This window comes from Ensifer sp. Root31 (assembly GCF_001424825.1).
Classification (GTDB): domain Bacteria; phylum Pseudomonadota; class Alphaproteobacteria; order Rhizobiales; family Rhizobiaceae; genus Ensifer; species Ensifer canadensis.
This window is the reverse complement of sequence record NZ_LMCO01000011.1, coordinates 55,236-112,476: the sequence shown is the minus strand read 5'-3', so window position 1 is coordinate 112,476 and position 57,241 is coordinate 55,236. Positions and strand designations below refer to the sequence as shown.

The 57,241-nt window shown below is 62.2% G+C and carries 52 protein-coding genes, 1 tRNA gene and 1 pseudogene (1 of these 54 running past the window's edge); 31 read left to right on the top strand and 23 right to left on the bottom strand.

The features are described from left to right. Window positions 1–242: 242 nt before the first annotated feature. From tolQ to ASD00_RS11870, 14 genes are all read left to right on the top strand, one after another. On the top strand, window positions 243–965 hold the full coding sequence (gene tolQ / locus ASD00_RS11935) for a protein TolQ (RefSeq protein WP_025424731.1): 723 nt from the start codon (window positions 243–245) through the stop codon (window positions 963–965). 27 nt (window positions 966–992) lie between these two features. Then, entirely contained in the window at window positions 993–1,445 is a 453-nt protein-coding gene (gene tolR / locus ASD00_RS11930; protein ID WP_025424730.1) for a protein TolR, read from the top strand. Window positions 1,446–1,454: 9 nt separating this feature from the next. Further along, window positions 1,455–2,534 (top strand): cell envelope integrity protein TolA, encoded by a 1,080-nt coding sequence (gene tolA, locus ASD00_RS11925; RefSeq protein WP_057206605.1) that lies wholly within the window; start codon window positions 1,455–1,457, stop codon window positions 2,532–2,534. 78 nt (window positions 2,535–2,612) lie between these two features. Further along, window positions 2,613–3,923, top strand: coding sequence for a Tol-Pal system beta propeller repeat protein TolB (tolB, locus tag ASD00_RS11920; protein ID WP_025424728.1), 1,311 nt, complete (start codon window positions 2,613–2,615; stop codon window positions 3,921–3,923). Between the two features lie 182 nt (window positions 3,924–4,105). After that, entirely contained in the window at window positions 4,106–4,636 is a 531-nt protein-coding gene (gene pal, locus ASD00_RS11915) for a peptidoglycan-associated lipoprotein Pal (RefSeq protein WP_025424727.1), read from the top strand. Between the two features lie 197 nt (window positions 4,637–4,833). Continuing rightward, a complete protein-coding gene (ybgF, locus tag ASD00_RS11910; RefSeq protein WP_025424726.1) occupies window positions 4,834–5,865 on the top strand; it encodes a tol-pal system protein YbgF in 1,032 nt (343 codons plus the stop codon). After that, the gene (gene tilS / locus ASD00_RS11905) at window positions 5,855–7,195 is read left to right on the top strand and encodes a tRNA lysidine(34) synthetase TilS (RefSeq protein WP_057206603.1); all 1,341 of its coding nucleotides are present in this window, start codon (window positions 5,855–5,857) and stop codon (window positions 7,193–7,195) included. Before ybgF ends, tilS begins: the two co-directional genes overlap by 11 nt. Window positions 7,196–7,295: 100 nt before the next feature. After that, a complete protein-coding gene (ftsH, locus tag ASD00_RS11900; protein WP_025424724.1) occupies window positions 7,296–9,239 on the top strand; it encodes an ATP-dependent zinc metalloprotease FtsH in 1,944 nt (647 codons plus the stop codon). A 417-nt stretch (window positions 9,240–9,656) separates the two neighbouring features. Next, window positions 9,657–11,009, top strand: coding sequence for a phosphoglucosamine mutase (gene glmM, locus ASD00_RS11895; RefSeq protein ID WP_025424723.1), 1,353 nt, complete (start codon window positions 9,657–9,659; stop codon window positions 11,007–11,009). Window positions 11,010–11,239: 230 nt separating this feature from the next. Continuing rightward, window positions 11,240–12,058: an outer membrane protein gene (locus tag ASD00_RS11890; protein WP_057206601.1), complete on the top strand. Its 819-nt coding sequence runs from the start codon at window positions 11,240–11,242 to the stop codon at window positions 12,056–12,058. Window positions 12,059–12,248: 190 nt separating this feature from the next. After that, complete coding sequence (locus tag ASD00_RS11885) at window positions 12,249–13,082, top strand: outer membrane protein (protein WP_057206644.1); 834 nt, start codon at window positions 12,249–12,251, stop codon at window positions 13,080–13,082. Window positions 13,083–13,246: 164 nt separating this feature from the next. Then, a complete protein-coding gene (locus tag ASD00_RS11880; protein WP_057206599.1) occupies window positions 13,247–14,425 on the top strand; it encodes a phosphoserine transaminase in 1,179 nt (392 codons plus the stop codon). A gap of 86 nt (window positions 14,426–14,511) precedes the next feature. Further along, window positions 14,512–16,107, top strand: coding sequence for a phosphoglycerate dehydrogenase (gene serA, locus ASD00_RS11875; protein ID WP_057206597.1), 1,596 nt, complete (start codon window positions 14,512–14,514; stop codon window positions 16,105–16,107). Window positions 16,108–16,220: 113 nt separating this feature from the next. Further along, window positions 16,221–16,805, top strand: a complete 585-nt coding sequence (locus ASD00_RS11870) for a GNAT family N-acetyltransferase (RefSeq protein WP_244496035.1) — start codon at window positions 16,221–16,223, stop codon at window positions 16,803–16,805. Window positions 16,806–16,856: 51 nt separating this feature from the next. Here ASD00_RS11870 and ASD00_RS11865 read toward each other — a convergent pair whose 3' ends face one another. Next, window positions 16,857–17,741 (bottom strand): DMT family transporter, encoded by an 885-nt coding sequence (locus ASD00_RS11865; protein ID WP_057206595.1) that lies wholly within the window; start codon window positions 17,739–17,741, stop codon window positions 16,857–16,859. A 207-nt stretch (window positions 17,742–17,948) separates the two neighbouring features. Here ASD00_RS11865 and ASD00_RS11860 point away from each other — a divergent pair, with 207 nt between their 5' ends. Together ASD00_RS11860 and ASD00_RS11855 are read left to right on the top strand one after the other, a co-directional pair. After that, a complete protein-coding gene (locus ASD00_RS11860; protein ID WP_057206594.1) occupies window positions 17,949–19,247 on the top strand; it encodes an adenylosuccinate synthase in 1,299 nt (432 codons plus the stop codon). Window positions 19,248–19,310: 63 nt separating this feature from the next. Beyond that, complete coding sequence (locus tag ASD00_RS11855) at window positions 19,311–21,563, top strand: hypothetical protein (protein WP_057206592.1); 2,253 nt, start codon at window positions 19,311–19,313, stop codon at window positions 21,561–21,563. A gap of 88 nt (window positions 21,564–21,651) precedes the next feature. On the opposite strand, the gene rpoH is transcribed toward ASD00_RS11855, so the two are convergent. Beyond that, a complete protein-coding gene (rpoH, locus tag ASD00_RS11850) occupies window positions 21,652–22,557 on the bottom strand; it encodes an RNA polymerase sigma factor RpoH (RefSeq protein ID WP_025424714.1) in 906 nt (301 codons plus the stop codon). Window positions 22,558–22,767: 210 nt separating this feature from the next. Next, entirely contained in the window at window positions 22,768–23,796 is a 1,029-nt protein-coding gene (locus tag ASD00_RS11845; RefSeq protein WP_057206591.1) for an RluA family pseudouridine synthase, read from the bottom strand. A 29-nt stretch (window positions 23,797–23,825) separates the two neighbouring features. Between ASD00_RS11845 and ASD00_RS11840 the strand changes: the two genes are divergently transcribed. Together ASD00_RS11840 and ASD00_RS11835 are read left to right on the top strand one after the other, a co-directional pair. Beyond that, window positions 23,826–24,209, top strand: coding sequence for a hypothetical protein (locus ASD00_RS11840; protein ID WP_025424712.1), 384 nt, complete (start codon window positions 23,826–23,828; stop codon window positions 24,207–24,209). A 4-nt stretch (window positions 24,210–24,213) separates the two neighbouring features. Further along, window positions 24,214–25,050, top strand: coding sequence for an RNA methyltransferase (locus ASD00_RS11835; RefSeq protein ID WP_057206589.1), 837 nt, complete (start codon window positions 24,214–24,216; stop codon window positions 25,048–25,050). 16 nt (window positions 25,051–25,066) lie between these two features. Here ASD00_RS11835 and ASD00_RS11830 read toward each other — a convergent pair whose 3' ends face one another. Both ASD00_RS11830 and ASD00_RS11825 read right to left on the bottom strand, forming a co-directional pair. Next, window positions 25,067–26,248, bottom strand: a complete 1,182-nt coding sequence (locus ASD00_RS11830) for a hypothetical protein (protein ID WP_057206587.1) — start codon at window positions 26,246–26,248, stop codon at window positions 25,067–25,069. Between the two features lie 259 nt (window positions 26,249–26,507). Further along, on the bottom strand, window positions 26,508–27,095 hold the full coding sequence (locus tag ASD00_RS11825; RefSeq protein WP_025424709.1) for an EipA family protein: 588 nt from the start codon (window positions 27,093–27,095) through the stop codon (window positions 26,508–26,510). Between the two features lie 277 nt (window positions 27,096–27,372). Between ASD00_RS11825 and ASD00_RS11820 the strand changes: the two genes are divergently transcribed. Further along, window positions 27,373–28,026 (top strand): histidine phosphotransferase family protein, encoded by a 654-nt coding sequence (locus ASD00_RS11820; protein ID WP_057206585.1) that lies wholly within the window; start codon window positions 27,373–27,375, stop codon window positions 28,024–28,026. A gap of 264 nt (window positions 28,027–28,290) precedes the next feature. Then, window positions 28,291–28,653 carry a response regulator gene (locus ASD00_RS11815; protein ID WP_025424707.1) on the top strand — a complete coding sequence of 121 codons (363 nt, stop codon included), beginning with the start codon at window positions 28,291–28,293 and terminating at the stop codon, window positions 28,651–28,653. A 279-nt stretch (window positions 28,654–28,932) separates the two neighbouring features. Here ASD00_RS11815 and ctrA read toward each other — a convergent pair whose 3' ends face one another. Continuing rightward, window positions 28,933–29,634 (bottom strand): cell cycle two-component system response regulator CtrA, encoded by a 702-nt coding sequence (ctrA, locus tag ASD00_RS11810; protein ID WP_025424706.1) that lies wholly within the window; start codon window positions 29,632–29,634, stop codon window positions 28,933–28,935. Between the two features lie 441 nt (window positions 29,635–30,075). On the opposite strand from ctrA, the gene ASD00_RS11805 reads away from it, so the two are divergent. After that, window positions 30,076–30,426 carry a hypothetical protein gene (locus ASD00_RS11805; RefSeq protein WP_025424705.1) on the top strand — a complete coding sequence of 117 codons (351 nt, stop codon included), beginning with the start codon at window positions 30,076–30,078 and terminating at the stop codon, window positions 30,424–30,426. 158 nt (window positions 30,427–30,584) lie between these two features. Here the strand turns inward: ASD00_RS11805 and ASD00_RS11800 are convergent, their stop codons facing one another. Further along, entirely contained in the window at window positions 30,585–30,866 is a 282-nt protein-coding gene (locus ASD00_RS11800; RefSeq protein ID WP_057206583.1) for a GNAT family N-acetyltransferase, read from the bottom strand. Between the two features lie 216 nt (window positions 30,867–31,082). Beyond that, window positions 31,083–31,358 carry a DUF1153 domain-containing protein gene (locus tag ASD00_RS11795; RefSeq protein ID WP_003527546.1) on the bottom strand — a complete coding sequence of 92 codons (276 nt, stop codon included), beginning with the start codon at window positions 31,356–31,358 and terminating at the stop codon, window positions 31,083–31,085. A 487-nt stretch (window positions 31,359–31,845) separates the two neighbouring features. Between ASD00_RS11795 and ASD00_RS11790 the strand changes: the two genes are divergently transcribed. The 3 genes from ASD00_RS11790 (at window position 31,846) to ASD00_RS11780 (ending at window position 34,280) form a co-directional block, all read left to right on the top strand. Next, a complete protein-coding gene (locus ASD00_RS11790; RefSeq protein WP_025424703.1) occupies window positions 31,846–32,595 on the top strand; it encodes a LuxR family transcriptional regulator in 750 nt (249 codons plus the stop codon). Between the two features lie 277 nt (window positions 32,596–32,872). Next, window positions 32,873–34,069 carry a tRNA 2-thiouridine(34) synthase MnmA gene (mnmA, locus tag ASD00_RS11785; protein WP_057206639.1) on the top strand — a complete coding sequence of 399 codons (1,197 nt, stop codon included), beginning with the start codon at window positions 32,873–32,875 and terminating at the stop codon, window positions 34,067–34,069. A 134-nt stretch (window positions 34,070–34,203) separates the two neighbouring features. After that, a tRNA-Met gene (locus tag ASD00_RS11780) sits at window positions 34,204–34,280 on the top strand. Between the two features lie 48 nt (window positions 34,281–34,328). Here the strand turns inward: ASD00_RS11780 and ASD00_RS11775 are convergent. Together ASD00_RS11775 and ASD00_RS42475 are read right to left on the bottom strand one after the other, a co-directional pair. Beyond that, the gene (locus ASD00_RS11775; protein WP_025424701.1) at window positions 34,329–34,625 is read right to left on the bottom strand and encodes a hypothetical protein; all 297 of its coding nucleotides are present in this window, start codon (window positions 34,623–34,625) and stop codon (window positions 34,329–34,331) included. Between the two features lie 483 nt (window positions 34,626–35,108). Beyond that, window positions 35,109–35,477, bottom strand: coding sequence for a hypothetical protein (locus ASD00_RS42475; RefSeq protein ID WP_348272062.1), 369 nt, complete (start codon window positions 35,475–35,477; stop codon window positions 35,109–35,111). A gap of 203 nt (window positions 35,478–35,680) precedes the next feature. Here ASD00_RS42475 and ASD00_RS42285 point away from each other — a divergent pair, with 203 nt between their 5' ends. Further along, window positions 35,681–35,881 carry an isochorismatase family protein gene (locus ASD00_RS42285; RefSeq protein WP_280137500.1) on the top strand — a complete coding sequence of 67 codons (201 nt, stop codon included), beginning with the start codon at window positions 35,681–35,683 and terminating at the stop codon, window positions 35,879–35,881. A gap of 203 nt (window positions 35,882–36,084) precedes the next feature. Here the strand turns inward: ASD00_RS42285 and ASD00_RS11765 are convergent, their stop codons facing one another. Next, window positions 36,085–37,146 (bottom strand): DMT family transporter, encoded by a 1,062-nt coding sequence (locus ASD00_RS11765; protein ID WP_025424699.1) that lies wholly within the window; start codon window positions 37,144–37,146, stop codon window positions 36,085–36,087. Between the two features lie 464 nt (window positions 37,147–37,610). Between ASD00_RS11765 and ASD00_RS11760 the strand changes: the two genes are divergently transcribed. Continuing rightward, window positions 37,611–38,552, top strand: a complete 942-nt coding sequence (locus ASD00_RS11760) for a hypothetical protein (RefSeq protein ID WP_057206582.1) — start codon at window positions 37,611–37,613, stop codon at window positions 38,550–38,552. Between the two features lie 202 nt (window positions 38,553–38,754). Here ASD00_RS11760 and ASD00_RS39925 read toward each other — a convergent pair whose 3' ends face one another. After that, on the bottom strand, window positions 38,755–38,913 hold the full coding sequence (locus ASD00_RS39925; RefSeq protein ID WP_156408099.1) for a hypothetical protein: 159 nt from the start codon (window positions 38,911–38,913) through the stop codon (window positions 38,755–38,757). A 119-nt stretch (window positions 38,914–39,032) separates the two neighbouring features. On the opposite strand from ASD00_RS39925, the gene ASD00_RS11755 reads away from it, so the two are divergent. After that, window positions 39,033–39,293: a hypothetical protein gene (locus ASD00_RS11755; RefSeq protein ID WP_128090375.1), complete on the top strand. Its 261-nt coding sequence runs from the start codon at window positions 39,033–39,035 to the stop codon at window positions 39,291–39,293. Between the two features lie 89 nt (window positions 39,294–39,382). Here ASD00_RS11755 and ASD00_RS11750 read toward each other — a convergent pair whose 3' ends face one another. From ASD00_RS11750 to hutF, 6 genes are all read right to left on the bottom strand, one after another. Next, window positions 39,383–39,967 (bottom strand): HutD family protein, encoded by a 585-nt coding sequence (locus ASD00_RS11750; RefSeq protein WP_057206578.1) that lies wholly within the window; start codon window positions 39,965–39,967, stop codon window positions 39,383–39,385. Then, window positions 39,964–41,451 carry a histidine ammonia-lyase gene (gene hutH, locus ASD00_RS11745; protein ID WP_057206576.1) on the bottom strand — a complete coding sequence of 496 codons (1,488 nt, stop codon included), beginning with the start codon at window positions 41,449–41,451 and terminating at the stop codon, window positions 39,964–39,966. The genes ASD00_RS11750 and hutH overlap by 4 nt, the downstream gene beginning before the upstream one ends. Beyond that, on the bottom strand, window positions 41,444–42,271 hold the full coding sequence (locus ASD00_RS11740) for a betaine/proline/choline family ABC transporter ATP-binding protein (RefSeq protein WP_025424694.1): 828 nt from the start codon (window positions 42,269–42,271) through the stop codon (window positions 41,444–41,446). Before ASD00_RS11740 ends, hutH begins: the two co-directional genes overlap by 8 nt. Next, entirely contained in the window at window positions 42,264–43,121 is an 858-nt protein-coding gene (locus ASD00_RS11735; protein ID WP_025424693.1) for a proline/glycine betaine ABC transporter permease, read from the bottom strand. The genes ASD00_RS11740 and ASD00_RS11735 overlap by 8 nt, the downstream gene beginning before the upstream one ends. Before the next feature lie 161 nt (window positions 43,122–43,282). After that, window positions 43,283–44,317, bottom strand: a complete 1,035-nt coding sequence (locus ASD00_RS11730) for an ABC transporter substrate-binding protein (RefSeq protein ID WP_057206637.1) — start codon at window positions 44,315–44,317, stop codon at window positions 43,283–43,285. A gap of 35 nt (window positions 44,318–44,352) precedes the next feature. Next, window positions 44,353–45,729 (bottom strand): formimidoylglutamate deiminase, encoded by a 1,377-nt coding sequence (hutF, locus tag ASD00_RS11725; protein WP_057206574.1) that lies wholly within the window; start codon window positions 45,727–45,729, stop codon window positions 44,353–44,355. Between the two features lie 138 nt (window positions 45,730–45,867). On the opposite strand from hutF, the gene hutC reads away from it, so the two are divergent. Both hutC and ASD00_RS11715 read left to right on the top strand, forming a co-directional pair. Then, the gene (hutC, locus tag ASD00_RS11720; RefSeq protein WP_025424690.1) at window positions 45,868–46,611 is read left to right on the top strand and encodes a histidine utilization repressor; all 744 of its coding nucleotides are present in this window, start codon (window positions 45,868–45,870) and stop codon (window positions 46,609–46,611) included. A gap of 63 nt (window positions 46,612–46,674) precedes the next feature. Then, window positions 46,675–49,602 (top strand): aminotransferase, encoded by a 2,928-nt coding sequence (locus ASD00_RS11715; RefSeq protein WP_057206572.1) that lies wholly within the window; start codon window positions 46,675–46,677, stop codon window positions 49,600–49,602. 39 nt (window positions 49,603–49,641) lie between these two features. Here ASD00_RS11715 and ASD00_RS11710 read toward each other — a convergent pair. The 5 genes and pseudogenes from ASD00_RS11710 to ASD00_RS11690 all read right to left on the bottom strand — a co-directional run bounded on the left by ASD00_RS11710 (window position 49,642) and on the right by ASD00_RS11690 (window position 54,765). Further along, window positions 49,642–50,959: pseudogene (locus ASD00_RS11710) on the bottom strand (aspartate aminotransferase family protein). Further along, a complete protein-coding gene (locus tag ASD00_RS11705; RefSeq protein WP_082523521.1) occupies window positions 50,956–51,780 on the bottom strand; it encodes an N-formylglutamate amidohydrolase in 825 nt (274 codons plus the stop codon). The pseudogene ASD00_RS11710 and the gene ASD00_RS11705 overlap by 4 nt, the downstream one beginning before the upstream one ends. 15 nt (window positions 51,781–51,795) lie before the next feature. Continuing rightward, complete coding sequence (locus ASD00_RS11700) at window positions 51,796–53,142, bottom strand: glutamine synthetase family protein (RefSeq protein ID WP_025424686.1); 1,347 nt, start codon at window positions 53,140–53,142, stop codon at window positions 51,796–51,798. Window positions 53,143–53,178: 36 nt separating this feature from the next. Further along, window positions 53,179–53,841: an isochorismatase family cysteine hydrolase gene (locus ASD00_RS11695; protein ID WP_025424685.1), complete on the bottom strand. Its 663-nt coding sequence runs from the start codon at window positions 53,839–53,841 to the stop codon at window positions 53,179–53,181. 42 nt (window positions 53,842–53,883) lie between these two features. Beyond that, entirely contained in the window at window positions 53,884–54,765 is an 882-nt protein-coding gene (locus ASD00_RS11690; RefSeq protein ID WP_025424684.1) for a MurR/RpiR family transcriptional regulator, read from the bottom strand. A 178-nt stretch (window positions 54,766–54,943) separates the two neighbouring features. Here ASD00_RS11690 and ASD00_RS11685 point away from each other — a divergent pair, with 178 nt between their 5' ends. Next, entirely contained in the window at window positions 54,944–56,821 is a 1,878-nt protein-coding gene (locus ASD00_RS11685; RefSeq protein WP_057206570.1) for a branched-chain amino acid ABC transporter ATP-binding protein/permease, read from the top strand. A gap of 34 nt (window positions 56,822–56,855) precedes the next feature. After that, a protein-coding gene (locus ASD00_RS11680; RefSeq protein WP_025424682.1) for an ABC transporter substrate-binding protein crosses the window boundary here: on the top strand, window positions 56,856–57,241 show its 5' portion. It continues 778 nt past the right edge of the window; 386 of the gene's 1,164 nt are visible here — the first part of the coding sequence; its start codon is at window positions 56,856–56,858; its stop codon lies beyond the right edge, outside the window.

Sequence of the window (57,241 nt, the reverse complement as noted above, 5' to 3'; positions counted from 1 at the left end):
AAGACACAGCGCGGTAACACTCCCTTAACCATAATGGTGTCTTAATCAGCCCATCAGGATTTGTGCAGTGCACGTCATCCTTTGACCAAAATTGACGGCAAGAAGGCAACCATAAGCTAATAAAGGTCGCGATGGTGCGACCAGCGGCGGCGCCGGGGCATTCTTGCAACAGGACGTTTGGGCTACCCGGTCACGAGCATGAGCCGCTCTTGCCGGGTGTTTGGATTCGGGGACTGAAAACGATGGAACAGGTTGGATTGGCCGCTGCGACGCACGATGTGACCCTCTGGTCGCTGTTCATGCAAGCGGGCTTTGTCGTGAAGTTGGTCATGCTGGGGCTGATTGCAGCTTCGGTGTGGACATGGGCGATCGTCGTCGACAAGACGCTGAACTACGGCCGTGTCCGTCGCCAGCTCGACGGCTTCGAGCAGGTGTTCTGGTCGGGCCAATCGCTCGAAGAGCTGTACCGCACGCTCTCCGACCGCCAGACGGCGGGCATGGGGGCGATCTTCGTCTCGGCGATGCGCGAATGGAAGAAGAGCTTCGAGCGCGGCGCTCGCTCGCCGATCGGCCTGCAGATGCGTATCGACCGTGCCATGGACGTGACGCTTGCGCGTGAATCGGAATCGCTGGAAGCGCGCCTCGGTTCGCTCGCGACCATCGGTTCGGCGGCACCCTTCATCGGCCTCTTCGGTACCGTCGTCGGTATCATGACCTCGTTCCAGGCGATCGCCGGTTCGAAGTCGACCAACCTTGCAGTTGTGGCCCCCGGTATCGCCGAAGCGCTGCTGGCAACGGCCATCGGCCTGCTCGCCGCTATTCCCGCGGTTATCGCCTACAACAAGTTTTCCGCTGACGCCGGCAAGCTGTCGGCGCGTATGGAAGCCTTCGCCGACGAGTTTTCCGCGATCCTGTCGCGGCAGATCGACGAGAAACTGCAGAACCCGCGCCAGGCCGCGCAGTAATCGCCAGAGAGCACGGAGACCACGCTGATGGGTATGTCGGTTGGCGGAGCCAAGGGGTCGGGCGGCGGTCGCCGCCGCCGCGGCGGCAAGAAAGCGATCATGAGCGAAATCAACGTCACGCCCTTTGTGGACGTGATGCTGGTGCTGCTGATCATCTTCATGGTCGCCGCACCGATGATGACGGTCGGCGTGCCGATCGACCTGCCGGAAACGCAGGCCAAGGCGCTTAATTCCGATACGCAGCCGATCACCGTTTCGGTCAACCCCGCCGGTGAGATCTTCCTGCAGGAAACGCCGATCGCGATCGAAGAGGTCGTGCCCAAGCTCGAGGCGATTGCCACCACCGGCTACAACGAACGCATCTACGTGCGCGGTGACACCAATGCCGACTATGGCACGGTGATGAAGGTCATGGCGCGCATCTCGGCTGCAGGGTTCAAGAACCTCGGCCTCGTGACGCTGCAAGAACAGGAAAAGTGATCCTTGGCCATGAAGGGCAGTCTCGCCACATCTGGTCTGCTTCACGCTCTGGTTCTGACCTGGGCGCTGGTTTCGCTCGGCAGCCCGGCTGACTTCCAGGTCGCCGACGTCGAAGCCTTGCCTGTCGATATCGTACCCTATTCGGAAATGACCCAGGTCCAGCAGGGCGACAAGAAGGCACCGAAGAAGGAAACATCGTCGCCGGTTCCGACCAAACGTCCGGAAACGAGCCAGCCGGCCGAGAACATCGGCGACAACGACACGGACCTGAAAACGCCGCCGACGCCGAACGCCAAGCCGTCGAAGAGCGAGGCCACGGCCTCGCCGGATAAGAACGAGAAGCCCGAACCGACGCCCGATCCGGTCGAGCAGGAAATCAAGAAGGTCGAGGAGACGAAGCCTGCTTCCGAACCGGCGACCGAAGTCGCGGCACTGCCGGAAGCCAAGCAGGAAGTAAAGCCCGAAACCAAGCCGGAACCGGCGCCGGCCGAAGAAAAGCCGGCCGAAAATCCGGAAGCCGAAGCGTTGCCCGAAAAGGTGCCGACGCCGGCTGCCAAGCCCAAGGTCGAAAAACCGGCACAGTCGGCAAAGACACCTGACCGCAAGAACGAGCAGACGCCGAAGGAACAGAAGAAGGCGGCCTCCACTGAGGAGAGCAAGTTTAACGCTGACGAAATTGCCGCCCTTCTCAACCGGCAAGATCCCTCTGCCGGTGGCGCCAAGCGCTCGACGCAGGAGGCGGCTCTCGGTGGCAAGAAGACCATCGGCGTGGGCTTGAGCGCCAACGAGATCGACGGTGTGAAGGGTCAGATCCAGGACAAATGGTCGCTGATGGCCGGTCTCACAGGCGTCGAGGAAGTGCGCGTCTCGATCCGGGTGCAACTGGATCCCTCGGGCAACATCGTCGGTGAGCCGGAGGTGACCGCCACGGGGGGGCCGGAAGGAACGCGCCGCGCCGTCGAGAGCAGCACGCTGCGCGCGCTCCGCCGCTCGGCACCGCTACAGAACCTGCCGCCTGAAAAATATGACGGCGAAAAAGGATGGAATACCCTCGTGCTGAACTTCGACCCCTCGGATTTCGCACTCTAGAGCTGCCGGGATTGGAATCATGCCGGATAGCAAACCAACCCTGCAAACCCTTCGTACTAAGCTGAAAGGCTTGTCTCTATGATCAAGAGCTCTTTTTTCCGCGCCCTGATGGTGGCAGCGGGTCTGCTGGCCGCCTTCGTGGCGGCGACGCCGGCGAATGCGGTCGTTGAAATCAACATCAACAAGGGCAATGTCGAACCGTTGCCGATCGCGATCACCGACTTCCTGCAGGGTGAACTCGGCAAGAAGATTTCGGACGTGGTCGCAGCCGACCTCAAGCGGTCGGGCCTGTTTAAGCCGATCGACCGCGGTGCCTTCATCGAAAAGATCAGCAACCCCGACGCCGCGCCGCGGTTCGAGGACTGGAAGGTCATCAACGCCCAGGCGCTCGTCACCGGTCGCGTGACGCAGGAGGCCGACGGTCGCCTGAAGGCCGAGTTCCGGCTTTGGGACACGTTTGCCGGCACGCAGATGACCGGGCAGCAGTTCTTCACCCAGCCTGAAAACTGGCGTCGTGTTGCCCATATCATCGCCGATGCGATCTATGAGCGCATCACCGGCGAAAAGGGCTACTTCGATACGCGTGTCGTCTACGTTGCCGAAAGCGGCCCGAAGACCGCCCGCAAGCGCCAGCTTGCGATCATGGACCAGGATGGCGCAAATCCACGACCGCTCACCAACTCCAACGACATCGTTCTGACGCCGCGCTTCTCGCCGAACCGTCAGGAAGTCACCTACATGTCGTTCGAAAACCAGCAGCCGCGGGTCTACCTGCTGCAGCTGGAGACCGGACAGCGGGAGGTTGTCGGCAACTTTCCGGGCATGACCTTCTCGCCGCGCTTCTCGCCCGATGGCCAGCGCGTCATCATGAGCCTGCAGCAGGACGGCAACGCCAACATCTACACGATGGACCTGCGCTCGCGCACGACGACACGGCTCACCAGCACGCCGGCGATCGATACGGCACCGTCCTATTCGCCGGATGGTGGCCAGATCGCCTTTGAAAGCGACCGCGGCGGACGTCAGCAGATCTACGTCATGGGTGCCGATGGCTCCGGTCAGCGTCGTATCTCCTTCGGCGACGGTTCCTATTCGACGCCGGTCTGGTCTCCGCGTGGCGACCTCATCGCCTTCACCAAGCAGTCGGGCGGCAAGTTCTCGATCGGCGTGATGAAGCCGGACGGTTCGGGTGAGCGCATCCTGACCACAGGCTTCCACAATGAAGGCCCGACCTGGGCGCCGAACGGCCGCGTTTTGATGTTCTTCCGCCAGAACGCCGGTGCCGGCGGACCGCAGCTCTACTCGATCGATCTGACCGGTTACAACGAGCAGGCCGTCCCGACACAGGGCTTTGCCTCGGACCCGGCCTGGTCGCCGCGGCTTGAATAGCAGGCTCGCCTTTGCGGCGGGGATTGTGGCGACGATGCCGCTTTCTCGCCGCAAAGTGCTGGTCTAGCAGGCGCCGAGCTTAAATTATCGATTTGTTAACCATAACTGTTGAATAGCGATTAACCGCTTCCGGTTACAGTCTGGCAACCGTGAATTCAGACACTTCTCAAGGAGACCGGCGCATGAGCCGAATTGACACCCCGGCCGCAGGCCGCATGCAGACCATCGCTCGCAACCCGGTCATGATCGCACTTGTCATGACCCTTGCCATCGCTGGCTGCGCCTCGAAGAAGAACATGCCGAACAATGCCAACGAGCTTGGTCTCGGCGCCGGCGCTGCAACGCCGGGTTCGCAGCAGGACTTCACCGTCAATGTCGGCGACCGTATCTTCTTCGACACGGACTCGACCTCGATCCGCGCCGACGCCCAGCAGACGCTCGACCGTCAGGCTCAGTGGCTGGCCAAGTACCCGAACTACGCCGTCACCGTCGAAGGCCATGCCGACGAACGCGGCACCCGCGAATACAACCTGGCACTCGGCGCTCGCCGCGCTGCTTCCACCAAGGACTATCTGATTTCGCGCGGCGTTCCGGCCAACCGCCTGAAGACGATCTCCTACGGCAAGGAAAAGCCGGTTGCCGTTTGCGACGACATCTCGTGCTGGTCGCAGAACCGCCGCGCCGTGACCGTTCTCGGTGGCGCCGGCATGTGATCTTCCGATCACGCATCGCTAAATTATAAGGGCGGCCTTGTGCCGCCCTTTGCTTTTTTACCACACTTTGGCCGAACTCCGTTGCTTTTTCAGGGTAATTGGAAAACTGTGCGGCAATCATCCAGATGAATCGGCGAGATGTATTGCGGGCCCCGATTCCAGGGTGGGAAAACCGGTATTCGAACAGGACAAATGAAATGAAGAAATTTGTCGTGGCTGGACTGCTTGGTCTCGCGGCCCTTTCGGGCCTGGGCCAGACAGTAAACGCCATGCCGCTTTCCGGGCTCATGGCCCGAACGACACACGCCGACACGGCAGGGGCGCACAGTCTTCCCGTCGTGAAGGTACAGGCGTCCGAAACCACACGGGTCGGCCAACTTGAAGAACAGATCCGCTCGCTCAACGGGCGTATCGAGGAAATGAGCTTCCAACTCCTGCAGATGCAGGAGCAGATCCGGAAGTTCCAGGAGGACAACGAGTTCCGCTTCCAGGATCTGGAAAGCGGCAAGGCCTCCCCGAAGAAGAGCGGCGCATTGCAGACGCCGAAGTCCAGCGATCAGGCGTCCGTCACCCCTCAGGTGACGGATAGCCAGACGATGGCGCCTGTCGATCCCGGCACCGGCATGGCCGCATCGGGTGCCAATCAGGGCACGACCGGTGCGGCACCGCCGACGACACTCGGCCAGATCGTCTTCGACGAGAGCGGCAATCCGATTTCGACGACGACAGACGCACAGCCTGGCGCCAACGCCACGCCTCCCGGTGTCGATCCCGGCGTAGCACTTCCGGGCACCGATGGCGGGCTCAACGCCAATCCGGATAGCCAGCGGCAGACGGCAGCGCTCGACAACCCCGGCGACCTCTACCAGTCGGCCTATGGGCACGTGCTTTCCGGCGACTACAGCACCGCCGAGCAGGAGTTCCGCGACTATCTCGACGTCTTCCCGCAGGGCGAAAAGGCGGCCGATGCCAGTTTCTGGATGGGCGAGGCGCAGTATTCGCAGGGCAAGTACAGCGAAGCTGCCAAGACGTTCCTGAATGCACACCAGGCGCACGCCAAATCGCCGAAGGCTCCGGAAATGCTGCTGAAACTCGGCATGTCGCTTGGCGCGCTCGACAACAAGGAAACTGCCTGCGCCACGTTGCGTGAGGTGAACAAGCGCTATCCGAAGGCCTCGCCGGCCGTGCGCGCAAAGGTGACGAGCGAGCAAAGCCGCTTTGGCTGCTGAGACGCCGGGGCACCTGGCCGTTCTCGAAACGGCGAAACGATTTCTTTCATTCTTCCATCGGCCCGCCCGACTGCTCGTAGCTGTCTCAGGCGGTAGCGATTCCAAGGGACTGCTTCTTGCCCTGCACCGGGCGATCGAGGCAACCGGCAAAGCCGACCTTTCCCTTGCCGCCTGCACGGTCGACCATGCCCTGAGGCCCGGCTCCGCCGATGAAGCGGAGGCGATCGCCGCCTTCTGCGCCAGCCTCGGCATTGCACATATGGTCAAACGCTGGGACGGCCACAAGCCGACGGCGGGAATTCAGGCCGCGGCACGTAACAAGCGCTATCAACTGCTGGCGAGCGCTGCCGATGAACTCGGGGCCACCTGCCTCGTCACCGGGCACACCCTCGATGACCAGCGCGAGACGATCCTGATGCGGTCCGAGCGCGGGCAGGGGCCCGGTGGCGCCGGAATGGCCGACGCAACGCTCTACGACAAGCGCTTCTGGGTGTTGCGCCCGTTTCTCGGCCTTCGCCGCGCCGACATACGCGCTTTTCTGAGCGCGGAGGGCGTTGGCTGGTTCGACGATCCGAGCAACATGAATATGCGCTTTGAGCGTGTGCGCACCCGCGAGCGCCTCGCCGAAACGGGCGACGAAGTGGCTGCCGCATGGGATGCTGCGTCGCGGGCGCGCTCCTCGGCAAGGGCCGCCGCCTGGCTGAAGCTTCATGCGCGCGTTCACGAAAACCTCGTGGTGAGCTTTGCCGGCGCTGCTGTCGCCAGATGCGTCGACGCCGACTGCCGCCGCGCGCTTCTGGCAATGGCTGCTGTCGTCGGTGGCAGGACGCATCCACTGGCCGCGGAAACGGTGACGCGACTGATGGCGTTTCTCGAGCGGGACGAACCCGGACGGCTGACGGCGGGACGCGTCGTGTTCGACAGGCGTGCGACCGACCTTTACCTTTATCGCGAGGCGCGCGATCTGCCGCTTCTGGCGCTGAGGCCTGGCGAGGCCGGCATCTGGGATGGCCGCTTTACGGTTCGAAATGTCGGAAATGGCATGGTGCAGATCGGCGCCACCAACGATGGCGGCCTGCAACAACAGAGACTTATTGCCGCAGGACTGCCACCGGGCGTTGCCAAGCGGGCGTCGGTTTCCGCGCCTTGTGTTGTATCCACAGACGACAATTGCGTCGCGAAGACCGACGTTGAGCCGCGCATAGGCCCCTACGACACCTTTTTGCCGGGTTTCGACCTGATCATGGCGGAGATGATTGCCGGATTGTTCGGGCGTCAGCCCTATGTTCGGTCGCCGGTTCACGATCTGTTGACAGAAATGGAACGGTAGTTGGCGGTTTGCCTTGGCAAGGCGTCGCCAGAACCCTATGTTAGGGGCAAGAAAGCGGCCCGGCGAAATGTGCGGGTCGTGACAGGTTCCGGGGAGTTCGATGAACCCTAATTTTCGTAATTTTGCCCTTTGGGCAATCATAGCGCTTTTGCTGATCGCGCTGTTTAGCATGTTTCAGCAACCGACCGAGCGCACCGGCTCGCGCGAGATTCCGTTCTCGCAGTTCCTCAAGGACGTCGATGCGAGCCGCGTCAAGGAAGTCGTGATCACCGGCTCCAAGGTCATCGGCAGCTATTCTGAAAGCGGCGCGACGTTCCAGACTTATGCACCTTCGGTTGACACCGCGCTCACCGAGCGTCTGGAAGCCAAGGACGTGACGGTAACCGTTCGTCCGGAAACCGATGGCTCCTCCGGGTTCCTGAGCTATATCGGCACGCTGCTGCCAATGCTTTTGATCCTCGGCGTCTGGCTGTTCTTCATGCGTCAGATGCAGGGCGGTTCGCGAGGCGCCATGGGCTTTGGCAAATCCAAGGCCAAGCTTCTGACGGAAGCGCATGGCCGCGTCACCTTTGACGACGTTGCCGGTGTCGATGAAGCCAAGCAGGATCTGGAAGAAATCGTCGAATTCCTGCGCGACCCGCAGAAGTTCCAGCGGCTCGGCGGACGTATTCCGCGCGGCGTGCTGCTCGTCGGCCCTCCCGGTACCGGTAAGACGCTGCTTGCCCGCTCGGTCGCAGGTGAAGCCAACGTTCCCTTCTTCACCATCTCCGGTTCGGACTTCGTCGAAATGTTCGTCGGCGTCGGCGCAAGCCGTGTGCGCGACATGTTCGAACAGGCCAAGAAGAATGCGCCCTGCATCATCTTCATCGACGAAATCGACGCCGTCGGTCGCCATCGCGGCGCCGGTCTCGGCGGCGGCAACGACGAACGCGAGCAGACGCTGAACCAGTTGCTGGTCGAGATGGACGGCTTTGAGGCCAATGAAGGCATCATCCTGATCGCGGCGACCAACCGTCCCGACGTTCTCGATCCGGCCCTTCTGCGCCCGGGCCGTTTCGACCGCCAGGTCGTGGTGCCGAACCCGGATATCAACGGCCGCGAACGCATCCTCAAGGTGCACGTTCGCAACGTGCCGCTGGCGCCGAATGTCGACCTCAAGGTTCTGGCCCGCGGCACGCCCGGCTTTTCCGGTGCCGACCTGATGAACCTCGTCAACGAAGCTGCCCTGATGGCCGCGCGCCGCAACAAGCGCGTCGTCACCATGCTCGAGTTCGAAGACGCCAAGGACAAGATCATGATGGGTGCGGAGCGCCGCTCCTCCGCCATGACCGAAGCCGAAAAGAAGCTGACCGCCTACCACGAAGCCGGACACGCAATCCTGGCGCTCAACGTTCCCTCGGCCGATCCGCTGCACAAGGCGACTATCATTCCGCGTGGACGAGCGCTTGGCATGGTGATGCAGCTGCCGGAAGGCGACCGCTATTCCATGAGCTACAAGTGGATGGTCTCGCGGCTCGCCATCATGATGGGCGGACGCGTCGCCGAAGAACTGACTTTTGGCAAGGAGAACATCACCTCCGGCGCTTCATCCGACATCGAGCAGGCAACCAAGCTTGCTCGAGCGATGGTGACGCAGTGGGGCTTCTCCGACCAGCTCGGCCAGGTTTCCTACGGCGAGAACCAGCAGGAAGTCTTCCTTGGTCACTCCGTTGCGCAGCAGAAGAACGTTTCGGAAGCGACCGCTCAGAAGATCGACAACGAAATCCGTCGTCTGATCGATGAGGCCTACGAGACCGCCCGCAAGATCCTCACCGACAAGAACCACGAGTTCGTGGCTTTGGCGGAAGGGCTGCTCGAGTACGAAACCCTGACCGGCGAAGAGATCAAGGCGCTGATCCGCGGCGAAAAGCCGGCGCGCGACCTCGGCGACGACACCCCGCCGCATCGCGGCTCCGCCGTGCCTTCCGCTGGCGTGAAGAAAGAGGGTTCGTCGGGTAACAAGGGCGAAGAATCCGAAGGTGGGTTCGAGCCGCAGCCGCAATAGCGGTTTTGGTTTCAGACGCTTAACTCAGAAGCCGCCGCGCCGGAGGGTGCGGCGGCTTTTTGTTGCTACTGCACGTTTTCCTTAAATCGCATTCGATTTAAGGATAAAAACATGCAGTAATTCAAAGTGCTACAGCGACCTTTGCGCGTCCAATAAGACGCGCGGCGCTGTACGTGCAGGATTGCACTTGGTAACGCGATGTAATGATTTCTGATGCTATCGTCGCTGCCGTTTGCATTGGTTTTGTGTCAAAGAAGAAACGAAATACTCTCGGCCTTTGCTTCGGCATCAATGTCGCGGGGGCCACGGCAACAGCCGGAATGATATGAGGTCTGGTCAATGAAACCCAGTCGCGGAGCACGCAGACAGGTGAAGCAGGCAAAGCCTGCATTGACCCAGCAGAACGATGGAGTTCTTATGAAGCGCAAGTATTTCGGCACGGACGGTATCCGCGGTCAGTCCAATATCTTTCCAATGACGCCGGATCTCGCCATGCGGGTCGGCATTGCAGTCGGTACGATCTTCCGCAATGGCGCCCATCGCCACCGGGTGGTGATCGGCAAGGACACGCGCCTCTCCGGCTATATGCTTGAAAACGCCATGGTTGCCGGTTTTACGGCTGCGGGTCTCGACGTGTTCCTGCTCGGACCGATCCCGACCCCCGGCGTTGCCATGCTGACGCGCTCGCTGCGCGCTGATATCGGTGTGATGATTTCCGCGTCGCACAATCCGTTCCAGGACAACGGCATCAAGCTGTTCGGCCCTGATGGCTATAAGCTCTCCGACGATATCGAAGCCAAGATCGAAGCGCTGCTCGATCAGGATCTGTCCGGCCAGCTCGCCAAGGCGGAAGACATCGGCCGCGCCAAGCGCGTCGACGGCGACATTTATCGTTATCTCGAACACGCCAAGCGCACCCTGCCGCGCGACGTCACCCTTCAGGGCCTGCGGATCGCCATCGATTGCGCCAACGGCGCCGCCTACAAGGTTGCACCCCAGGCGCTTTGGGAACTCGGCGCCGAGGTGGTGTCGATCGGGACCGAGCCGAATGGTGTCAATATCAACCTCGATTGCGGCTCGACCCATCCGGCGGCCCTTTCCAGGAAGGTGCATGAGGTGCGCGCCGACATCGGTATCGCGCTTGATGGCGACGCCGACCGGGTTCTGATCGTCGATGAGAACGGCACTGTGATCGATGGCGACCAACTGATGGCTGTTATCGCCGACAGCTGGGCCGAGGATGGCACGCTGCGTGGCGGCGCGATCGCCGCAACCGTCATGTCCAACCTGGGGCTGGAGCGTTACCTCAAGGGCCGTGGTATCGAGCTGCGCCGCACCAAGGTCGGCGACCGCTACGTTGTCGAGCAGATGCGCCAGGACGGCCTGAATGTCGGTGGCGAGCAGTCCGGCCACATCGTGCTGTCGGACTTCGGCACGACCGGTGACGGTCTCGTGGCCGCCCTGCAGATCCTTGCGGTCGTCAAGCGCCTGGGCAAGCCGGTGAGCGAGGTCTGCCACCGTTTCGAGCCGGTGCCACAGGTCTTGAAGAATGTGCGCGTGTCCGCCGGCAAGCCGCTCGAGGATGCAGCCGTGCGCCAGGCGATTGCCGATGCGGAAGCCGAGCTTGCCAAGTCCGGCCGCCTGCTGATCCGTCCGTCGGGTACAGAGCCTTTGATCCGGGTCATGGCCGAGGGCGATGACCGCGGCCAGGTCGAGCGGATCGTCGACGGGCTGATCAATGTCATCGGCAGCGCGCGTAACGCTGCTTAAAAGCGTACCTTCAGAAGTTTCCTCCAGGGCCGGTGACAATCACCGGCCTTTTCTTTGCTCGCCAAAGAACAAGTTGCCGCAGCCCGGAGTATTAACGTTCCTTAATGCACACGGTAAACGTTTGTAGTTAATCGGAGTTTAACCTTTCCCCCTCATTATCCATAACCAACGTCAGGATTTGGACACCACTTTCATGGTGCACCAAGCAACCGAATGTATTGGAGTGGGCCATGAAGAGAATTTTGAGTGGCGTTGTTGCAGTCTTGCTCAGCGGCACGGCAGCTTTTGCTGCCGACATTTACCAACCGCCTGTCGAAGCGCCTATCGTCGAGCCAGTGATCCAGACCAGCGGCTGGTATCTGCGCGGCGACGTCGGCTACGCCTGGAACGACCTGCGCGGCGCGAATTACTACCAGGGAGGCCCGGGCGGCTCTATCGCTGAGTTCGCCTCGGCCGATATCGATGACTCCTGGGTCATTGGCGGCGGTGTCGGTTACCAGTTCAACAACTATCTGCGCACCGACGTCACGCTCGACTACTGGGGCGGTGGCGACTTCAACGGCTCGACCTTGGGCGGCTGCGGGATCGTCGCGGGTCCCTGCGTGTCAAGTGACACAAGCTCGGTTTCCGCCTGGAGCTTGATGGCCAACGCCTATGTCGACATCGGCACCTACGGCGCCTTCACCCCCTATGTCGGTGCCGGTATCGGTGCCACGCACGTGAAATGGGACGGACTGCGCAACACCAGCTGCAGTGTCAGCAATCCGGCAGATTGCGACCCGACGACGGATCACGGTGGCGAGAGCGATTGGCGCTTCACCTACGCGCTCATGGCCGGTACTGCGATCGACCTGACCTGCAATCTCAAGGCAGACGTTGGCTACCGCTTCCGCCAGGTCGATGATGGCGACATGTTCGGCTACAACAACGGCGGCGGCCCGGGCTTCGACGAGGGTTTCTACATCCACGAGGCACGCGCTGGTCTGCGCTACTCCTTCGGCAATGTCTGCGAAGTTCCCTACGAGCCGGAGCCGATCGTCTACAAGTAAGACATATGACGCTGAAATCATGAAGGCCGCCCCCGGGGCGGCCTTTGTCGTTTCGCCCAAAGCTTTGCCCAAATCCCAACGGGCATGGTTAACCGCGAGTTAACCTCCGTCTGCAATAGTTAACGCTGAACGAAGCAGCTGGTGGGTGGATCCTATTCGGCGACGGCAATGGCAGCGAAAGGGCATGGGCATGGAATGGCGAAACGGGATCTGCGGAGCCGCGTTCGGTGTCGGCCTGTTGCTTTCCGGTCCGGCAGTTGCCGCAGACGAGACCCTGATCGACGCCCCCGAAATCACGATTGCCCAGGAAGCAACCGGCAGCAGCGGCCTCTACCTGCGCGGCGACATCGGTTACGCCGGCTGGCGCGACGAAGGCGATCCTAGCTACCGCACCTTCGATCAGGGGACCGGTTACAGCAATATTCCGTTCGACGGTGCACGCTTCGATAAACCGCTTTCGGGCACCATCGGCCTCGGCTACCAGATCACCGACACTTTCCGCGCTGACCTCACGGTCGATTATTTCGAGGGTCGTTTCGACGGCTCGTCGCTGACCGCAAGCCCCTGCGCGGGGCAGGGTGCCGGCACGTCCTGCGCCTTTGCCGCGACGGCGGATTTTTCCGCGCTGGGCCTGATGGCGAACGCCTATGTCGATTTCGGAACGCTCGCCGGCTTCACGCCCTATCTCGGCGCCGGTATCGGCGCGACCAATCTGCGTTGGAATACCGCCTTTGCCAGTGAGAGCTGCGTTGCCGGCGGCGGCGCCTGTGCCGGCGCTCCGGCCACAACCTCATTTGACGGTCGCGACAGCTGGCGCTTCACCTATGCGCTGATGACCGGCGTCTCCTACGACCTCAGCGATCGTCTGAAGCTCGATGTCGGCTACCGTTACTCGCATATCGGCGACGGCGAGATGTTCGGCTTCGGTGCCGAGGCACTGGCGGGTGCGAGCGGGGCAAAGGGTTTCGACGATGGACTTTCCCGTCACGAGATCAGAGCCGGCCTGCGCTTCTCGTTCTGGTAACATTCGGTCGGCAGGCGCAGCCTCATCTTTGCTGATATTGCCTGCGACGCCATAAATATTCTCGATTGCGACACAAGTCGCTTGACTTCCTTCCGGACCCGCAATATTTCCGACGGCGGGACACCCTTCCCCAACGAAGGGCTATCTATCTGGAAGGATAGCACATGACGAAGCCTGCCAAGCCGGACATCCGTCCGAACAACACCCATTTTTCTTCTGGCCCTTGCTCGAAGCGCCCCGGTTGGTCGCTCGATGCTCTCTCCGACGCTCCGCTCGGTCGTTCGCACCGCGCCAAGGTCGGCAAGACGAAGCTCAAGCAGGCCATCGATCTTACCCGTGACATTCTTGACGTGCCGGCCGATTACCGCATCGGCATCGTGCCCGCTTCCGATACCGGCGCCGTCGAAATGGCGCTCTGGTCGATGCTCGGCCAGCGTGGCGTCGACATGGTCGCCTGGGAAAGCTTTGGCGCCGGCTGGGTGACCGATGTGGTCAAGCAGCTGAAGCTCGCCGATGTACGCAAGTTCGAAGCCGGTTACGGCGAACTTCCCGATCTCTCCAAGGTCGATTTCGATCGTGACGTCGTCTTCACCTGGAACGGCACGACCTCGGGTGTGCGCGTTCCGAATGCCGACTTCATTCCGGCCGACCGCAAGGGCCTGACCATTTGCGACGCGACGTCTGCCGCCTTTGCGCAGAACCTCGATTTCGCCAAGCTCGATGTCGTCACCTTCTCCTGGCAGAAGGTTCTGGGCGGCGAGGGCGCACACGGCGTCATCATTCTTTCGCCGCGTGCCGTCGAACGCCTGCTGACCTATGTGCCGGCCTGGCCGCTGCCGAAGATCTTCCGCATGACCTCCGGCGGCAAGCTGATCGAAGGCATCTTCACCGGCGAGACCATCAACACGCCTTCGATGCTCTGCGTCGAAGACTACATCGATGCGCTCGTCTGGGCTGAGAAGGTCGGTGGGCTCAAGGGCCTGATGGCGCGTGCCGACGCCAATGCCAAGGTGATCTTCGACTTCGTTGCAGCCAACGGCTGGATCGCCAATCTGGCGGTCAAGGACGAAACCCGCTCCAATACGTCGGTCTGCCTGAAGATCGTCGACACGGACGTCGCCGCACTGGATGCGGATGGACAGGCAGCCTTTGCCAAGGGCGTTGTCGCCCTGCTCGAAAAAGAAGGTGTCGCGTTCGACATCGGCCATTATCGCGATGCACCGTCCGGTCTCAGAATTTGGGCCGGTGCCACGATTGAGGCATCCGACATGGCAGCTCTGATGCCGTGGCTGACCTGGGCTTTTGAGACCCAGAAGGCGACGCTGTCGCTGGCAGCGGCCTAACCCAAGCGTTTGCTTCGCTCCCGATGGGGGAGCGAAGCCCTTGTACCGCATTCCCGTTCAGACCTGATCTTCTCAAGGAGGCCATCATGGCACCTCGCGTTCTCGTATCCGACGAACTGTCGGAAGCCGCCGTCCAGATCTTCCGCGACCGCGGCGTTGAAGTCGATTTCCAGCCGAAGCTCGGCAAGGACAAGGACAAGCTCGCCGAAATCATCGGCAACTATGACGGTCTTGCCATTCGCTCGGCCACCAAGGCGACCGAGAAGCTGATCGCCGCTGCGACCAATCTCAAGGTCATTGGCCGTGCCGGCATCGGCGTCGACAATGTCGATATTCCGGCCGCTTCGCGCCGCGGTATCATTGTCATGAACACGCCCTTCGGCAATTCGATCACCACGGCCGAACACGCCATCGCGCTGCTTTTTGCCGTTGCCCGCCAGCTTCCGGCCGCCGACACCTCGACGCAGGCCGGCAAGTGGGAGAAGTCCCGCTTCATGGGTGTCGAAATCACCGGCAAGACGCTCGGCGTCATCGGCGCCGGCAACATCGGCTCGATCGTCTGCTCGCGCGCCATCGGCCTCAAGATGCATGTGCTTGCCTATGACCCGTTCCTGTCGAAGGAGCGCGCCGAAGAAATGGGCGTCACCAAGGTCGAGCTCGACGAGCTGCTGGCCCAGGCCGACTTCATCACCCTGCACGTGCCGCTGACGGACAAGACCCGCAGCATCCTCAATGCCGAAGCTCTGGCCAAGACCAAGCCGGGCGTGCGCATCATCAACTGCGCCCGCGGCGGCCTCGTCGACGAGAAGGCGCTGGCCGACGCGATCAAGTCCGGCCACGTTGCCGGCGCCGGCTTTGACGTGTTCGAGGTCGAGCCTGCGACGGAAAGCCCGCTCTTCGGCCTGGCGAACGTCGTCTGCACGCCGCATCTCGGTGCGTCGACCACGGAAGCACAGGAAAACGTCGCCCTGCAGGTCGCCGAACAGATGTCGGACTATCTCGTCAAGGGTGCCGTTTCCAACGCCATCAACATGCCCTCGATCACCGCCGAAGAAGCCCCGATCCTCAAGCCCTTCATCCGGCTTGCCGACGTGCTTGGCGCCTTCGTCGGCCAGGTGACGGAAAGCGCGATCAAGGAAATCGAGATCCTCTACGATGGCGCGACCGCAGCGATGAACACCAAGGCGTTGACCAGTGCCGTGCTCGCCGGTCTCATCCGGCCGCAGGTGGCCGATGTCAACATGGTTTCGGCTCCGATCATGATCAAGGAAAAGGGCGTCATTCTTTCCGAGGTCAAGCGTGACAAGACCGGCGTCTTCGACGGCTACATCAAGCTGACGGTCAAGACCGCCAACCAGACCCGCTCGGTCGCCGGTACGGTGTTCTCCGACGGCAAGCCGCGCTTTATCCAGATCAAGGGCATCAACCTTGATGCGGATGTCGGCAGCCACATGGTCTACATCACCAACACCGACGTACCCGGCATGATCGGCTTCATCGGCATGACCCTCGGCGATGCCGGCGTCAACATCGCCAACTTCCAGCTTGGTCGCGAGAAGGAAGCCGGCGACGCCATCGCGTTGCTCTATGTCGACGGCCCGGTTTCCGATGACGTGCTCGACAAGCTGCGCGCCAACGGCGCGATCCGCCAGGCAAAACCGCTGGTGTTCAACATCGATTGATCATGGATGCAGCAGCCTTGCGCACCGCCTGGTGCGCAAGGCTGAAGGGCGCAAATCGGCCATGATTTTGTGACCCATGCGCCAGCGAATGGCCGGCTCGCCAAGGCGGGCAGATGATTGAATTCGAGAACGACCAGGAACGCATCGGACAAGCCGGTGCGTTCTTTCGGTTTGAAACATTGATGACGGCAATGACACGACAGGCATTCCGCTGGCGCGAGGCCAGCCTTCCCGATCTCGTTTCGGTCTCCGAAATCCAGCTGGTGGTTCACGAGGCATTCCCCGAGGACGATCACGTGCTTGCCGATCGGTTGGAACTGAGCCCGGAGGGCTGCTTCATGCTGGAGGTCGGCGGCGTCACTCAAGGCTATGTCTTGAGCCACCCCTGGATCCGCCGTGCGCCGCCCGCGCTGAACGCGGTGCTCGGCGAGATCCCTGAAACCGCCGACACCTGGTACATTCACGACCTGGCGCTTTTGCCTGAGACCCGTGGATCCGGGGCAGGGGGCAACGTCGTGCCGCTGCTCGCCGATATCGCCCGGTCGGACGGCTACCACTCGATGTCGCTGGTGTCGGTCAACGGTTCGCGCGGCTTCTGGGAGCGGCAGGGGTTTTCCGTCCGCATGGACGAGCGGCTGGCAAGCAAGCTTGCAAGCTACGGCGAGGATGCGCTCTACATGGAGCGGTTGCTCGCCTGAAAGAGGGGCGCCGGCTCGGCCGGAAGAGGTCAATATCCGTGCGGGTTGGTATTAGTGTTTCGGGCGGCCCTTCTCGGCAATGGCGATGCCGCCGAGAACAAGCAGCAGGGCGATGAAATGGAAGGTGTGGAAGGTCTCGCCGACCAGCATGACCGACAGCAGCGTGCCGAAGACCGGGATGGCATTGATGAAGAGCCCGGCACGGTTGGCGCCGATCATCTCGACGCCGCGGACATAGAGCACCTGCGACATCAATGACGGGAAGATGGCGGCGTAGAGCACGATGATCCAGCCGGTCGTGTCAGGAAAGATCGCCGTGCCGTTGCCGATCTCCCAGAAGAGCAGTGGAATGGCGCTGAGCAGGGCGCCGAAGGCGGGTGCGGCGATGAAACTCTGCCAATGCATCGTGGGCTTCCAGCGCAGTGCCACGGTATAGGCGGCGTAAACGATGCAGGCGGCGATCATCAGGGCGTCGCCGAAGTTGAACTCCAGTTGCAGCAGGCTGGCGATGTCGCCGTGCGCGGCGGTGATCAGCACGCCGATCAGCGTCACGGTGAAGCCGATCACCTGTGCGATCGAGGCGCGGGTTCGAAACAGCATGAAATTGAACAGGAAGATCAGCATGGGGATGCCGGCCTGCAGGATGACCGCGTTGATCGCGCTGGTATATTTCAGCGCAGAATAGAGCAGGGCGTTGAAGGTGGTGAAACCGATGACGCCATAGGCCAGCAGCTGCAGCCAATGCTGCTTGATCTTCTGCCAATCGCGGCGGATCTGCGGCGTCATTAGCACCAGGATGATGAGAAGCGCAAACACCCAGCGAAGGGTGGTGAGCATCATCGGACTGACATGTCCGACGGCCATTTTTCCGGCGACCGAATTGCCGCCCCAGAAGAGTGCGGTGACGCAGAGATAGAAATAAGCCCTGGAATTCACGATGCTGCAACCTGCTGGGATGACGGGGATTGATTGCCGCAAGGGCGGGAGAGACGCAAGATATAGGCGCTAAATCCAGCGCTTGTCATGCAAAAAGGGCGGAACGCCCGTCATAACGGGGTCGCTTTCCCGGTGACAACACAGTATAGATGCGCGGGTTTTGAGAACAGCGCAACCCTACTTGCGCGCGTCAACAGGAAGAGAATTATGACGAATGTCGTGGTGGTCGGATCCCAGTGGGGTGATGAAGGCAAAGGCAAGATTGTAGATTGGCTCTCGGAACGCGCGGATATCGTCGTGCGCTTTCAGGGCGGTCACAACGCCGGCCATACCCTGGTGATCGACGGCGTCAGCTACAAGCTGTCGCTGCTTCCGTCCGGCGTCGTGCGTCCCGGCAAGCTCGCCGTCATCGGCAACGGCGTGGTCATCGACCCGCATGCGCTGATCGCTGAAATCGACAAGCTCGGCAAGCAGGGCGTGACGATCACCCCGGAGAACCTGCGTGTTGCCGACAACGCCACGCTCATTCTTTCGCTGCACCGCGAACTCGACGGCTTCCGCGAAGACGCTGCCTCCAACAGCGGCACCAAGATCGGCACCACCCGCCGCGGCATCGGCCCGGCCTATGAAGACAAGGTCGGCCGTCGTGCGATCCGCGTGATGGACCTTGCCGACCTCGAAACCCTGCCGGCCAAGGTCGATCGCCTGCTGACGCACCACAACGCGCTGCGGCGTGGCCTCGGCGAACCGGAAATCAGCCATGACGCGATCATGCTCGAGCTGTCTTCGGTTGCCGACAAGGTACTGCCGTTCATGGAAACCGTCTGGGTGCTGCTCGACAAGGCGCGGCGCAAGGGCGCCCGCATCCTGTTCGAAGGCGCGCAGGGCACGCTTCTCGACATCGATCATGGCACCTATCCGTTCGTAACCTCGTCCAACACCGTTGCAGGTCAGGCCGCCGCCGGTTCGGGCATGGGCCCGGGCTCGCTCGGCTACATTCTCGGTATCACCAAGGCCTATACGACCCGCGTCGGCGAGGGCCCGTTCCCGACCGAACTGCACGACGAGATCGGCCAGTTCCTCGGCGAGCGCGGCCACGAATTCGGCACCGTTACCGGACGCAAGCGCCGCTGCGGCTGGTTCGATGCTGCGCTCGTGCGCCAGTCGGTCGCTGCCAACGGCATCACCGGCATCGCGCTGACCAAGCTCGACGTGCTCGATGGCCTTGATGAACTGAAGATTTGCGTCGGATATACTCTCGACGGACAGCAGATCGATCATCTTCCGGCAAGCCAGGCGCAGCAAGCTTCGGCAAAGCCAGTCTATATTACACTTGAAGGCTGGAAGGAATCGACTGTCGGCGCACGCAGCTGGGCAGATCTTCCGGCACAGGCGATCAAGTATGTTCGCCAGGTCGAGGAACTCATCGGTGCACCGGTGGCTCTTCTTTCGACCAGCCCGGAGCGGGACGACACAATACTTGTGACGGACCCCTTTGAGGACTAGTGTCGGCGGACTGACATTGCGTCGTGATCGCAAACACATGCCTGAGCGTATGAGAAAGTTCTGATGGCGGATTTTGTTGCAGTTATTCGCAGGACCGTTGACGGCCTGTCGGAAAACACACCGGAAATGCGGGATAAGGTCTACGAGAAGGCGCGCGCCGCCGTGCGTCGCCAACTCGAAAATATGAATCCGCGTCCGTCGGACGATATGATCAATCGTCAGTTGGCAAAACTCGAAAACGCGATCGGCGAGGTCGACAGCGAGTATGCTGAGGCCCTGCCGGCGGTCGACGCGTTCGAGCCCGAGGCTGAAGTCGCGGAAGCGGTCGTGCCCGCTGAGGCGGAACCGGAACCGGGCGATGTCGTCGAGACGCCGGTCGAACAGGCCGAAAGCGAGCCGGTGACGGCGGCAGCCGAAGAACCGGCACAAGACGACGTTGTCGGCGATGCCGAGCCTGCTTACGCCGACGCAGTTGCCGAGCATGATGAGCAGACGGAAAGCTATGCCGAGACCGTGCCCGCGGAAGCACCGGCCGAATATGTCGAGGTAGCAGCCGAATACGCCGAAGCCGTCGAAGAGCAGGCCGAGCCGGCTTGGCAGCCGCCGGTCGAGGCACAGGCGCATGATGAGGAAATCGTCGCACCCGCCCAGCCTGCCGCTGAAGAGGTCCTTGACCATGCGCCGGTTGCCCCGGCCATCGAGCCTGAACCCGAATCGGTGCAGGATGCGACCTGGGATGCGCCCGCTGTCGCGCCTGCTGCGGAAACGTCAGCGCATTCGGAATGGGAACTGCCGGACTGGGAAGACACGAAGCCCGCTCCTGCACCTGCCTCGCTGGACGCGAAGCCGGACGACGTGGTCGACGATGCCGGTGCACCTGAGTTGCTCGGCATGCATCCCGTCGAGGAAAAGCCTGCCGAAATAGAGCCGGCGGCGCCGAAAGCGGATGCCAGCCGTTCCTGGTCGTTCGACGACGACGATCCGTTTGCCTCGATCACCGAGCGCCCCGCTCAAAAGGCCAGCGACGCCGAAATTTCCGATTGGTCGTGGCCGGTCGAAAAGACATCGCTAACGCCGGCCGCAAACTCGGCGGAATCCGCAAGCCAGCAGGAGCGCGCGGGTACGGCCTGGGATCACATTGACGATCTTCTGGGTCTTGAAGGCGGTGCGACGGCGGCAGGTGCGGGAGCGGCAACGGCCAAGGATACCGATCGCGGCATCGAGATGCCGGCGCGGCCGACTTCGTATAGCACGACGCCAAAGCCTTCGCGCTTCAGCGTCAAGCGCCTGGTGATCGCCGCCGGCTTTTTGCTCGTGCTCGGTGGCGGCGGATTTGCCTATTGGCAGAACCGGGAGGCGGGCAATGCCTGGATTTCCGGCATGGTCGCTTCGATAACGTCGGCCGTTTCCGGCAAGGGTGAGACGCCGGCGGAACAGCAGAGCACGCCCCCGGCGCCGACCGGCGAGACCGTGACGCAACAGCCCGGCGCGCATGACGACACGGCTGTTCCGGACAACACGTCGACGAAATTTACCCAGCGCCTGCTTGCCGATGGCTCGGAAACCGATGCCGGCCCGGCTGTCTTGAACGGTGAAAGTGCCGCGCAGGAAGGCAAGTCGGTCGCACCGCAGACCGAAGCCGGAAAACCGCAGGAAGAAGCGGCCGGTACGCCTGGTACCGACGCCGGAACGCCTGGTACAGGTCTGCAACCCGGCGCTCAGCCGGCACAGCCGGATGTTGCGGTTGCCAACGGCGAAAAGATGTTCCTCTACGAAGAGCGGCTCGGCCAATCCTCTCCGACCGCCATTCCGGGAACTGTCGCCTGGTCGGTCAAGGAGGAGTCTCCGGGTGGCGACGCCAAGCCGGAACCGGCAATCCAGGCTCAGATCACCGTGCCGGACCGCGGGTTGACCGCGCTGATGACGATCAAGCGCAATGCGGATCCGTCCCTGCCGGCGAGCCACGTGATCGAGTTCGTCTTCTCGCTGCCGCAGAACTTCGAAGGCGGCGCCATCGACGGCGTGCAGCGCGTTTCGATGAAGCGGACGGAGCAGGATCGTGGCGATGCGCTGATCGCGGTACCCGCCAAGATCACCGACGACTTCCACATGATCGCGCTCAATGACTTCGCCGAAGCGGTTGGCAGCAATACCGAACTGCTGCGCAGCCGTGGATGGATCGATATCCCGCTGACATACCGCAACGGTCGCCGCGCCTTGCTGACGCTTGAAAAGGGCCAGAGTGGCAACGAAGCCTTCAGCCAGGCGATGCGCGCTTGGGGATCGTCAGGCAATACGGCAGCGACAGGCCAATAGGGCCGGACACGCTGAAGCAGAAACAACAAAAAAACCCGGCGAGAACTTCGCCGGGTTTTTTCGTTTCCTGTTATGCCAAGCCTCGGACCTATGCGCCTTCGACGACGCGCAAGGCTTGGGCATTCTCCAACGCCGCCTTGCGGACGGCGTCCTGGACCTTTTCAAAGGCCCTGACTTCGATCTGGCGCACGCGCTCGCGGCTGATATCGAACTCGGTCGACAGGTCTTCGAGCGTCAACGGATCTTCGGTAAGGCGGCGCGCCTCGAAGATGCGGCGTTCACGATCGTTGAGCACCTTCATCGCGTTTGCGAGCAAGGCCTTGCGGCTGTCCAACTCGTCCTGCTCGATCAGGATCTGTTCCTGATTGTCGTGGTCGTCGACGAGCCAATCCTGCCATTGTCCGGATTCGCCTTCGCTCGCCTTGATCGGCGCGTTCAGCGAAGCATCGCCGGACAGGCGACGGTTCATCGAGATGACCTCGTCCTCGCTGACCTTCAGGGTCGTGGCGATTTCCTTGACGTGCTCGGGCTTCAGGTCGCCTTCGTCGAGCGCCTGGATCTTGCCCTTGAGTCGACGCAGGTTGAAGAACAGCCGCTTCTGGTTGGCGGTCGTACCCATCTTGACCAGCGACCAGGAGCGCAGAATGTATTCCTGGATGGCGGCCTTGATCCACCACATGGCATAGGTCGCCAGGCGGAAGCCGCGATCGGGCTCGAACTTCTTGACGGCCTGCATCAGGCCGACGTTGCCTTCAGACACGACTTCGCCGATCGGCAGGCCGTAGCCGCGATAACCCATCGCGATCTTGGCGACGAGGCGCAGGTGGCTGGTGACGAGCTTGTGAGCGGCGTTGCGGTCGTCATGCTCCTGATACCGCTTGGCGAGCATGTACTCTTCCTGCGGCTCGAGCATGGGAAATTTGCGGATTTCGTCGAGATAACGATTGAGGCCGCCTTCACCAGCGGCAATGGACGGCAAATTGTTTCGGGCCATGAAGCACCCCCCTTTATAGTCTCCGGCCTCCGGGCGGCAGGCCGGGCATGTGGGTCTTCGTCAAGACCCCACGAGGCTACAAAATAAGTACGGCGAAAGCATGATTCAAGGAGTCCGGTTTCACTAACATGTGACGCCGGAGGCAAGACAGATCACGAATAGAGGCGCAGTTAAAATTGGAATCCTGCGGCCGAAATTCAAGAGGTGGCGTTACGTTCCGCCACGCAGGGCCTCGACCAGGGCCGCCATGTCGTCAGGCACCGGGGCCTCGAAGTGCATGGTCTCGGCGGTCGACGGATGTTCGAACTGCAGCATGAAGGCATGCAGGGCCTGGCGGTGGAATTGGCTGACCACGGACTTTGCCGCCTCCGGCAGGAGGTTGGCCTTGGTGCGGAAGGCCGCGCCATATTCCGGGTCGCCGATCAGCGGATGGCCGATATGAGCCATGTGCACGCGGATCTGGTGGGTGCGACCGGTTTCGAGGTGGCATTCCACCGTCGATGCCAGGCTGGTGCCGTCGGGCTTTTCCAGATAACGCTCGACGACCTCGTAATGGGTAATCGCTTCGCGGGCGTCGTCGCTGTCCTCGCGTTTTACGGCGCGCTTGGTGCGGTCTCCCGCACGGCCAAGAGGGGCGTCGATGGTGCCCTTCAACTGGCGCGGACGGCCCCAGACGACGGCCCGGTAGGCACGCTCGAGCGGGCCGGTGCGGCCGTGATCGGCAAACTGGTCTGACAGATGGCGATGGGCGGCGTCGTTCTTGGCGACGACCATGACCCCGCTCGTTTCCTTGTCGAGGCGGTGGACGATACCGGGCCGCTTGACGCCGCCGATGCCCGAGAGGCTGTTGCCGCAATGGTGGATGAGAGCATTGACCAGCGTGCCCGTCCAATTGCCGGCGCCGGGATGAACGACAAGCCCTGCCGGCTTGCACAGGACGATAAGGTGGTCGTCCTCATAGAGCACGTCGAGCGGGATATCCTCGCCCTTCGGCTCCGGATCTTCCGGCTCGGGCAGGTCGATCTCGAAATGGTCGCCCGGCTGGACCTTCTTCTTCGGTTCGGTCACCAGCTTGCCGTTGATCGAAACAGCACCCTGCTCGATCAGGCTCTTGATCCGGTTGCGGGAAAACTCGCCCGAAAGTGCCTCGGTCAGGAAGGAATCGAGCCGCCCTGCGGCGTCCTCGCCCGCCGTCAGGACTTTCCTATTGGCTGCTGCTTGTTTAAAGGGGTCGTTCATTCCGTTTTAATTCCGATAAAAGGCCAATCATGACCGCGACCGCGCCCGATGACCAGGAAGACAAGCCGCTAGACCCGGCGATGGAGAATGTTCGCCGCAAGATGGTGCGGCTGCAACTCGTCTCGGCAGGCGTGATGTTGGTCATGCTTATGGCTGTCCTCGGAACGATTGTCTACAAGCTGACCCGCACGGACGAAAAGGCGCAGGCGCAATCCGCAGCCATCGCCGTTCCGAGCGAGGCGCCGGTCAATGCGGTTGCCGCCCTCCCGGCCGGCTTCACGGTGACCAACGTCGCGCTGTCGGGCTCGCAGGTGCTTTTCTACGGCAATCTGCCCGGCGCCGAGCCGCGCGCCATCGTTTTCGATATCGCCGCCGGCCGCATCGTGGCCGACATCACCGTCAGGACCAACTGACGGTATGAGCTCAAGCGCCTCGCCTCCGATCCGCATCGATGATCCGGCAGATCCGCGCATCGCCGGCTTCGTGTCGATCAAGGAGCGCGACCTGACGGGCCGACAGGGGCGTTTCATCGCTGAAGGCACGGTGGTGCTGCGCATGCTGGCGGCGGCGCATCGCTCCAACAGCGGGCTTGGCGCCGAGGCCATCCTGCTTCTCGAAAGCCGTGTGGCCGGCGTGGAGGCCATTCTGGCGGAATTTCCCGCTGACGTGCCCGTCTATGTGGCGGCGGCACCGGTGTTCGACGCGATCGCCGGTTTCAACATGCACCGTGGTGTGCTGGCACTTGGGCGCCGTGACGGCATTGTCGGCCGGGACACGCTGCTTGCCTCGCTTCCCGCTTCAAGCCTGGTCCTCGCAGCCTGTGGCATCTCCAACCATGACAATATGGGTTCGCTGTTTCGCAATGCCGCGGCCTTCGGCGTCGATGCGGTGCTGATGGATGAGACGAGCTGCGATCCGATGTACCGGAAGGCGATCCGTGTTTCCGTCGGTTCGGTGCTGACGGTGCCGTTTGCGCGCGAAGGGTCGGCGGCGTCGCTGATCGAACGGCTGCAGGCCGAGGGCTTTGCGATCTGGGGGCTGTCGCCGGCCGGCGAAACCGACATCGGCGGAATACCGCCGGCCAGGCGCACTGCCTTGCTCGTCGGAACGGAAGGTGAGGGGCTGCCGCCGGCCATCCTGAAATCCGTACGCACCGCCCGCATTCGCCAGCGGCCCGGGCTCGACAGCCTCAATGTCTCGATGGCAGCCGGCATCGCGCTGCATCAGGTCGCCTTGATCAACGACCGGATCTGACGCGCACAGAAAGTGCCTATTCCTTCGGCAGGATTTCTTTTGCCCGCGTTGCCAGGCTCTTGCGGCCGGCCGCATCGTTGTTTTCGTCACCCGCGAGCAGGCTGAGGATCGGCGAGGCGGCGCCCTCGCGCGTTGCCGTCAGAGCCACCATGCTGGCGGCAATTTCCGCCACTTCCTCGCGCAAGGCATCGTCATGGGCGGTCGTCTTGGAATTGGTCAACCGTTCCGACAGGGCGGCCGCACGGTTCTTGAGTTCATGCGAAAGCGCCGCAGTTTCCAGCGGCGGCACGCCCGGTTGCTCGATGAGCTGCGCAGGGTGCGCGGCAACGCCCTCCGACGGCTCGCTGCCGCTTGCGCGACGGTCCTTGCGCGCTGGGAAGGCGATACCTGCCGCGCGCAACACCTTGGCGGCATCCCGCATGTCCTGGTTCACGTCTTTCACCTTGGTCTTCAGTCGTTCGATTTCATCGGCGCGTCGCTCGAGCGCGCTTTCGCGATCGGCGCCTGCAGCCAGTTCCCGCGAAAGCTTGTCTTCCAGTCGCTGCAGGCGGCTCTCGTCACGGGCAAGACGCAGCTCCATTTCCTTGGCATGCGCGCTTTCCGTCTTCAGATCTGCACGCAGCGCATCGCGCTCGTCGCGGAGCGTCGCGACGCGGCTCTTGAGGTTTTCGGCCTCTGTCTCGCCGGCGGCAAGGTCGAGGCGTAGATTGTCGATGGCGGCGGCCTGTTGCGCCAACTGATTGGTCAGAGTCTTGATCGTTTCCGCCTTGCCGGCGTTGTCGCGCTCGACGGTTTCGAGCGAAACCTTCATGCGCTCCAGTCGCTGCTCGAACTGTCGGATCGCCGAGCGCATGTCGGCGGCTTCGACGTTCATGTCGGCAAGCTGGGAATGCAGATCGGCATTCTCGCCGTTCAGGCGGCGTGCCTCCTGCAGTGTCTTTTCGTTGTTGAGCATCAGCGATACGCCCTTGTCGCGCTCGCGCTTCAGGGCTTGCTGCGTGCGTGCGTTCTCGGCGGCAAAGGTGGCGCGGGCGGCATCTTTCTGGGCGCGCACTTCCTGGGGGCTGAGCGGCATGGTCGCCTTCAGACGATCCTCGGCAAAGCGCACGATGCGGCGGTGAATGGCCGGCGCGACGAGAAGGCCGATGATGATCGCCGTCAGGAAGCCCAGGGCAAAGAGGAGCGAGAATTCAATCACGAGCTGGCCGTTTCAAAGCTGGACCGGAAGCAAACGCCCCGCCCGACCATTACAGCCAGAGCAAGGCGCTTGATGTTACTTCCCTGCACTAAACATGACGTCTCGTGCGCTGCAAGTATTTGAGGTGGGATTTCGCCAAAGCGCACCCGCCATCTACAGCGCCGCGCGTCATATTAGACGCGCAAAGGTCGCTGTAGCATTTGAATTGCTGCATGTTTTATCCTTAAATCGAATAGGATTTAAGGAAACATGCATTAGGTCAGAAGGGGTTCCAGGTCGGGTTCTGTGTCATCTTGAGATAGCCGACATTGACCCCGAGCCGGGCGCCGATGCCGGTGCGGATCGGGACGACGACGATGTGTTCGTCGGTGAGCACCGTCATGCCGACGCCGGCCACGACATAGGCCGAACCGGAGACGCCGCCAAACCGCTTGTAGAGGGATGGCACGCTCGGAAGGTTGTAGACCAGCATCATCGTTCGGCTGCCCTGTCCGCCCCAGTCGATGCCGAGTGATGGCCCCTGCCAGAAGACGTTGTGCTGGCCGGCATTCTTGGTGTTGAGTTCGCCTTCCCCGTAGGTCAGGCCAGCGATGAAGGCGCCAGAACCTTCCTGTCCGAGGATATAGCCGTTCGGCAGGCCGTAACGTTCGAAGGCGCGCTCCACCACCTTGGCGAGGCCGCCCGAGGTTTCGCCGAAGAAGCCGTGACCGGCATCGACGATCTCCTGCATCGAATATTGACTATTCGCCTGCTGGGCATGGGCGGCGGATATGGCGCCGGCCATCAGGAACATCGTCGCCAGGATAGCGCGGCTGGCCATCGTGGCTGCCTTCATGATCTGCTGCATCGTTTCCTCCGTCAGGCGCGAAAATCACTCGCTTGCGGGTTTGCTATGGCCGGCATCGCCTGTGACGGCGCGGCCAGCGGGGGTCTGGACCATTTCCCTGCAATTTGAACCGATGGTCTTAACAATCGGTTTACCAAATGTGGTGTCATTATGATCCACTGATGAACGGCTGCGCCGGGCAGCCCATGGCTTGCGTCTTAGCGCCTGAGGCTTTACCGGCTCTGCCCGAGCGCGTGCCTCATGTCCGCATGCCGATGGAACCGAACAAGGAAAGACGATGGCAACGAATCCGAACCTGACATTGACGGGACCCGATCTGGCCGCGCTTCTGTGCAGCCGGGTTTGCCACGACATCATCTCGCCGGTCGGCGCCATCAACAATGGCCTGGAACTTCTGGACGAGGGCGGCGCCGATGCCGACGCCATGGACCTCATCCGCACCAGCGCACTCAACGCGTCGGTCCGCCTGAAGTTCGCTCGTCTCGCCTTCGGCGCCTCCGGCTCGGTCGGCGCGTCGATCGATACCGGCGAAGCGGAAAAGGCGGCCAAGGACTTTGCCGCCGCCGAGAAGAAGACCGAGGTCAACTGGCACGGGCCGCGCGCCATCATCGCCAAGAACCGGGTCAAGCTCCTCCTGAATCTTTTCCTCATCGCCTATGGGGCGATCCCGCGCGGTGGCGTCATCGACATCACGCTCGAAAATCCCGAGCTCGACGCAGTGTTCACGCTGGCCTGCAAGGGCCGGATGATGCGCGTGCCGCCGCGTCTGGTCGAACTTCTGTCCGGCACGCCGGAAGAGGCGGTCGATGCGCATTCGATCCAGCCCTACTACACGGTGCTGCTCGGCGAGGAAGCGGGCATGACGATCGATGTGGTTTCGACCGGCGAAGAGATCATCTTCACGGCGCGTATGAAGCCGGTCGACGCCTAAGTCCGGCGCTGCCTTTGCTGTTTTGATACATGTCCGGCGCGGTGTGGCGATGGCCCCCGCGCCGGACATTTGCGTGGCCACAGTTTGAGCGCCCGCCTTTCCTGGCTTTTGGCCGGTTCACCGAAAAATTAATATTTTCAGCGTGTTAAAAACAGCCGGAGAGCCTGCGTTAAGCAAGCTCCGTAACGAAATCTTTGCCAAATTTGTATAGGGTTGTTTCAGGCGTGCGAGCACGCGTATAGGTAAGTCATGAAGGAGTTGGACATGCGGCGCTTGATGATTGCCGACGGCTCGGATGTCGTCAGGAAAGTTGGGAAACGTATCCTGTCCGGCATGGGCTTCCTTGTCTACGAAGCGCCGAGCGGCCTTGAGGCGCTGGTGCGCTGCGAAGCCGAGCTGCCGAATATTCTCGTGGTCGACGCCGGCCTGGAGGGCGCTCTGGATCTCATCGCCAATATCAGGCGACTGCCGAATGGTGCGTCTGTGCGCATCTATTACTGCGTCGTCGAGGCGGATCTGAAGAAGATGATGGCCGGCAAGCGCGCCGGTGCCGATGATTTCCTGCTGAAGCCGTTCGATCGCAAGATCCTGACGAGCGTCTTTGCCAGCCAGTCGATGGCGGCCTGAACCGCAATAAACGTGTTTCCGGACTGAACAAGCCGCGGCAGTTGCTGCGGCTTTTTGCTGTCTCGTCTTGGCACTTTTTGCATGACACCCGAGATCAAGGCCGAGGCAGGCGCATGTCACCACCTTCGGACCTTTGACACCAGGAAGCACCTGATCACCGAGGGAAGGGGCGACCATAACGAAAAAACCCGCCTCGAAGGGCGGGTTTGTTCAAAAGGCGTCCGTTGGCGTCATGCCTGGATATGCGGGTCCATGCCGCGCCCGGAAGAAAGCTCGAAATCAGGCGGTTTCGGCGTATTCGGCACCATCCGGCTCGCGCAGAACGTAGCCACGGCCCCAGACGGTTTCGATGTAGTTGGCGCCGCCGGCAGCATTGGCAAGCTTCTTGCGCAGCTTGCAGATGAAGACGTCGATGATCTTCAGTTCCGGCTCGTCCATACCGCCGTAGAGGTGGTTGAGGAACATTTCCTTGGTGAGCGTCGTGCCCTTGCGCAGCGAGAGCAGCTCGAGCATCTGGTATTCCTTGCCGGTGAGGTGGACGCGCTGTCCGCCGACTTCCACCGTCTTGGCATCGAGATTGACGATCAGTTCGCCGGTCGAGATGACCGACTGGGCATGACCCTTGGAACGGCGGACGATCGCATGGATGCGCGCCACCAGCTCGTCCTTGTGGAACGGCTTGGTCATGTAGTCGTCGGCGCCGAAGCCGAGACCGCGAACCTTGTCTTCAATTCCGGCCATGCCGGAGAGAATGAGGATCGGCGTCTTCACCTTGGAAAGACGCAGTGTTCTCAAGACCTCGTAACCGGACATGTCCGGAAGGTTGAGGTCGAGAAGGATGATGTCGTAGTCATAGAGTTTGCCGAGATCGACGCCTTCCTCACCGAGATCGGTGGTGTAAACGTTGAAACTCTCGGACTTGAGCATCAGCTCAATGCTCTGAGCCGTTGCGCTGTCGTCTTCAATTAGTAGAACCCGCATATTCTTCCCCTTTTCCGCCGCCCAAGGTCATCGTGGCCCCCTTACGCGATACGGATCCAGTCGTTGCCTGATTTGGAGGCTGCCATCAAATGGTTAACAAATTCTGATTCACTCTGGCAAGCTGTATCGAGATTGTTAAATATTTTTAGCAGTTCCCTGATTTCAAACATGAATCCAAAATGGCACTTTTCATGCGAAACATGAGGAAATGCCGCTATCTGACTCTTCTGACTCGTTAATGCCGGGGCCGTCATATTTCGTGCCTCAGTATTTACGGAGCCTTAAATCATCACCCCTATGATTAACGATGCCCGTAAACGAAAGGTTACCAGCGGTAGGCTTTTGTTAATATCGCTGTCGATTTTCGTTTTCTGTCTGTTGGGGCAGGCTCGACGGGCCAAATCAGTAACCGGGGTCTCGTTATCCACGGGAGTATTGCGTATGAAAGCACGTGAGAGCCTTGTCCGCCTGAAGGAATTTCAGGTCAGGGAGAAGCAGCGTCAGCTGAGCCAGCTTCAGATGATGATGGCTGAGTTCGAACGGATGACCAAGGATCTGGAAAATCAGATTGTTTTCGAGGAAAAGAAGTCGGGCATTTCCGATCCCTCGCATTTTGCCTATCCCACTTTCGCCAAGGCTGCTCGTCAAAGAGCCGACAATCTTCAGGTCTCCATTCGTGAACTGAAGGCGCAGCAGGATGCGGCCGAACTTGCACTTGAAGAAGTGCAGGCCGAATTTGCGAAGGCGGCGGCGCTCGAGGAACGGGATACGACGACGCGTCTCAGGGCGTAAGCTCCTTAGCCGTTTCGAGGCAGATGATTTTCATTCTTTGTCGGGCGATGCCGATGGCATGGCCCGATCCGGCACGATTGTCACAAGAACGAAAAACCCGCGCGACAGGCATCTGTCGGGCGGGTTTTCCCATTTCGGAACTTTGGTGGTTTGCCGCCTCAGGCCTGGATCACGTCCTGCCAATCGGGATGGCGCAGCGCCTGCGCGCGGATGAACGGGCAGAGCGGAATGATCTTCCAGCCGCCCTTGCGCGCTTCGTCGATTGCATGTTTTGCCAGCGCCTGGCCGACGCCCTTGCCGCGCAACTCGTCGGGAACGAGCGTGTGATCGACGATGATCAGTTTCGGCGATGAGCGGGAATAGGTCATCTCGCCGGTATAGCCTTCGACGGTTGTCGAGTAGCGGCCGTGCGAACCGATTTCTTCGTGGGCGATATCCATCTCAGCATCCCTTCACATTCAACGTTTGCGTGTTGCTGAAGATGCTATCGCATGACTGCAGCATTCGAAACCGGTTTGGCGAACGCGAAGGGGAAACGCACTGTCGCCGAAATGTTGCCTATTGAAAGACGGGGCGGAGCGGGCGACGGAAAACGAAAACGGCGGCCACCGGAAATTCCGGAGCCGCCGTTCGACCTATGGCCCTGTTGGGGGCTTTTAGTGGCGATATTGCTGGATGCGTGTGGTGCGCAGGCCGGCCAGACCGTGATCGTTGATGGAGGACTGCCAGGAAAGGAATTCCTCGACAGTGAGGGTATAGCGTTCGCACGCTTCCTCAAGGCTCAAAAGGCCACCGCGGACAGCGGCAACCACCTCAGCCTTCCTGCGAATAACCCAGCGCCGGGTATTCGCCGGCGGCAGATCCGCAATCGTCAGAGGACTGCCATCGGGGCCGATGACATATTTTACACGTGGTCGCATCATTTCGGTCATGGGACTCTCTACACAAACTCAAGACCATATGTTGCTGACCTTAGCCCGCCACATTTAACATTTGCCTAAGCGGTCGGTAACAATTTGCTCATAATTTTAAATACTTCCGCACACTCCCTCGATCACTTCCGCAACGTCCCGCCGGCGATCGCGACGCCTGTCGCGCTCGACAAGAGCCGCCTTAATGCCCGGAAAGCTTTGGATTATCGCGGATTTTACATGGGAGCCATGCAATTACCACATTTCACTTTAACTAAAATTCTTGGTAACGAGGCGCCGAAATAAAGGATGAGCGACGTTTGTGCGCTCCCGAATCATTCTTGGTGCATCGTCATATTTTCACAACCGGTCGCGTTGCTTTCGCGGGCATGCCGGAGAGGGTGGCTGTATTCTGGCTGCCGGGTGAAGTTCATGCACCGGATGATTTTCGGGGCTGTTTGTATTCTCTCGACCAGGTGCGTTGGCACCGGTGATGTGGTGATCAGAGATGAAGGAATCGAATGAACCAGCCTTGCTGCGCGAGGCTGAGACGGCGGACATGATTTCCGAAATCGATACGGCTGCCGTCCGCACGGAATACGAACTTCTGCACCTGATGCGGCGGTTGATCGCGCGCTATGGCTTCGGCCATTTCATGATCGCGCGCCTGCCGCTGGCCGAGCAGCAGCGCTTTTCCGAGCGCCTGGTGCTGAGTAACTGGCCGTCGGAGCTGGTGCGCCAGTACGACGCCTGCGAGACCTTTCAGTCGAGCGTGCTCGTCGAGCGCCTGCGCGGTACCAAGCTGCCGGTAACCGGCGGCGCCGAGCTGCTCGATGCGGCCGGCAAACCGACCGACGAGGCGATGGTGCACCGGCTGCTGGCGCATCCGGAGATGGGGCGCCATTTCGCCGTCCAGTTGCATACCAGCAGCGGCGATCCCTTCGTCGCCATGCTGTCCGGACGACGCGACCCGCCTGTCGGCGTCGAGCAGGCGACGCTCTATCTTTCCCTCGTGCAGCTGTTCGAATGCCTCGAACGCACCTTCGACACCGGCAGCTCGGCGCGCGAAAAGCTGTCGAGCCGCGAGATCGAGTGTCTGCGCTGGGCCGCAGCCGGCAAGAGCAGCGACGAGATCGCCATCATCCTTGGCATCTCCACCTATACGGTCAGCAGCTACTTCAAGAGCGCGACCCGCAAGCTCGACGCCGTCAACCGCATGCAGGCGATCGCCCGCGCCATGCGGCTGAAACTGATCTGAGACGGACCGCCCTGACCGGCCTTGCGCCATAGCACCGCCCTTGCCGCCGGGCGGACAAGTTTCTATATGTCGGCGACTGGAGCCTCCCGCTTTCAAGAAAGCGGAGAAGATACTCTGGACATTGTCGTGCTACAGCGACCTTGGCGCGTCTGAATAAGACGCGCGGCGCTGTAGAAGCCGAACGCGTGCCGCGTGCTATCGCGCAGGCATTGCATCGCATGAAGCGTGAAACAGGGGCGAGCGTTGTCGCTGCCACCCGAAGGCCGGATTGGATCCCGTGAATACTCTCAATTTTGACCGCAAGCCCGAAGATACGCGTGTCGTTGTCGCCATGTCCGGCGGCGTCGATAGTTCCGTCGTCGCGGGCCTGCTCAAACGCGAGGGTTACGACGTTCTCGGCATCACGCTGCAGCTCTACGACCACGGTACCGCCGTCCACCGTGCCGGCTCCTGCTGTGCCGGCCAGGACATCGACGACGCGCGACGCGTCTGCGAAACGCTCGGCATCCCGCATTACGTGCTCGATTACGAAGCGCGCTTCCGCGAAACGGTGATCAACCCGTTTGCCGAAAGCTATGTCGCCGGCGAAACGCCGATCCCCTGCGTTGCCTGTAACCAGACGGTCAAGTTTGCCGATCTCCTGGCGACGGCCAAGGAGCTCGGTGCCGATGCGCTGGCGACCGGCCACTACATCCGCTCGCGGCCGAGCCCGAACCCGCGCTATGCCGGCCAGCGGGCGCTCTATCGCCCGACTGACGCCGATCGCGACCAGAGCTACTTCCTCTTTGCCACCACGCAGGAGCAGATCGACTATCTGCGCTTCCCGCTCGGTCACCTCTCCAAGGCCGAAACGCGGGTGCTGGCCGAAGAGATGGGCCTTGTCGTTGCCCAGAAGGCCGACAGCCAGGACATCTGTTTCGTGCCGCAGGGCAAGTACAGCGATATCGTTTCCAAGCTGAAGCCGAATGCAGCGCTTGCCGGCGAGATCGTGCATCTCGATGGCCGCATACTCGGCACCCATGACGGCATTTTGCACTACACCATCGGCCAGCGCCGCGGCATCGGCATCGCCACCGGCGAGCCGCTCTATGTCGTCTATCTCGACGCCCGCTCGCGCCGCGTCATCGTCGGCCCCAAGGAAGCGCTGGAAACGCGCCGCGTCTACCTGCGCGACGTCAACTGGCTGGGCGATGAAGATCTTGAAGACGTGGCAGCCGATGGCTTCGACTGTTTCGCCAAGGTCCGCTCCACCCGCCAGCCGGCGCCCGCTATCCTGAAGCGTGACGCCGAGGGTCTTTATGTCGAGCTTGCCGAAGGCGAAGCCGGCATCGCGCCCGGCCAGGCCTGCGCGCTCTATTCCGGCGTCGGCGAAGACGCCCGCGTCTATGGCGGCGGCTTCATCCGCAAATCCGAGCGTGAGGCCGGTGCGGAAGCCTCATTGAAGGTGCTTCTGGCAGCGCCTGCGGCTGCCTGAGGCAGTCATTTCCGATCGCGCGGGAAAACTTCACATTTTCCCCGCGACTTGGCTTGACACTAGGCAGAACCGGGCCTTATAAGCCGCCCGTCCAGTCAAGACGGCTTCACCTTCGAAGCCCTGACGCGGTACCCGGCGGAGTAGCTCAGTAGGTTAGAGCAGAGGAATCATAATCCTTGTGTCGGGGGTTCGAATCCCTCCTCCGCTACCATTAGACACCCCGCTCGTACCTTAGGTTGGGTCTCTGCAAAGGAACTCCTTAGCTTTCCAATGAGTTGGATATCGGGCTTGCGCTTCTCCAAGTTCTGACCCGTACTTCCTTGATCAACTGGCGCATCAGCCTCGAATAGGCGTCTGCGCTCTTCGGGTTCCGCTCGATCACCTTCCGCAGGTCTTTCAGCGAGCGGCGGTACGACTCGATCGCTGCCGGGTGCAGAGTGACTGGGCTGACGGGCTCCGGCTCTTGGGCCAACTCTGCCTGCCACGAACGAATGTTATCCCCCAGGTCGCGGTGTTCGGTGCCTATGCTGGCAACGTTGATGACGCCGTTGAGCAATGGTGGCGTCCTTGATGCGGCTCTCCAGATCATTGCGTCGGCGCGACATGTCCGCAGCGAGGCGCATGCGAGCCTGGGTTCTGCTGTCGAGTGGGGGGGGCGACCAAATCGGACCTCCGCTGCAGGGCGCGGCTACTGCACGCGACATGGAAACGACACGCGGGACGGCGTCCCCAACACATACGCCTAGCTTCTTTAAACCTCGGTATAATTTCGCAAGCTGCGGTCGGCTGATAGGTTCCTTTCATCGCCTCAACACTTTTGTCCTCCCGGTGCGGCGATCTATCGACTTCGGTGTGTTTCCCCTGCCGTTGTCACCGCGGTCGGCGGATAAAGGCGACATCAGAGGCATGTCCGAAATCACCTGAACTGTGTCCTTTCGGACGTTTGAGACCCAGACGGTGATTCAGTCAACCCATCCAACACAAAAGGGCTTTCGATATGCATGATGATAATTGTTGCAACCCACCCCGCAGATCCTTCTTAAGTGCCGTCGCCGGGATCACGGCGGCGACCGCGCTCACTGCTGTCGGCGGCGGAGGAGCGCAAGCGGCCACCAATGATCCCTATGCCGATCCACCAAATCCGGCCCTTGAAAAGGGCAACATGAAGTTGGACCGATCGCGTGCGGCCCTGGTCGTGATCGACCCGCAAATCGATTTCATGAGCCCGAAGGGCCTTGCCTGGCCGGTCGTGGGAGAGAGTGTGACCGAGCACAACGTAGTCGCAAACCTTGGCCGCCCTTTCGAGGCCGCCAAAGCAGCCGACATCGTCGTGGCAATTTCGCCGCACTACTATTACCACTGGGACCATTCGTGGAAAATCCAAGGCCCACTCGAAGTCTTCCAGCATAAGGTCGGCATCTTCGATCGAAAAGGCCCATACACCCAGGACGGATTTCGTGGCTCCGGCGCAGATTTCCTTCCGGAATTTAAAGCGTACATCGAGGACGGGAAGACGATCATTTGCTCGCCGCACAAGCTATACGGCCCGCAGCCAACGACCTGCCATTGCAGTTGCGAAAGCAGCGCGTTGACCAGATCATCCTGGCAGGAATGCTCGCCAATATGTGCGTGGAGTCGCATTGCTGCGAATTCCTCGAACTTGGCTTCGAAGTCGGCATCGTTCGCGATGCGGTCGCTGCGCCGAAGTTGCCGGAGGGTGACGGCTATCTCTCTGCGCTGATCAATTTCCGCTACATGGCCAACGGCCTTTGGACGACCGATGAGGTTGTCAAGATGCTGGTCCAGGCATAACGGGGATCAATCCCCAGGCGGATCAGGCACAGAATGCCCGGTCCGTCCCGCACCAGCGCGAACCATCGCCGCTATAGCTCGCGCTTTTCCGGAATTTTGCCACGCAAGTCCGGAAAATTTGCATTTCCGATATGCTCCAAAATCCGCAACTTCGACGCACTTTCAAGCCGTCTCAGAGGTAATTTCAGGGCACCTAAACGCCCTCACCCATGACTATGCCGGTGATGCAGGTCCGGGTAATGCGGATGCTTATGCCGCATCGGTTCGTGCCGGTGCCAGTGGGAGTGCGGCTCGGTGACCGGGCCGTCGTGGCTGTGGTTGTGATGTTCGTCGTGAATATGGGCGTGTTCGTGCTCGAGCGCCTCGTGGGTGTGTTCGTGGTCGTGGCGCTCGGCCAGGTGCATCCAGAGGCCAAAGGCCATCAGCAGGCCGGCTGAGAGGAATTGCAGGGTGATCGTGTCGCGGAAGAGGGCGATCGAGAGAAGGGCGCCGATGAAGGGGGCGAGCGAGAAGTAAGCGCCAGTGCGCGCCGTGCCGAGATGGCGCAGGCCGAGCATGAAGAAGACGAGGCTGATGCCGACACCGAGGAAGCCGACGAGGGCGGCTGCTGCCGTGAGGCCGACAGACGGCAGCGAGGCGCCGAGCGACAGGGCAAGGGCGAGGTTGGTGGCGCCGGCAGCCAAACCCTTGATCATGGCGATCTGGACGGGATCGGCGGAGGAGAGTTTTCGCGTCAGATTGTTGTCGATGCCCCAGGCAAGGCAGGCGCCTGATATCAGCAGGCTGCCGCGATCGAGGCTCAGGCCTGCACCGTTCCACGACAGGAGAACCGCGCCGCATAAAATTGCGGCTGCGCCCAGGAGCAGGCGGCGATCGACATTCTCGCGAAACACCAGCCAGGCAATCGCCATTGTCGCCAGTCCCTCGAGGTTGAGGAGCAGCGATCCGGAGGCGGCCGTGGTCTGGGATAGGCCGAACATCAGCAACAGCGGGCCGAGCACGCCGCCGAACAGGATCACGGTAATCAGCCAGGGAATATCGGCGCGCGCCAGCGGCGCTTCGACGCCATCGAGTCCGACCAGGGCGCGGGCGCGGTGAACGATCGCCAAGCCAATCCCGGCGCCGAGATAAAGCATGCCGGCGAGCAGCCAGGGGTCAATGGTGCCGAGCAGAAGTTTTGAAAGCGGCGTCGAGGCGCCGAAGAGAACGGCGGACCCCAGGGCGAGGGGAACGCCGGGCCAGAGGTGGGAATGATCGCTCGACATCGGAAACTTCCTGGCAACGGATGGGCATCGGCCATGAGGCGGCCGGTGCGGTCCATCCAAGCAGCAAAGTCATGCCAGGGGAAGTCTTTGTTCGTGCCGACAATGGGAAGGGAGGTTTCTCCACCAGGACATCGGCCGTTCACGTTTCAAGGAGACCGGCCGGCTCTGCCTGACGCGGAGAATAGCGCCGGCCGACTGCGCAACGGTCAGGCCGCGATCATGGCGATCGCCGTACTTAGGTTCGCCCGTCGCCTTGCCGCCAAGAGTGCGGCTATCAGGGAGATCTGGAGAAAAGCGGGTCTCGAAGCTCTGGGGGTGCCTGAACCGGTCGTAGCCAATGGCTGCCCGCCCAGGTTGCTGCTGCCAATTCAGCCTCCTGCTGTCAGCGCGGAACGCTGGCGGGCCGACCATTGCCGTTGTAGGCTAAACGCAACTTTGAATATATGAGCGATTCGGCGAATACTATGACGATTGCAGTTTCGAAACTCCGTGCTGGCCCGTTTTCCGCTATCTTGGCCGCGTGTATGCTGATCAGTCTGCCGGCCCAGTCTCAGGCCCTCACGGATGATCTGACCACGGGAACGCTGACCGGCACCTGTGAGAGCCTCATCGTTGCAGGTGAAGACTGGACGAGCCAATGTGACGGCATGCTGGTACAATCGGTTTATCCAGACGGCCGATCCGGTTTCACGGTTTTCCTCAAGTCCGGCGTTGCAGTGACTTTCCGAGGACGCGAGGCCGAGAAGCCCGACCCGGACAGTCAGTTGCAGAGCGTCAACAGGATCGTTGTGGACCCCGGTAAGGAAGCGGCTGAATTCGAGATGAAGGAAGTGGCTGGCGGATGCGGTTACACCAACCCCTTCAAGGGCGAGGCCATGACGGTTTGCGAGGCCACCGATATCGGCAAAAGCCAGTACGCTCTGCAGTTCAGGTCCGACGGAAAGCCGCCGCAGATGGAGCGCGATGGAAGTGACCAGGACGAGGCGAAGCGCGAAAGCTCTGAGCAAAAATTTCAGGTGGGCAGTTGGACTGGAGACCCATTGGATGGGGGACGAAAAGGCTGTCTGATGTCGAAAAACGTCGACCGAAAGATCGCGCTCATCCTGTATGCCGACCGTAATCAGGCGTTTCACCTCAGCCTCTTCAACAACAGCTGGAATCTCACCGAGAAGAGCGCATCCGCGGGTGACTTGAGGATCGGCGGCAAGGCGTTTGCACTACGCGAAGTCGATATCCGCACGCCTCATCTCCTGACTGTTCACGTCGGCGCTGACAGGGACGCGTTGCAATCGGCGTTAGCGCAAAGCGCTGAACTGACGTTTCAATCGGCCGGCGCTGCGCAAACCAGGGTCGATCTCGCGGGAGCCGATGAGGCCATCAAGGCGCTCAATGCCTGCGTGAAGTGAAACGCCGTGTTTGCCGGCCACGGACATCAGGTTTTCGCGGTGAGGAGTTCGAGGCGAAGACCGTCGCCTCGTGTGGCTGCCAACGCGTGGAGGGTGAGCAGGGACATCATGGCTGGCTCCATCGTTTGATCGAGCATTCTTGCCCCTCAGCGTCGGGCAAGCCACCCGGTTTCCTGCCCGGTGGAAATCGAGACGGCGCGCTTTAGCGATGGATGGACGAGGTGATCGTGCTGTAGTCGGGCAGGGTGATGTCGGCAATTTCTGCCGCCCGATATTGGGACAGGGCCACATTCATGAAGGCGATCACTGCCAGAGAGAAGGCCAGAACGGTGATGGAAACGCCGAAACCGGTCTTGATCATGTCCGTATCCTCCAAGCCTTGTGTTTGCTGTTGAGAGACTGTCAAACCGTGGCATGGAGACTATCCTGTGGCGTCGAATGCGCTGTTCCCCGGGTAACACGCCGTATGGTTACCGAATTATGAACGGAAAAATCGGTGCCAATCCTGGCGAGGAGCGTCGAGAATGCTCAGGCTTGCCGGATTTCGACGCTTTCTCCCGGCGCCAGCGCCCGGTGCTGGACGATGGCTCGCCGATCCTCGGAGAAGCGGAAGGCAGCCCGCTCTACATCCTGGTGAAGGAGGGGGAGCGCTGGATGATCGCCATCGGCCAGAACACCAAGATCCAGACGGAGGCGATCATGACGCAGCAGAAGGAGATCAGCGCCAGCGACGCAAAGTAGCCGTTGGTGTTGGCGCCGTCCGTTCGGTTGTAAGCTGAGGTTGCGCGATCGGAGAGCGGCGCGGAGCTGGCCGCCGGCACCAGGCGCAGTCAGACGCTCGGCGCCGGGTCGATCTCGATGAGAAACACCTCGCACGGTGCCGGCGCCTTCACCGTGGCCGCAACCGGCCCCTCGAGGATCACCGCATCGCCGACGGAAAGCGCAAGCGTCTGGCCGTTACCATCCAGCTCCACCGCGCCGCGATGGCAAAAGACCATGGTGGTGGTAGCCTCGCTCGCCAGCGGATGCTCGCCGTCGATCGCCAGCCGGCGCACCCGATGGATGAGCTTGCCCCGGCGGGTCATGACATTGAGGTCGACGATCGTGCCGTTAATCAGGCTGGCCGATGTGGCGACGTCGGCGGGGAAGGCAAGGGGCGCATCCGCCTCCGTCAATCGGGCCGGGTCGCGGCCTTCGATCAAGAGCGTCATGCCGTTGCCTTTAAGGATCGACAGCGTGCGGTCGATGCCGGGAAAAGCAGAGAAGGGGCCATCGCTTGCGACGGTCGCCATGCTCACCCGCCAGTCAAACTCCGAAAGCGATGCGCCTTCCGGAAAGACTGATATCTCGATGGTTTCGCCGCCACCGTTTTTCCAGGGCATGCGCTTGTGGCCGGAGGCGGGCAGGAGCTTCATGGCGTCTCTTCCTGAATGACGAGCCGCATGCGGTCGAAATCCTCGTTCATCGGCCGGTCGTCTGCATAGACGGGAACGACGGCGCGGATGCGCTGGTAGAGCGCCTCGGTGCGTTTCGCCTTGGCCGTTGCGCGGGGCTGCAGGTCATAGGCCTGTGCGGCCGCGAGCAGCTCGATTGCAAGAATGCGCTCGAGGTTGTCGACGATTTCAAGCGCCTTCCAGGCGGCGGGCGTGGCGTGCGTCAGGATATCCTCCTGCAGCGCCGAGGTGATGCCACCATCAAGGCTGGCGGGGGCTGCTAGGCGACGGTTCTCCGCGGCAAGGGCAGCCGCCGTATACTGGGCGATCATGTAGCCGGAGGAAACACCGCTGTCGCCGGCGAGAAAGGCGGGCAGGCCACTGACGAGCGGGTTGACCAGCCGGTCGATACGACGCTCAGATATCGCCGCAACTTCGGCAACGGCGACCGCGAGACTGTCCATGGCGAGACCGAGTGCTGCTCCAACCGCATGAGCCTGCGAATGCACCTCCGGCGCCTCCGGCGTGCCTGAAACGGCCGGGTTGTCGGTGAGGCTTGCCAGCTCCCGGTTCACCACCTCGGCCACATGGTCGAAGGCGTCGCGGGCGGCGCCATGCACATGCGGCACGGCGCGCAGGCTCAAGGGATCCTGTGTGCGCGTGCCGGCGCTTGCCGCCAGCATTGGGCTATCCTCCAGAAGGTCGCGCAGCGTCTTGCCGACCGCCTGCAGTCCGGACGAGTGCCGCAGCGCCAGCGGGCCGGCGGCAAAGGCATTGGCCTGGCTGCCGAGGTTTTCATAGGTCAGCGCCGATGCGGCATCCGCCCAGGCGAAGAGTTTTTGTGCGCGCGACAGCGCCAGCGCGGCAAGGCCGGTGGCGCAGGGCGTGCCGTTGACGAGGCTCAAGCCCTCCTTGGCCTGCAACTGCAGGGGCTGGAGCTCGAGCCGACGCAAGGCTTCGGCACCGCTGACTGTTGCCATGCCGTCGTTTGCCGAGCCATGGCCGATCAGCACGAGGCCGATCGACGCGGCATGGGAGAGGTAGCCGACAGAGCCACGCGACGGAATATTGGGGATGAGGCCCGCATTGAGCAGCGCCAGAAGTGCCTCGACCGTCTCGATGCGGACGCCGGAATAGCCATGGGCGAAATTGGCGATCTGGGCAGCCATCACCGCCCGTGCCTCGGTTCGCCCGAGCGGCTCACCGACGCCGCAGGCATGGCTGAGGATGATGTTGCGCGACAGAGCCTGCTGGTTTTCCCGGTCGATGATGACATCGCAAAGCGCACCGACACCTGTGTTGATGCCGTAGCCGCGGATGCCGCGATCGACCAGCGCCTCGACCACGGCGCGGGCCTTGACGATGCGCTGGCGAGCAGCCGCGGAAAGCGTCAGCCGAGCGCCATCTGCGACCGCGGCGATCTCGACCCAGGTTGCAGGTCCATCAAGCGTGACGGTTTCAGTCATGAGTTTCTGGCCTTCCCTGGCGGCGCTGGACGAACCGGGCGACATAGTCGTTGGCGGGCTTGTCGAGAATATCGTCAGGCGTTCCCACCTGCACCACCTGGCCGTCCTTCAGGATGGCGATTTCCGAGCCGATGCGCAAAGCCTCGTCGAGATCGTGAGTGATGAAGACGATGGTCTTCGACAGGTTCTGCTGCAGCTGCAGCAACTGGTCCTGCATGTCGGCGCGGATCAGCGGATCGAGCGCCGAGAAGGCTTCGTCCATCAGGATGACATCGGTATCGGCGGCAAGCGCCCGGGCAAGGCCGACGCGCTGTTTCATGCCGCCCGAAAGCTGATGCGGGAACTTGGCGTCGTAGCCGGAAAGCCCGACGGTCTCGATCCATTTCATGCCGATGTCGCGGCTGTCGGCCTTGGAAAGGCCGCGCACCCGCTGGCCGTAGACGACGTTCTGCAGCACGGTGCGGTGCGGCATCAGGGCAAAGCTCTGGAACACCATGCTGACGCGGTGCATGCGGAAGGTGCGAAGCGCCTTGGCGTCGAGCTCGAGGATGTTGCTGCCGTCGAAGACCACCTGGCCGCTGGTCGGTTCGATCAGCCGGTTGATGTGGCGCACAAGCGTCGACTTGCCCGATCCGGACAGGCCCATGATGACGAAGATCTTGCCGGCACCGATCGTCAGGCTGACGTCGTTGAGGCCGACGCTGCAGCCGGAGCGGGCGAGAATCTCAGATTTGTCGAGGCCGTCCTTGGCCATGGCGAGTGCCGCCTTGGCGTCCTGGCCGAAGATCTTGTAGACGTTGCGGATCTCGATATCAGCCATTGCGGGGATCCTCCGTCCGGTTCTTGCCGAAACCTTGCGTGATGCGGTCGAGTACGATTGCCAGAATGACGATGCCGATGCCGGCTTCCAGGCCCTTGCCGACGTCAAGCGTCTGGATGCCGTTCAGCACCTGCTCGCCGAGGCCGCGCGCGCCGATCATCGAAGCGACGACCACCATCGACAGCGCCATCATGATTGTCTGGTTGAGGCCGGCCATGATCGTCGGGGTTGCCAGCGGCAGTTCGACGCCGAAGAGGATCTGGTTGGGGCTGCCGCCGAAGGCCGTTGCCGCTTCGACCACCTCGTGGTCGACCTGGCGAATGCCGAGGTCGGTGAGGCGGATCAGTGGCGGCACGGCATAGATGATGGTGGCGAGGATCGCCGGCACCTTGCCGAGGCCGAAGAGCATCAGCGCCGGGATCAGATAGACGAAGCTCGGCATGGTCTGCATCACGTCGAGCACCGGCAGCGTGATGTTGCGCACCAGCCGGCTCTTGGCGACGAGAATGCCCATGGGAACTCCGATGGCCACAGACACCAGCGTCGCCATCAGCATCAGCGCCAGCGTCTGCATGGTAAGATCCCAGAGGCCGAGCACGCCGACGAAGAACAGGAGCGCGCCGACGGCGACCGTCAGCGTCCAGCGCTTGGAGCTTTGCCAGGCAAGCGCCATGAAGGCGAGGATGACGACCCACCAGGGCAGGCCGCGCAGGATCCATTCGATGAACAGCACGGCTTTCAGGATCACCGCGCTGATCGCCTTGAAGACCCAGCCATAGCTGCTGACCAGCGTCTGGATGAACTCGTTCACCGGCGCGCGGATGGAGAGATTGAGGGAATCCGGAAACATCGGATGTCGTTCCTTGCTCGGGCCATGACGGACGCAATGCCGCCGCCGATGGCGCTTGCCTCGGGGTGTCGAAGGGTGGGGCCGGCGCGGGTCCGATGGGACCGCCCTGTCTCAGACAGAGGCGAGGCGCATCAGACCCGCGTCGGCCGACCGAACGGACTTTACTTCAGGCTGGCTTCGATCTTGCCGCGGGCCTCGTCGGAGACCCACTTGCCCCAGATGTCGCCCTTGGTCTTCAGGAACTCGGCCGCTGCCGCCACTGCATCGACCTTCTGGTCGGTCATGTAGGCAAGGCTGCCGTTGACGTCTTCCAGAGGGAAGGTCGCCTTTTCGAGGATGGCGATGATCTCGGGGGCTTCCTGGGCGAAGGTGCTGTTGACGCCGTAGGAAACATCGACGGACGGGAAGGCGCAGCCCTGGTCGCGCTTGCCGGTGGCGCTCGAAAGCTCCTTCCAGCAGGCTTCGTTGTAGGCCGGCTCTTCAAGCTGGACGAGCTTGAACTTGCCCATGATCGCGGTCGGAGACCAGTAGTAGAACAGGATCGGCTCGCCCTGCAGATAGGCCGAAGTGATTGCGGAATCGAGCGCCGTGCCGGTGCCGGGACGGAAGTTCACATAGGTTTCGCCGAGCTTGTAGGCATCAAGCTTGGCGGTGCTGACGCCCTCGCAGGTCCAGCCGGACGGGCAATTGAGGAAGCGGCCCTTGGACGGCTCCTCCGGATCGGCGAAGAGTTCGACGATCTTGGCATCGGAAAGCTGCGAGACGCTCTTCAGGTCCGGCGCCTTGGCCTCGATGTTGCGGCTGGCATCGCCCTTGATGACGTATTCCGGCACGAACCAGCCTTCGCTGGCGCCGACGAAGGTCTTGCCGATGGCCACGACCTTCTTTTCCTCGACAGCCTTGTTCCAGATGTCGGAGCGGCCGAGCCATTCCTCGGCGAAGATCTGGACGTCGTTGTTGGCGGTCGCCTGTTCGAGCGTCACCGAATTGCCGGGGATCGAATCCACCTGGCAGTCGTAGCCCTTCGACAGGATGGTTTTCATCACCTCGGTGATGAACGCGCCGCTTTCCCAGTCGATGCCGGCGAAGGTAACGGTCTTGCCGTCGCCGCAATAGGAGGCGCTGGCGTTGCCGGCAGAAGCGGCAAGCACGAGGCCGGTGGCGGCGAGGGTGAGTTTCAGTTTGCTGATCGACATGCGCATTCCCCTTTTTTTGATAGTCGCTTCGATTGCTACTTCAGTTTCATAAGCACCCGCGCGAAAGCACGGTCGATGTCTTCCTCCCGATCATGGCGTCCGTTGCGGATCTTCCACTGTCCCGCGACCATGACGTCGCGGACGGTCTCGCCGCCGAGCGCAAACAGCCAGCGGTCGAGGATCTGATTGCCGCTTGCGGCGGCGATGTACGGATTGGAGCCGTCGAGCACGACGAAATCGGCGCGGGCACCGACTGCAATGCCGGCAGCCTTATGGCCGACAGCCTGGGCGCCACCCTTGAGGGCCGCATCGAAAATGGTGTGGCCGACCGATGCGCCCGGGGCGGCGGCGAGCCGGTTGCGACGCCGGTCGCGCAGGCGCTGGCCGTATTCCAGCAACCGCAGTTCTTCGGCGACGCTGGTTGCCACATGGCTGTCGGTGCCGATGCCGAGGCGTCCGCCTTCGGCGATGTAGTCGACGGCTGGAAAGATGCCGTCGCCAAGATTGGCTTCCGTTGCCGGGCAAAGGCCGGCGACCGCGCCCGACCGTGCCAGCCGCTGTCTTTCCTCGTCGGTCAGATGGGTCGCGTGGATCAAGCACCAGCGCTCGTCGACGGGCATTTCGTCGAGCAACCACTGAACAGGGCGGCGACCGCTCCAGGCAAGGCTGTCTTCGACTTCCTTGGTCTGTTCGGCGACGTGAATATGGATCGGTCCGTTGACGGGTGCACGTTCGAGGATCGTGCGCATCTCTTCCGGGGTCGCGGCGCGCAGTGAATGGATGGCGTAGCCGAGCGTCTGGCCATTGTCGCGGCAGATCGGCGCCAGGCGTTCCAGGAGTGCGAGGAAACGATCGGGGTCATGCAGGAAGGGGCGCTGGCCGACGTTCGGGGCGACGCCGCCGAAATTGGCATGAGCGTAGAAGACCGGCAGATGGGTGAGGCCGATGCCGGTCGATTGCGCGGCAGCGAGAATGCGCAGCGACATCTCGGCCGGGTCGGAATAGGGCGTGCCGTCGGCGGTGTGGTGCAGGTAATGGAATTCGGCAACATGGCCGAAGCCGCCCTTCAGCATCTCCATGTAGAGCTTGGCGGCGATCGCCTCGACGTCGTCGGGGTTCACCAGTCCGACGGTGCGGTACATTTCTTCCCGCCAGGTCCAGAAACTGTCGTTGCCGCTGCCGGCGACCTCGGCGAGGCCCGCCATGGCGCGCTGGAAGGCGTGGGAATGCAGATTGGCGACGGCTGGAATGAGCGGTCCGGCAACGCGTTCGTCGCCGTCGGCGATCGTCTGATCGGTCTCAATGGAGGCGATGCCGCCTGACGCATCGAGCGCAATGGCGACATTCTGCGCCCAGCCTGTCGGCAGAAGCACATGGTCGGCGAAGAGCCGGTTGACGGGAAAAGTTGCCATGTTGCGATTTTCCTGTACGTAGTTGTATATGGAACTATAGATATTTTGCTGTGGCGCGCAAGCGCGAAATGAACGAAAAGAATCATTGCCGGATACGCATGATTTGTTTGCTTTCCGGAAAGGGCGGGAAAAATGCCAATAACGGCACTCAGGCGAAGGATCGAAATGGCCGCATTCGAGGACGGACCGGTGCCACGCTACGAGGCGGTGAAGCAGTTCATCCGCACCCGCATCGACAGCGGGGAATGGCCGGCACATCATCGTATTCCTTCCGAAAACGAGATCGTCGCCGATCTCGGCGTCAGCCGCATGACCGCGAACCGGGCGCTGCGGGAGCTGGCGACCGAGGGGGCGATCACCCGCGTTCAGGGGGTAGGGTCGTTCGTCGCGGCACACAAGGGCAGCACGGCGCTCTTGGAAGTGCGCAACATCGCCGACGAGATCCGCGAGCGCGGCCACGCCCATACTTCGCGCATGACGCTGATGCAGGAGGAGGTAGCACCTTCGGAAATCGGCTATGCGCTCGGGCTTGTTACCGGCGCACGAGTTTTCCATTCGATCATGGTGCATTCGGAAAACGGCCTGCCGATTCAGATCGAGGACCGGTTCGTCAACCCGGCCATCTGCCCGAAATACATGGAGCAGGATTTCCGCGACATGACGCCGAACGCCTATCTGACGGCGGTCGCACCGATCACCCGCACCGAACAGATCGTCGAGGCGGTGTCGCCGCAGCCATGGGAATGCAAGCTGCTCGGCATCGACCGCAACGAGCCTTGTCTTATGATCCGGCGTCGCACCTGGTCCGACACCGCCAATGTGACGACGGCGCGCCTGCTCTATCCCGGGACGCGCTATCGCCTTGAAGGTGTGTCGCAATAGTCAGGAGACCCGTTCGGTCGATTCGGAAGTCGGCATGATGCCGGATGTGATGGAGGCGACATTATGGTTGAAGACGCGCTGAAGCTTCGCACGCAATTGCCAAGGCCCGATGTGACGCCCGAGGACGCTGCGCGCATTCTTTCGGAGCATTTCGGCCTTTCCGGCACCCTGACCGAACTGGGCAGCCAGCAGGATCGCAACTACCGGATCGACACCGGCGAGGCACTTTTCGTCCTGAAGATCTGCCGAGCGGCCTACGATCCGCTGGAACTGCAAGCCCAGAACGCCGCCTTGTTGCATCTCGCCCGTCAGACCGGCTCGGTGCGGGTGCCGCAGGTCATGGGCGCGCTCGATGGCAACGACATCGTCGATGTGACGGTGCGCGGCGAGGACTATCGCGTTCGCCTGTTGACCTATCTCGATGGCGTGCCGTTGACGCGGCGCAAACATCTGACAGCGGAAACCGTGGCCGCGCTCGGCGACATTGCCGGGCGGCTGGCGGTGGCACTCAGCGATTTCGATCATCCGGGCCTCGACCGCGAGCTGCAATGGGATCTACGCCACGCCGCACCGGTCGCCTTGCACCTGCTTTCCGCCATGACCGACGAGGGCCTGAAGAAGCGCATCGCCGAGGCGATGGTCGGGGCCATGCGCCGGCTGCAGCCGCTGACGGCCGATCTGCGCCTCCAGGCGATCCACCATGATGTGACTGACGACAATGTCGTCGGCCAACCGGATGCGGCCGGCCGGCCGATCCCGGATGGCGTCATCGATTTCGGCGATATTCTGAAGGGCTGGCTCGTCGCAGAGCTCGCCGTCACATGCGCTTCGCTGCTGCATCATGCCGATGGCGATCCTCTCTTCGTTCTGCCGGCCATCAGGGCCTTTCACGCGGTTTGCCCGCTTGAGGAAAACGAGCTGAAGGCATTGTGGCCGCTGATCGTTGCGCGTGCCGCGGTTCTGATCGCCAGTTCCGAGCAGCAGCTCACCATCGATCCTGAGAACGCCTATGTGCAGGGCAACGCGGCCCATGAGCGCGAGATCTTCGACGTTGCCGTCTCCGTACCGCCGGCCATGATGCAATACGCGATCCTGCGTGCCGTCGATGCGGTACCGGAGGCGACGATGCCGGTGGTGGGTGAGGGATTGCTCGTCGACATCGAGCCTGCCGGCGTGCGCCAGATCGATCTTTCCATCTTGAGCCCGCTGCTTCCCGAGGAGCGCTGGCAGCACGAGGCGCTGCCGGCCTCGTTGCTGCAGACGGCGGCGCACGCGATCGGGATGGCGTCGACCCGGTATGGCGAGTACCGGATGACCGAGAGCGCGCTTCGGGCGTCCGCGCCGATGCCGACCTTCGCCCTGCATGTCGATCTCTGCCTGCCGACCGGGACTGTCGTCAGGGCACCCTTTGCCGGCCGACCCGAATGGCATGACGGGCGGATGGTCCTGAACGGTGGGGCGGTCGTTCTCCATCTCTCCGGTCTCGAACCGTCCGAGGATACGGAAGAGACGGTTGCTGCCGGCACGCCGATCGGCACGGTGGTCGAGGCCGGCCATGGGCTTGGCCTGATCCGGGTGCAGCTCTGCCGCGAACCGGGACTGAACCCGCCGCTGTTTGTCCCGGCCCATCAGGCGGATGCGTGGCGCATGCTCTGCCCGTCACCATCAGGCATCCTCGGTTTCGACTGCGATGCGCCGAGACCGCATTCGACCGACCTGCTTGACCGCCGCAAGCGGCACTTCGCCAGGCAGCAGAAAAACTACTATCGCAATCCACCGCAGATCGAACGCGGCTGGAAGGAACATCTGTTCGACGTCGAGGGCAGGGCCTATCTCGACATGGTCAACAACGTCACCATCCTCGGCCACGGACATCCGCGGCTGGCGGCAGCGGTCGGCCGGCAATGGTCGCTGCTCAATACGAATTCGCGTTTCCATTATGCTTCGGTCGCCGAGTTTTCCGCGCGGCTTGCAGCACTCGCGCCCGATGGCCTCGACACGGTGTTCCTGGTCAACAGCGGCTCGGAAGCGAACGATCTCGCCTTGCGGCTCGCCTGGGCCTTTTCCGGCCAGCGCAACATCGTCAGTCTGCTCGAGGCCTATCACGGCTGGACGGTGGCGAGCGACGCGGTCTCGACCTCGATCGCTGACAACCCGCAGGCGCTTGAGACCCGCCCTGACTGGGTGCATGCCGTGGTGGCGCCAAACACCTATCGAGGCCCGTTCCGCGGCGCCGGCACGACCGACAATTACGTCCGGTCGGTTGCGACCAAATTGCGCGAACTGGAGGACGGGGGGCAAGGCCTTGCCGGCTTCATCTGTGAGCCGGTCTATGGCAACGCCGGCGGCATTCCCTTGCCGAAAGGCTATCTCGACGCCGTCTATGCCATGGTTCGCCAGCGCGGTGGTGTCTGCATCGCAGACGAGGTGCAGGTCGGTTACGGCAGGCTCGGGGACTATTTCTGGGGTTTCGAGGAACAGGGCGTCGTGCCCGATATCATCACCATCGCCAAGGGCATGGGCAACGGCCATCCGCTCGGCGCCGTCATCACGCGGCGTGAGATTGCCGACGCCCTGGAGAAGGAAGGTTATTTCTTCTCGTCATCAGGCGGCAGTCCGGTGAGTTCCATCGTCGGTCAGACGGTGCTCGATCTTCTCGAAGAGGAGAAATTGCAGGACAACGCGCGCGTCGTCGGCGGCTACCTCAAGACGAGGCTCGAAGCGCTGGAGCAGCGGTTTCCGCTGGTCGGCGCCGTGCACGGCATGGGGCTTTATCTCGGTGTCGAGTTCGTCCGCGATCGCGAAACGCTGGAGCCCGCGACAGAAGAGACCGCGGCCATCTGCGATCGCCTTCTTGAGTTTGGCGTCATCATGCAGCCGACCGGCGACCACCTGAACGTCTTGAAGATCAAGCCGCCGCTCTGCCTCAGCCGGGAAAGCGCCGACTTTTTTGCCGACATGCTCACGCGTGTTCTTGACGAGGGTTGGTAGACGCGGGTCCCACCGACGGCAGACGCCGGTAGGACTGCCTCACCAGCCGGCGAATTCTGAAAGCACCGCGTCTGAAACCCGGCCGGCTACGACATCGCCAAAGGCGCGGTCGAGAATGTCGAGCGCCTGGTCGATGTCCGCGTCCGAGATCGTCAGCGGCGGGGTCATCTCCAAAACGTTCGAATTCATGCCGACATAATAGACGACGAGGCCGAGCTCATAGGCGCGGTAGATCAGCTTGGCCGTTTCTCTTGCTGCCGGTGAACGGCTGTCGCGGTCGGCAATCAGCTCCACGCCGCAGGCAAGGCCGCGTCCGCGCACATCGCCGATCAGCGTGTGACGCCCGGAAAGCTGCCGCAGGCCCTGGCGCAAACGTTCGCCCTTTCGGTGGGCAGCTTCGGCCAGTCCCTCGCGCTCGATGGTTTCGAGCACGGCAAGGCCGGCAGCTGTCGACACCGGGTTGCCATGTAGCGTCTGCATCGCAAAGGCCGTGGCGCAATCCATGATCTCGGCCGGGCCGATCGCTGCCGAAAGCGGCAGGCCGCCGCCGAGCCCTTTGCCGACCGTCAGGATATCGGGCACAAAATCCTCATGCTCGAAGCAGTGCATCCTGCCGCTGCGGCCGAGCCCGACCTTGACTTCGTCGCAGACGACGAGGATGCCGTGCCGTTGGCAGAGATCGGCAAATTTTGAAGAACCCCATCGGCGGCACGATCAGCCCGCCGTCGGACTGGATCGGCTCGATGAAGGCGCAGCCGATCCGCTCCGGCGGTGCCGAGGTCGCAAACTGCTGTTTCAGGAGGTCGAGGATTGCCTCGCCTGTAACGTCGCCTTGATAAGGCCGGTAGGGATCGGGGTAGGGCAGCAGGATCAGCCCCTCCGCCTTGGTCGCACCCGCCTGGACGCTGTGGCCGGAAAAGGCCATCGAGCCGGTGGTGCAGCCGTGATAGGCGCCAATGAAAGAGATGACGCCGGTGCGGCCGGTGGTTTTGGCGATCGCCCGGAAGACTGCTTCGTTGGCGTCGGAGCCGGAATGGCCGAACCACACCTTGTTGCGTCCCTTGCCGGGGAAAAGGCCGAGCAGTTTTTCCGCAAGGGCGGTCGCCGGTGCGTTGGCGGCGGAGAGAACGCTTGCGCCCGCCGGGTTGGCAACAGCCCGCGACACGGCCTCGACCAGGGCGGGATGGCCATAACCAAGGCTTGCAGCTCCCCAGGCGCCGGAAAGGTCGATCAGCTCGCGGCCGTTCTCCTCGACGAGACGTACACCCTTGCCGCCGGCGATGGCGAGCGGAAAGAAGCGCAGCTTCTGCAGGTTGGCAATCGCGTGTCCGTCCCTGGCGTAAAGGCCTTCGGTCACGGGCGGCACTCCCTGAGGCTCGTCTGGAGACAACGGGTCAGCCGCTCACCCCACGCCTTTACGCCCGCGTCGGTATCGATCAGGTCATGCCTGACTTCGATCAGCACGCCCGGCAGCTGGCGCGCGTCGGCATGCACCGGCACCGTATAATCCTCGTCCGGGTGGATGTTGTAGGGCTCGTTGTCGCCGATCGTCAGTTGCTCTTCCGAACTCAGGTCCCGGATCAGCGACTGCGCGAAAGCCTCGGCATCGCGATAGAGAATGCCCGCCTGCCACGGGCGCTGATTGCCGAAATAGACGGGGGTGAAACTGTGCACGCCAACGACAAACGGCCGTTCACCCCTTGCCTGCAGTAGATCAAGGCGCCGGGAAACGGCATCGGCGAAGGGCCTGAACAGCGTATCGATCCGCTGCTGTCGCTCCATCTCGCTCAGATCCCGGTTGGCCGGGATCTCCGTCGTTTCGCTCACTTCCGGAATGAAGGACGGCGCCGAAAGCGGACGGTTGCAGTCGATCACCAACCTTGAATAGTTGGTGAAGAACAACGGCGCGTCGAGGCTGAGGCTTAGATGCTGGGCGAGTGCCAAGGCCCCGATGTCCCAGGCGATATGGCGCTGGCGCTCGTGTTCGGGCAATCCCATGTCACCGAGTGCACGCGGCATGCGGTTGGACGCATGCTCGCACAAAAGCAGGAACGGCGATTTGCCGTCCGGGTTAAACACCGCATAGGGCGGCGGCTCGTCGATCGCCAGAAGCGGCTGGCGGGCGTCGTGCCTGCCGCGTCGGTCGTCGGGGCTCTTGATGGCCGTTGTCGAAGTCATGGGAGCCTATCCGTATCAGTAGACGGCCGCGTAGCGGGCGCAGAGTTCGTCGGGGGAGAGGCCGTCGACGATCTCGATTTCCTTGCGCTTCATCGCGACGTAGCAATCGAGGAAGTCCTTGGCGAACCAGCCGGTCACCACCTTGTCTTCGGCAAGCGTTTCGAGCGCTTCCGGCAGGCTTGCAGGCAGGCGGCGGATGCCGAGCTTCTTCTGGTCCGCGTCGGAAAAATCGGACGGGTCCGAGTTGATCAGCGGCGGCTGTTCGAGGCCAGCCCGGATACCTTCGAGGCCGGCCTTGAGCAGGACGGCCAGCGACAGATGCGGGCTCGCGCAGGCGTCGGCGGCGCGGTACTCCATGTTGAACTGCTTGGCCGGATTGCTGCCGGGCAGATCCAGCGTCGGGCAGATGCGGAGCGTCGCCTCGCGGTTCTTTTCGCCAAGGCAGGTATAGGCAGCGCTCCAATGGTGCGGAACGAGCCGCATGTAGGAGAGCACCGACGGGGCGGTGAAGGCGGTCAGCGCCGGGAGGTGGCGGATAACGCCGGCGGCGAAAGACCCGGCGACCTTCGACAGGCGACCCGGGCGCGACGCGTCGAAGGTGACAGGATTGCCGTCAAGATCGGTGAAGCTGACATGTAGGTGCACGCCGTTGCCCACGCCGTTGGCGCTCGTCTTCGGTGCGAAGCTTGCGTTCCAGCCGAAGAGGGCGGCCACTTCCTTGGTGATGGCGCGGATCGTGGCGCCACGGTCGGCAGCGGTCAGCGCATCCGCCGGGCGGCAGGTGATCTCGAACTGGTCCTTGCCATATTCGGGCAGGAACATTTCCGGCTCGGCGCCCGCCTCCTGCAGTGCCGTCATCAACAGCGGGCCGAAGGGTTCGGCACGGCGTTGCGCGCGCAGGCCGAAGGACGGCGCGTCGGGCCAGTCGACGCCGAGAAGCTGGAACTCCTGCTCGACGGCGGAGATGACTTTCAGCCCGGCCTCGCGCTCGAATTCCTCAAGCGTGCGCTTGAGCAAGCTGCGAACGCAGCACTCCCACGGGTCGCCTTTGAGGTCGGTGATATCGGAGTGATAGAAATGCAGCGGGGTGACGTCGGGCAGGCAGGTGACGCGCGCCTTGCTGGCGGGGTCGGCCATCAGCCTGAGGTCGCCGGCCGAGCCCCAGGGATTGTTTTCGGCGATCTGGTCGAAGGGTGTCAGCGCCAGATTGGCAGGCACCCAGCCGACGCCCTTGCGCAGATAGTCGTCGATCTGTGCAGCGGCAAAGCTGCGGCCGCGGGTGATGCCGGCGATGTCGGTGGTGACGAAGGTCGCGAGTTCCGTCAGTGCGGAATGAGCCTTGCCGTTGTTGGTCTCGGTCATGAATTCCCCTCTTGTCTCAAGATCTTCGGCAGCGGCTCAGGCTTGGCGCAGGCCCTGAAGGCGGTTGACGACGGTGTCGGTATCGGTGGTCCAGCAGTAGCCGGAATAGGCGCGAAGGGCGCCTTCGTGGCGCTCGGGGCTGTAGGTCGCACAGGCGTCGCTGACGACGGTGACGAGATAGCCGCGGTCGGCGGCGTCGCGCACCGCCATGTCGACGCACTGGTCGGTGATGACGCCGGCGATGATCAGATAGCGGGTGTTGAGGTTGCGCAGGATGTAGTCGATGTTGGTCGAGTTGAAGACGCCGGAAGAGGTTTTCGGCAGCACGATCTCGTTGTCGACAGGCGCCAGTTCGGGAATGACCTGGCCCTCGGGCGAGCCCTTCGGCACATGCATGTCGGAAAGCTTGTGGTCGAGCGAGCGGTCGCGGCCGTCAAGCGTCAGGCTCTCGATGATGGTGTGCAGCACTTCGCAGCCGGAACTGCGGGCCGCCTCGAGGATGCGGACCTGGTTGGGGATCACCGTCTGGCGCAGCCGCTTGTGATAGTAGCTGTCGGCGTCCTGCGGGTGGGTCGGATCGAGATTGGGTTCGCACCAGATGCGCTGCATGTCGACGAACAGCACGGACGTGCGGCCGCGCTCGTAGTCGCTGTCGCGCCTCAGCATGTCGTCACCGACCTTCACTGTAACGGCACTCATTCGGATTCTCCTCGGTTGTGGTCCTGGCCTTTCGGCAGATAGTCAGCGGCCGTCGTCGACGTTCGGGTTGAGAGCGTCTTCGGTGATGGCGTAGCCGCGGCGCAGCTCCTCCATCTTCTCGATGCGGGCGCGCGATTGGGTGGCGAGACGGGCCGTCAGCGCGGCGATCAGCGCTTCCGTCTGGGCGATCGCCGGCACCATCGTGTCGTAGGGCGAGACCGTATCGACCGGCGCCGTCAGCGTGACGGTGGCGAATTCGGCGATCGGCGAAAGCCACCGGTCAGTGAACAGCACGATCCGTGCGCCTTGTGCGGCCGCCTGCTTGGCGAAGCGAATGGTGTCGTTCTGGTAGCGGCGGTAATCGTAGACGAACAGCACGTCGCGTTTGCCGAGATCGACGAGCTGGTCGACCTGGTCGGCCTGGCTGCCGTTGATCCAGCGGGTGTCGCCGCGCAGCTGCTTCATATGCGACCAGAGCAGGCCGGCGAGAAAACCGCTGAACCGACCGCCGAGGCAATGCGCTCGTGCGCTCGTGTCTGCCGCCGCATCGACCGCCGCCTCGAAATCCTCCGACGGCAGCATCTGCATCGAAGCTTCGAGCGCATGGATGCTGGCGCGCAGGAAGTACTGGTAGAAGTTCTCCTGTTCCAGCGACGGCCGCCGCTCGTCGAGCATCGACAGCGGCGAACTCATGCGTTCCTGCACTTCGCCGAGCAGCGCCTTCTGAAACTCCGGATAGCCCTCGAAGCCAAGCTTGTTGGCGAAGCGCACCACGGTCGGATTGCTGACCCCCGCCGACGAAGCCAGATAGGCAACGGTATTCAATCCCGCTGCCGGATAGTTCGACAGGAGCTGCCGCACGATCTTCAGTTCCGATCGTGTGAAAGTAATAGCCCCGTCTGTCAGTCGATCCCGGATTGCCACGATTTCCGCCTCCCAAAAATGATGGCTTGAACCCCGATTTCTAATTTTTGTTACATAATTGCTAGCAGAGAATGTTTTTTGAAACAAGATTGACATTTGATCGCGATGGGATAACTTTCATTACGGGAACTGGCCCGAGCCAAAAACAAAGGCGGGCCGACAATTCGGGGGAATGCAGATGGTCCGCGTCAGGCGAGAAACCGTCGTCGGTATCCTTTTAACGTCGTTGCCGCTGCTGGTGGCCGCTGCCGTCGCTTCGCTGGTTTTTCCGGGGAGCGGTGAGCGCCTCGTGACGCTGTTCATGATCAACGTGATCGCAGTGCTCGGCATCGGCATGTATGCTGGCAATTCGGGCATCGTTTCCTTCGGCCATGTCGGCTTCATGGCGATCGGCGCCTATGCGTCCGGCCTTCTCACCATCAACCCGATCGTCCAGAAGACGGCGCTGCCGCACCTGCCGGAATGGCTCGCCGGCATCGGCATGTCGTTCCTGCCGGCGCTTGCCGTGGCGCTGGTGGTCGTGGCGCTAGTCGCGGTGCTGATCGGAATACCCGTCGCGCGCCTTGCCGGTTCATCGGCTTCGATCGCGACGCTCGGCTTTCTCGTGATCGTCCATGTCGTGTTGGTCGCCTCGACCGATATCACCCGCGGCAGCCAGACCTTCTTCGGCATCCCGCGCGCGGTCAATCTGTGGGTGGCGTTGCCTTTTGCGGTGGCCGCCATCGCCATCGCCCGTCTCTACCGGGATTCGGGCGCGGGGCTGAAGTTGAGGGCCTCACGTGAGGACGAGATCGCCTCGACCGCCGTCGGCGTCAATGTCAGGCTTCATCGGTTTGTCGGCTGGGTCCTCGGCGCCATTCTGGCAGGGGCGGCGGGCGCGTTGCTGGCGCATTTCCTCGGCGCCTTCTCGCCCAAGGACTTCTATTTCAACCTGACCTTCGTGCTGCTCGCCATGCTGATCCTCGGTGGCGTCACCACCGTTTCGGGTGCGGTCGGCGGAACGGCCGTGATCATGCTGATCGTCGAGCTTCTGCGCAAACTCGAAGGCGGTGTCGACCTCGGCTTCGTCACGCTTCCGACCGTCTTCGGTCTCACGGATATCGGCATCGGCGTTGCGATCCTGGTGGTGATGTATCGGCTCCAGGACGGGATCTTCGGGGTCCGCGAGCTGGATGAGCGTCTTGCCTGGTTGAAGCGCTTTGCCGCAAAGCCTGCGACAGCCTCCGACAGCGCGCAAAAAATTGCTCCGGTCCCACCGGGCGGAACACTCAAGGTCGAAAATCTCGGCAAGAAATTCGCCGGACTTGTGGCGCTGGAAAACGCCAATTTCGAGATCAAGCCGGGTCTCGTGACCGGTCTCATCGGCCCGAACGGGGCCGGCAAGTCGACGCTGATCAACAGCGTCTCCGGCGTCGTTCCGCCGTCGAGTGGCCGCGTGCTGATCGACGGCAAAGATATCGCATCGCTGTCGGTTCACGCGGTTCCTGTCGCCGGCCTCGCGCGCACCTTCCAGAACATCCGCCTGTTCAAGAACCTGACCGTGCTCGAAAACGTCACGGTGGCGGCGAGTGCTTTGAAGGGCAATGGCGAGGACCCGATGGAAAGCGCCCGGCTGGTGCTTTCAGAGGTTGGGCTCGACGGCTTTTCCGACCAGCTTGCCGGAACACTTTCCTATGGCGCGCAACGCCGTCTCGAGATCGCCCGCGCACTGGCCTTGAGGCCGCGCTACCTGCTGCTCGACGAGCCGGCGGCCGGCATGAACCCTGCCGAAACGCAGGAACTGATGCACGTGCTCGACCGCATCCGCACGAAGTACCGCCTCGGCCTGCTCGTCGTCGAGCATGACCTGAAGCTGATCATGCGGCTCTGCGATATCGTCGTCGTCCTCAACAAGGGCCAGCAGATCGCCATCGGCACACCGGCGGAGATCCAGGTCAACCCGGCTGTGATCGAAGCCTATATCGGCCGTCGCCGTTCGTCAGCGCAGGCGCAGCATGAGGTTGTCGAGGCCACCGGTCTCCGGCCGGGCACAGGCAGCCTTCACAATCCAGCTTGATCAGCAAACGAAATCAGAAAGAGGGAGCTTACCGATGAAATCGAATCTCAGGGCACTGTGCCTCACCACCATCCTTAGCGGCTTCGCGCTGTCGCCGCTGCCGGCATTTGCCGAAGATTTGGTCATCGGTCTTGCCACCGCCCAGACCGGCGGCCTTGCTCCCTATGACCAGCCGTCGCTGAAGGGCCTGGAAATGGCCGTCGAGGAAATCAACGCGGCTGGCGGCGCTGCCGGCAAGTTCCCGATCAAGCTGGTGGCCAAGGACACGCGCTCGGACGCTGCCCAGACGGCACTGGTGGCGCAGGAACTGGTTGATCAGGGCGTCAAGATCATGATCACGCCTTGCGATGCCGATCCGTCGATCGCCGCCGGCCAGGTGACGCAGGCGGCGCAAATCCCTGCCTTCTCGTTCTGTGCGAC

Coding starts and splice junctions, on each gene's coding strand:
- ASD00_RS11790 (WP_025424703.1), top strand. CDS start 31,846: ATGAAGGAATCGAATGAACCAGCCTTGCTGCGCGAGGCTGAGACGGCG.
- ASD00_RS11835 (WP_057206589.1), top strand. CDS start 24,214: ATGAGCTCAAGCGCCTCGCCTCCGATCCGCATCGATGATCCGGCAGAT.
- ASD00_RS11705 (WP_082523521.1), bottom strand. CDS start 51,780: ATGACTTCGACAACGGCCATCAAGAGCCCCGACGACCGACGCGGCAGG.
- ASD00_RS11730 (WP_057206637.1), bottom strand. CDS start 44,317: ATGTCGATCAGCAAACTGAAACTCACCCTCGCCGCCACCGGCCTCGTG.
- ASD00_RS11805 (WP_025424705.1), top strand. CDS start 30,076: ATGAAAGCACGTGAGAGCCTTGTCCGCCTGAAGGAATTTCAGGTCAGG.
- ASD00_RS11885 (WP_057206644.1), top strand. CDS start 12,249: ATGGAATGGCGAAACGGGATCTGCGGAGCCGCGTTCGGTGTCGGCCTG.
- ASD00_RS11855 (WP_057206592.1), top strand. CDS start 19,311: ATGGCGGATTTTGTTGCAGTTATTCGCAGGACCGTTGACGGCCTGTCG.
- tolA (WP_057206605.1), top strand. CDS start 1,455: ATGAAGGGCAGTCTCGCCACATCTGGTCTGCTTCACGCTCTGGTTCTG.
- ASD00_RS11815 (WP_025424707.1), top strand. CDS start 28,291: ATGCGGCGCTTGATGATTGCCGACGGCTCGGATGTCGTCAGGAAAGTT.
- ASD00_RS11760 (WP_057206582.1), top strand. CDS start 37,611: ATGACGATTGCAGTTTCGAAACTCCGTGCTGGCCCGTTTTCCGCTATC.
- ASD00_RS11755 (WP_128090375.1), top strand. CDS start 39,033: ATGAACGGAAAAATCGGTGCCAATCCTGGCGAGGAGCGTCGAGAATGC.
- ASD00_RS39925 (WP_156408099.1), bottom strand. CDS start 38,913: ATGATCAAGACCGGTTTCGGCGTTTCCATCACCGTTCTGGCCTTCTCT.
- ASD00_RS11840 (WP_025424712.1), top strand. CDS start 23,826: ATGACCGCGACCGCGCCCGATGACCAGGAAGACAAGCCGCTAGACCCG.
- tolQ (WP_025424731.1), top strand. CDS start 243: ATGGAACAGGTTGGATTGGCCGCTGCGACGCACGATGTGACCCTCTGG.
- glmM (WP_025424723.1), top strand. CDS start 9,657: ATGAAGCGCAAGTATTTCGGCACGGACGGTATCCGCGGTCAGTCCAAT.
- ASD00_RS11750 (WP_057206578.1), bottom strand. CDS start 39,967: ATGAAGCTCCTGCCCGCCTCCGGCCACAAGCGCATGCCCTGGAAAAAC.
- ASD00_RS11800 (WP_057206583.1), bottom strand. CDS start 30,866: ATGGATATCGCCCACGAAGAAATCGGTTCGCACGGCCGCTACTCGACA.
- ASD00_RS11700 (WP_025424686.1), bottom strand. CDS start 53,142: ATGACCGAGACCAACAACGGCAAGGCTCATTCCGCACTGACGGAACTC.
- ASD00_RS11860 (WP_057206594.1), top strand. CDS start 17,949: ATGACGAATGTCGTGGTGGTCGGATCCCAGTGGGGTGATGAAGGCAAA.
- ASD00_RS11825 (WP_025424709.1), bottom strand. CDS start 27,095: ATGCAGCAGATCATGAAGGCAGCCACGATGGCCAGCCGCGCTATCCTG.
- serA (WP_057206597.1), top strand. CDS start 14,512: ATGGCACCTCGCGTTCTCGTATCCGACGAACTGTCGGAAGCCGCCGTC.
- ASD00_RS11685 (WP_057206570.1), top strand. CDS start 54,944: ATGGTCCGCGTCAGGCGAGAAACCGTCGTCGGTATCCTTTTAACGTCG.
- ASD00_RS42475 (WP_348272062.1), bottom strand. CDS start 35,477: ATGCTGGAAGACTTCGAGTGGGCCTTGGATTTTCCACGAATGGTCCCA.
- ftsH (WP_025424724.1), top strand. CDS start 7,296: ATGAACCCTAATTTTCGTAATTTTGCCCTTTGGGCAATCATAGCGCTT.
- ASD00_RS11890 (WP_057206601.1), top strand. CDS start 11,240: ATGAAGAGAATTTTGAGTGGCGTTGTTGCAGTCTTGCTCAGCGGCACG.
- ASD00_RS11820 (WP_057206585.1), top strand. CDS start 27,373: ATGGCAACGAATCCGAACCTGACATTGACGGGACCCGATCTGGCCGCG.
- hutH (WP_057206576.1), bottom strand. CDS start 41,451: ATGACTGAAACCGTCACGCTTGATGGACCTGCAACCTGGGTCGAGATC.
- pal (WP_025424727.1), top strand. CDS start 4,106: ATGAGCCGAATTGACACCCCGGCCGCAGGCCGCATGCAGACCATCGCT.
- ASD00_RS11695 (WP_025424685.1), bottom strand. CDS start 53,841: ATGAGTGCCGTTACAGTGAAGGTCGGTGACGACATGCTGAGGCGCGAC.
- ASD00_RS11740 (WP_025424694.1), bottom strand. CDS start 42,271: ATGGCTGATATCGAGATCCGCAACGTCTACAAGATCTTCGGCCAGGAC.
- ASD00_RS11715 (WP_057206572.1), top strand. CDS start 46,675: ATGGTTGAAGACGCGCTGAAGCTTCGCACGCAATTGCCAAGGCCCGAT.
- tolR (WP_025424730.1), top strand. CDS start 993: ATGGGTATGTCGGTTGGCGGAGCCAAGGGGTCGGGCGGCGGTCGCCGC.
- ybgF (WP_025424726.1), top strand. CDS start 4,834: ATGAAGAAATTTGTCGTGGCTGGACTGCTTGGTCTCGCGGCCCTTTCG.
- ASD00_RS11845 (WP_057206591.1), bottom strand. CDS start 23,796: ATGAACGACCCCTTTAAACAAGCAGCAGCCAATAGGAAAGTCCTGACG.
- tolB (WP_025424728.1), top strand. CDS start 2,613: ATGATCAAGAGCTCTTTTTTCCGCGCCCTGATGGTGGCAGCGGGTCTG.
- ASD00_RS11735 (WP_025424693.1), bottom strand. CDS start 43,121: ATGTTTCCGGATTCCCTCAATCTCTCCATCCGCGCGCCGGTGAACGAG.
- ASD00_RS11870 (WP_244496035.1), top strand. CDS start 16,221: ATGATTGAATTCGAGAACGACCAGGAACGCATCGGACAAGCCGGTGCG.
- ASD00_RS11880 (WP_057206599.1), top strand. CDS start 13,247: ATGACGAAGCCTGCCAAGCCGGACATCCGTCCGAACAACACCCATTTT.
- ASD00_RS42285 (WP_280137500.1), top strand. CDS start 35,681: ATGCTCGCCAATATGTGCGTGGAGTCGCATTGCTGCGAATTCCTCGAA.
- ctrA (WP_025424706.1), bottom strand. CDS start 29,634: ATGCGGGTTCTACTAATTGAAGACGACAGCGCAACGGCTCAGAGCATT.
- ASD00_RS11795 (WP_003527546.1), bottom strand. CDS start 31,358: ATGACCGAAATGATGCGACCACGTGTAAAATATGTCATCGGCCCCGAT.
- rpoH (WP_025424714.1), bottom strand. CDS start 22,557: ATGGCCCGAAACAATTTGCCGTCCATTGCCGCTGGTGAAGGCGGCCTC.
- ASD00_RS11765 (WP_025424699.1), bottom strand. CDS start 37,146: ATGTCGAGCGATCATTCCCACCTCTGGCCCGGCGTTCCCCTCGCCCTG.
- hutF (WP_057206574.1), bottom strand. CDS start 45,729: ATGGCAACTTTTCCCGTCAACCGGCTCTTCGCCGACCATGTGCTTCTG.